This is a genomic window from Paraburkholderia panacisoli, from assembly GCF_008369935.1.
GTDB lineage: Bacteria > Pseudomonadota > Gammaproteobacteria > Burkholderiales > Burkholderiaceae > Paraburkholderia > Paraburkholderia panacisoli.
In genome coordinates this window covers 285,318-342,988 of record NZ_VTUZ01000001.1, presented here as the reverse complement: position 1 = coordinate 342,988, position 57,671 = coordinate 285,318, and the positions used below count along the sequence as shown (strand labels likewise).

Sequence of the window (57,671 nt, the reverse complement as noted above, 5' to 3'; positions counted from 1 at the left end):
GCAACTGTCTGGTCGGAGCGGGCGCCATCGTCACCGAAGGCAAGGTGTTTCCCGACAATTCGCTGATTCTCGGCGCGCCCGCCAAGGTGGTGCGCGAACTGACCGAGACGGATATCGCCAATATGCAGCGCGGCGCGGCAAGCTATGCCGAGCGCCGCGAGTTTTTCAAGGCGCAGCTCGTACGCATCGGCTAGAAGCCGGCGCGCGCGGCGCGCACGGTGCGGCATGACGCCGCGCCATTCCACCGAGGAAAAGTTGTGAGCGACCAGTTGCAAAAATTCATGTTCAGCGCGGCGCCGGTGCGCGGCGAGATCGTTTCGCTGCGCAATACGTGGCAGGAAGTGCTGACGCGGCGTGATTATCCGGCGCCTGTGCGGACGATTCTGGGCGAAATGATGGCCGCGTGCGCGCTGTTGTCGGCGAACCTCAAGTTCGACGGCACGCTCGTCATGCAGATTTTCGGCGACGGCCCGATCAAGATGCTGGTGGTCCAGTGCGGCTCCGATCTATCGATGCGCGCCACCGCCAAGCTGTCCGGCAACGCGGACAACACGATCGACGACACGACCTCGATGGTCGAGCTGTTGAACGCGAGCGGCCACGGCCGCTGCGTGATCACGCTCGACCCGGCCGACAAGCAGCCCGGCCAGCAGCCGTATCAAAGCATCGTGCCGCTGTCGGGCGTGGATGGCCCGCTCGGGTCGATGGCCGAAGTGCTCGAACACTACATGCATCACTCGGAGCAGCTCGACACGCGCCTGTGGCTCGCGGCGAACACCGAGCGTGCAGTCGGCATGCTGCTGCAGAAGCTGCCGGGCGACGGCGGGATCGTTCCGCATCCGGGCGAGCTGGACGCGGATACGTGGGAGCGCGTCTGCACGCTGGGCGGCACGCTGTCGCAAGAGGAGTTGTTGAAGGAAGAACCGGAAACGGTTTTCCGTCGCCTGTTCTGGCAGGAGAACGTGCAGCATTTCGAACCGGCCACCGCGCGTTTCGAGTGCACGTGCTCGCGCGAAAAAGTCGGCGGCATGCTGAAGATGCTCGGCCGCGACGAAGTGGACGGCGTGATCGAAGAACGCGGCCACGTCGAGATCCATTGCGAGTTCTGCAATCAACGGTATGAATTCGATCCGGTCGACGTGGCGCAACTTTTCGTCGCCCATGCACTCTCACAAGGCGTGACGCCCGCGGCCGAGCAGCGGCATTGAAGCTGCACTGAGACGGGCTTGCGCTGGGGCGGGCGCGACGCCCGCTGAACGGCGTTCCAGCGCGCTGGCACGACGGCTGTCACTACCGCGCCGCCCATTGTCTTCACGGCCCGGGCGGCGCAGTATCTTCGATCATTGCGTTGAATCATTGGCATTGCACGCCGCGCACATTTTGCTTAGGCGTCCGACCGATGGAGTTCGAACATGACACGCCCTGCTTCGCTGCTACGCAACGCGCGCACGCTTACCTTGCTGGCTGTCGTCGCGGGAAGCGCGGCGCTGACCGGTTGCGCGATGAACCCACCGGGTCCCTCGCAAATCTTGAGCCGCCTGCCAGCCGATCAATCGGGCATGGCCAATACCGCTCCTTCGTTGACACCCGAAGAGCGCGCACGCTACGACGCGATCGACCGCCAGGTGATGTTCGAGCAGGATCAGACCATTGCCGCCGAAAACGCCGCGCAGGCATGGTCGCGTTACTATTCGCCGCCCGTCCGCGTGTTTGGCAGCTACTCCACCGGCGGCTGGGGGCGCGGCTGGGGGACGGGTATCGGCGTAGGCTTCGGGCCGAACTGGGGCTGGTAGTTGGGACTGATAGTCCCGGCATCGGCTTCAACGCAAGCGCAAAGAAAAAGGCGCGGTTCAGAAATGAACCGCGCCTTTTTTGCATCCTTCTTACCAAGCCAACGCCAACCGGCGAACCTCAATGCGTGGCCTTCTTCTCCTTGGCCACCTTCCCGCCATGCTTGCGATCCGGCTTCGCACGCGACTCCGGATTCGGCACCACATGCAACGGCGCTGCCGACACCTCGCCACGCGTGGAGGTAGTCGCCGAAGGCGTGTTCGCGTTCGGCAACGGCGCATTCGGCGAGACGAACTGCACGAACACTTCGCCGTCCTTCACCATGCCCATTTCGTAGCGCGCCCGCTCTTCGACAGCGGCGGTGCCGTTCTGCAAGTCCTGGACTTCGCCCTGAATACGCTCGTTGCGCAGCTTCGCATCGGCATTCTTCTGCAGCTGCTGCGCCAGTTGCTGCTGCAATTCGTGCACGCGCAACCAGCCGCCATGGCCCCACCAGAGCGGGTACTGGATCAATACCAGCAGAACGATCAGGACAGCAGTGACAAGCCGCATGAAGTAAGCACAATAAATACGCGCCGCCCTGCGCTATACGCAGGGCGGCGAGGTCAATCAGAAACGAAGGATGACCGGCTCATCGGTCAGCGCCAGCAACATGGCCACAAATGGCCTTAGCGCAGATTGTAGAACGCCGACTTGCCCGGGTAGCTGGCGATATCACCGAGATCTTCTTCGATGCGCAGCAACTGGTTGTACTTCGAGATGCGGTCCGAACGCGACAGCGAACCCGTCTTGATCTGACCGGCGTTCAGGCCGACTGCGATATCCGCGATCGTCGAATCTTCGGTTTCGCCCGAGCGGTGCGAGATCACGGCCGTGTAGCCGGCGCGCTTGGCCATTTCGATTGCCGCGAAGGTTTCCGTCAGCGTGCCGATCTGGTTGATCTTGATCAGGATCGAGTTAGCGATGCCTTTCTCGATGCCTTCCTTCAGGATGCGCGTGTTGGTGACGAACAGATCGTCGCCGACCAGCTGGACCTTCTTGCCGAGCTTGTCGGTCAGCGTCTTCCAGCCCGCCCAGTCGCTTTCGTGCATGCCGTCTTCGATCGACACGATCGGGAACTTGTCGGCGAGGTTCGCGAGGTAGTCCGCGAATTCCGTCGACGACAGTTGCAGGCCTTCGCCGGCCAGCTGGTACTTGCCGTCGTGGTAGAACTCGCTCGCTGCGCAGTCGAGCGCGAGCAGCACGTCTTCACCGGCGCGGTAGCCTGCTTTCTCGATCGCTTGCAGAATGGTCGACAGGCACTCGTCGTTGCTGCCGAAGTTCGGCGCGAAACCGCCTTCGTCGCCCACTGCCGTGCTCATGCCGCGGTCCGACAGGATCTTCTTCAGCGCGTGGAACACTTCGGCGCCGCAACGCAGTGCTTCGCGGAAGGTCGGCTGGCTGACCGGCACGATCATGAATTCCTGGATATCCAGGCTGTTGTTCGCGTGTGCGCCGCCGTTGACGATGTTCATCATCGGCACCGGCAGTTGCATCGCGCCCGAGCCGCCGAAGTAGCGGTACAGCGGCAGGCCGGCTTCTTCAGCAGCGGCCTTCGCGACGGCCATCGACACGGCCAGCATCGCGTTCGCGCCGAGGCGCGACTTGTTGTCGGTGCCGTCGAGTTCCAGCAGGGTCTTGTCGAGGAAGGCCTGCTCGGAAGCGTCGAGGCCCATGATCGCTTCGGAGATTTCCGTGTTGATGTGCTCGACGGCCTTCAGCACGCCCTTGCCGCCGTAACGGCCGGCTTCGCCGTCGCGCAGTTCAATGGCTTCACGCGAACCCGTCGACGCACCCGACGGCACCGCGGCGCGGCCCATCGTGCCCGACTCGAGCAGCACGTCGCATTCGACGGTGGGGTTGCCTCGCGAATCGAGAATCTCTCGACCGATGATATCTACGATAGCACTCATGGTTTCCTCAAGAAATGACGTTGAATTCTGTACTGTGCCACTGTACCAGGCGCCTGTGTCGATCCGGAGTTAGCGCTTTAGCGCTTACTTCGGTCCCATGCAGCGCACCGGTCTCCCCGACAGACAACTCGCGCGCCGATACGTTCGACGACCATTGCGTGCATTCGCCGCACGCCACTGACGGTGCCCACTATGCAAGCCAACCGTGAAACGCGGCGAACGCCTGAATCAGTTGAAATCGCTCTCGAGGAACGGCGCGCGCTTGACGGCCTGGTCGAGCGTCAACAGCGTCTCGAGCAGATCGGCCATGCGGTTCAGCGGCACCGCGTTCGGGCCGTCCGATTTGGCCTGCGCCGGATTCGGATGCGTTTCCATGAAGAGGCCGGCGACGCCGACCGCGACCGCGGCGCGCGCGAGCACCGGCACAAATTCGCGCTGACCGCCCGAGCTTGTGCCCTGTCCGCCCGGCAACTGCACCGAGTGGGTGGCGTCGAACACGACAGGCGCGTTGGTCTCGCGCATGATCGCGAGCGAGCGCATGTCCGACACGAGGTTGTTATAGCCGAACGACACGCCGCGCTCGCACGCCATGAAGCGGTCTTCCGACAGACCCGCTTCGCGGGCCGCGTCACGCGCCTTGTCGATCACGTTCTTCATGTCGTGCGGCGCGAGAAACTGGCCCTTCTTGATGTTGACCGGTTTGCCCGAACGCGCGCAAGCGTGGATGAAGTCGGTTTGACGGCACAGGAAAGCCGGCGTTTGCAGCACGTCGACCACCGAAGCGACCTGTTCGATCTCGTGCTCGGCGTGAACGTCGGTCAGCACCGGCAGGCCGAGCTGACGCTTCACTTCCGACAGGATGCGCAAGCCTTCGTCCATGCCCAGACCGCGGAACGACTTGCCGCTGCTGCGATTCGCCTTGTCGTACGACGATTTGTAGATGAACGGAATATTCAGCTTCGCGCAGATTTCCTTCAGGCGGCCCGCAGTGTCGATCGTCATCTGCTCGGACTCGACGACGCAGGTGCCCGCGATCAGGAAAAACGGCTTGTCGAGCCCGATTTCGAAATCGCCCAGTTTCATGCTTTCTCCCCGACTTCGGTCGCCGTGCGCGACTGATGATGCGCGAGCGCCGCTTCGACGAACGACTTGAACAGCGGATGGCCGTCACGCGGCGTGGACGTGAATTCCGGGTGGAACTGCACGCCGACGAACCACGGGTGCATGCTGCGCGGCAGTTCCATCATTTCCGGCAGATCTTCACTCGGGGTACGGGCGCTGATGATAAGGCCACCGGCTTCGAGTTGGGGCACGAAGCGGTTATTGACTTCATAACGGTGGCGATGGCGTTCGTTCACGTCCTTGCCGTAGATCTCCTCGGCCATCGTGCCGGGCTTGATCGGGCAACGTTGCGAACCAAGGCGCATCGTGCCGCCCAGATCCGATTCTTCTGTGCGCTTCTCGACACGGCCTTCGCGGTCGTACCACTCGGTGATCAGCGCGACCACGCGATTTTCGGTTTCCTGATCGAACTCGGTGCTGTTCGCATCCTTCAGGCCGACCACGTCGCGGGCGAATTCGATCACGGCCAGTTGCATGCCGAGGCAGATGCCGAGATATGGCACCTTCGCTTCACGCGCATAGCGGATCGCGGCGATCTTGCCTTCGGTGCCGCGACGGCCGAAGCCGCCCGGCACGAGCACCGCGTCCAGATGCTTGAGGCTCTCGACACCTTGTGTCTCGACCTCTTCGGAATCGATGTATTCGATGTTGACACGCGTCGCCGTATGCATCGACGCATGGCGCAGCGCTTCGATCAGCGACTTGTACGATTCGGTCAGATCGACATACTTGCCGACCATGCCGATCGTCACCTCGTGCTTCGGATGCTGCAGCTTCTCGACGAGGTCCGACCACATCGACAGATCGGCGGCCTTCGGCTCGAGCTTCAGCTCTTCGCAGATGATCGCGTCCAGATCCTGGTCGTGCAGCATCTGCGGAATCTTGTAGATGCTGTCCGCGTCCCACACGGAGATCACCGCGTCTTCCGGCACGTTCGAGAACATCGAGATCTTCGCGCGCTCGTCGTCCGGAATGCGGCGGTCGGCGCGGCACAGCAGCACGTGCGGTGAGATACCGATTTCGCGCAGCTTCTGCACGCTGTGCTGGGTAGGCTTGGTCTTGAGTTCGCCGGCCGTGGCAACCCAGGGCACCAGCGTGAGGTGCACGAAGCACGCGCTGTTGCGGCCCATGCGCAGGCTCATCTGACGCGCGGCTTCGAGGAACGGCAGCGATTCGATATCGCCCACCGTGCCGCCCACTTCGACGATCGCGACATCCGGCTCGCCGCACGTCGCAGAAGCTGCGCCGCGCTCGATGAATGCCTGGATTTCGTTCGTGATGTGCGGGATGACCTGCACCGTCTTGCCGAGATAATCGCCACGGCGTTCCTTGCGGATCACCGATTCGTAAATCTGGCCCGTGGTGAAGTTGTTGGCCTTGCGCATCTTCGTGCTGATGAAGCGCTCATAGTGGCCGAGGTCGAGGTCGGTTTCAGCTCCGTCTTCCGTCACGAACACTTCGCCGTGTTGGAACGGGCTCATCGTGCCGGGGTCGACGTTGATGTACGGATCGAGCTTGAGGAGGGTGACTTTAAGACCGCGCGATTCGAGGATCGCGGCGAGGGAAGCGGCGGCAATACCCTTGCCGAGGGAAGATACTACGCCGCCGGTGACGAAAACATATTTGGTCATCGCTGGATGCTCGCGGGAAAAACGGATTATACCGTAAAGCAAGGGCCCGACCCAGCAAAATCCGACCGCGATCTGCACGCTCGTGTGTCACGGCGGCGGCCGTCGCGGCACATCGGCCATGCGCTGTTTTTCGTGGCGCGGTTCTATGGTTATGGGCAACTGCAGTGCGATTGCACACGCGCCCGCCAACGGCCGCAACCCTGCCCGCGCGCCGGGGCATTCGTCGAAAGTGACGGAGGGTCGCCCCGGCATGCGCCGCGCGGCGCTCTATCCGATCCGCCTGCGGCCGCCGCGCGGCGTCAAGCGCGCCGCTCCAGTTCATGCAACATCCGCTGCACCGCGCGCGCGGTTTCGAGTGGCCTTTCCATCGGATAAAGATGGCTGCCCTCGATCCATTCCACATGACCGCCGGTGGCGCGGCGGGTGGCGTCGAGTCCGGCCTGGCGGATTTCCTTCGAGCGCGTGCCGGCGATGAACCCGACCGGCACTGGCGCGCCGCGCGCGAGCCGCGCGCCGAGCGTGTGCGGCAGAGTCCTGTAGATCTGATATTCGATGCGGCGATCGAAGGCGAGCGAGCGGCCGCCGTCGGGCGAAGTCTGCGGAATGCCGAAGTCAATGTAGTCGGACAGCATGCGCTCGTCCCAGCGCGCGAACGCCGGCTTCGAGTAAAAGTGGCGCCACGCTTCGTCGCGGCTCGCCCAGCGCGTGCGGCGCGTGCGCGTGGCGGCCGCGGGCGAGAGGCGCTCATCGAGCCCGGTCCATTGCGACACGCGCAGCATGCTGCTGCGCCAGCCGGCGATCACCGGCGAATCGAGCATCACCACGCCCCTCACCCATTGCGGCTTTTTCAGCGCGGCCATCAGCGACAAATAACCGCCGAGCGAATGCCCGACCAGCCAGACCGGGTGCTCGTAAGCGCGGCCGATGTCCTCGAGTAGCTGTTCGACCAGATGCGGCCAGTCCTGGGTCACCGGGAAACGGACGTCGTGGCCGATCCGCTCGATCGAGCGCAGATCGTAGTCGTCGGCGAGTTCGGCGAAGATGGTCCGGTAGGTCGACGCTGGGAAGCCGTTGGCATGCGAAAAATGAATGATGTTCTTCAAGTGCGGCTATCTCCGTTCTGATTTTTTGCGCGCGCTTTTTCGCGAGTGTTTTTTCGTGAGTGCTTCGCACATGCCCTCTTGCAGCCACTGCGGCGCGGCGGCGCGGTTCTTCTGCGTGCTGCATGTACAGGCGGCGATCCACTCGTCGAGCCGTCAGCGATCCATCCAGTAGCGGCGCTGCGTATCGCGATAGCGCTCCAGCGTCAGCGTGGCGCCTTGCGGTCCCGGACTCACGTCGACCCGCACCGCGCCGTCCGTATCGCTGCGCCCCAGCTCGATATGGCGCGCCTTGTAGCGCTCGAACACCCCTGCGTTCGGATGCTGGAAGCGGTTGCGATAGCCTACCTGAAATAACGCGATGGACGGATCGATAGAGTCGAGGAACGGCTCAGTCGACGAGGTCCTGCTGCCGTGATGTGGCACGACCAGCACCTGCGCGCGCAATGCGTCGCGATCGCGCGCTAGCAGCACGCGTTCGGCCGGTGCCTCGATGTCCGCGGTCAGCAAGGCTGCGATGCGCGGCGATGCTGATTGAGCAGGTGGTTCCATTTGCGGACGGGCTGCGGTTTGCGACGGCGGTGCTGATTCAGGCGGCGGTGCCGTTTGCGAACGAGCTGCGGTTTGCGACGGTGGTGCTGGTTCAGGCGGCGGTGGCGTTTGCGGTAGCGGTGCCGTTTGCGATAGCGCTGGCGTTTGAAGAGACGCTGCCGCTTGGCGACGGGCTCCCGTGTGCGCGGACGTCGCCGTTCGAGAAAACGCTCCCGCCCCGCTCGCGACGCCTGGCATCGTGCTGACCCGCAACACGCAACAATGCGCGTTCGGTTTGCCCTGCAACGGGCCGGGATCCGGCCACAGCATCGCAAACTCGACGCCGTCCCACTGCCAGCGCTGTCCCGCCGCGCACGGCACCGTCTGCGCGCCGTGCTGCCGCGCGCTCGACCACAGCACGTTGTCCGGCGCCAATGCGGCCACCAGTTGATGCACGTCGATCGCGTCGAGCACGGTGGGTGCGCCGCCCGAATGGTCGGAGTCGGCGTGGCTGATGATCAGCGTGTCGAGCGCCGCGACGCCATGCGCCTGCAGGAACGGCACGACCACTCGCTCGCCCGCATGAGTCGACTCCGGGCCCGGTCCCGCATCGAACAGCAAGGCGTGATGCGCGGTTTCGACCAGCACCGAGCTGCCCTGCCCGACATCCAGCGCGGTCAGACGGAAACTGCCCGGCGGCGGACCGGGCGACGCCGGCATCAGCAGCGGCAGCCACGTGAGCGGTGCGGCCCAGCGCAGCGGCCAGCCACGCGGCGCGAGACACCAGAACACGCCGAGCGCGGCCGCGGCGAGCGTCCATGCGTCTGGTTGCGGCAGCCGCCAGAGTGCCCAGGCGGGGCCCGACAACGTGTGCAAGCCGAGGGCCAGCAGATCGAGTAGCACATGCGCGGCGTGCCACAGCCAGGCATCGAACGGCGCGGGCAATGCCACGCCGGCCAACACCGCCGGCGTGATCAGCACACTGACCCACGGAATCGCGAACGCGTTCGCGAGCGGACCGATCAGCGGAATCTGCGCGAACCAGTAGACGGTCAGCGGCGCGAGCGCGAGCGTTACTGCGATCTGCACTTGCGCGGCGCTGCGCAGCCGTTCGGCGAGGGCGTGGATGCGGCGGGATAGGGCGGCGCGCAGCTTCGGTATTTGGCCGGGCTTGTTTCTACTCGTGCCACTTCCGCTACTTCCGTCACTTCCGTCACTTCCGTCACTTCCGTCACTTCCGTCGCTTCCGTCACTACCGTCTCTCCCGTCTCTCCCGTCTCTCCCGTCTCTCCCGTCTCTCCCGTCTCTCCCGTCTCTCCCGTCTCTCCCGTCTTTCCCGTCTTTCCCGTCTTTCCCGTCTTTCCCGCCTCTCCCGCCTCGCTCGTCTCCCTCGTCCTCGCGCTCGCCGTCACCTCCACCGCCGCCCTGACCACCCCCACCATCGCGACCTTGCCCGCGCCCCCGCACCCGCGGCCGCCCCGACACCGCGAACAGAATCGCTGCCACCGCGCAGAACGACAGCCAGAATCCCGCCGACAGCACCGCCCACGGATCGACCAGCAGCACGAGCCCCAGCGCCCACGCCAGCACGACCGAGCGCGCCAGATCGCGCCCGCTGACGAACGCCAGCGCGACGACGCCCGCCATCCACAGCGCGCGCTGCGCCGGCACATTGAAGCCGGCCAGCGCGGCATGCAGCGCGGCGATGCCAGCGCCCGCCGTCACCGCGACGATTTGCGCCGGCAACCGCAACGGCCAGTTGCGCCCTACCCATCCGGAACGCCGCCACACTGCACCCGCCAGCCAACTGGCCAGACCCGCGACGAAGCCGATATGCAAGCCCGAAATCGCCACCAGGTGACCCGTGCCGGTGGCGCGCATCAGCAGCCAGTCGGTGGCGCTGACTTCGTCCTGAGCGCCGATCGCCAGCGCGACGACAATCCCGCGATGCGGCGCGTCCGTCAACACCTCGTCGATCCGCGCACGCAGCACGGCGCGCCAGCGATCCACGAGCACGCTCAGGCCACGCGCCCGGCCCGGCAAGCGCAGCGCGCGGGCCGGCCCGCTCACGTAACCGGTGGCCCGCACAGTGCGCGCGAGCAGATTTGCTTCAGCATCGCGCACGCCGAAGTTCGCATTGCCATGCGGGCGTTTGAGCCGCACGGTCAACCGCCAGCGATCACCCGGTTCGAGGCGTGGCGCGGGGGCGTCGGCATCGATCCACGACAGTTGGATTACGCGCGGAAAACGGACGGACGGCGCAGCGACAGACGCAGTGGCCGGTGTAGCAATGGGCGCCGTGGCCGCCTCGACTTCGAACAAAAACCGCGCACCGTTGTCGTCGCGTGACGGCAGGCCCTTGATGCTGCCGACGACCTCGATGTCGCGACCCTCCCATGCAGCGGGCAAGCTCGCCGCAAGCCGCAATTCCGCGCGCACAGCCGCGTAGCCGAAGCCCGCGCACGCCGCCGCACACCACAGCGCGGTCCACCCGACGAACGACCGAACACGCGCATCGCATCGGAAGCGCCGCCTCACCCTGTTCGAGGCTGCAACCCACCCGGCGAACCACCGAACACGCGCATCGAACCGCAAGCGCCTCGCCAGCGCGTTCGAAATCGCAGCCCAGCCAATCAGCAACCCATGCCTGTCACGCCGCAAGCGCCGCACCGTCACATCCGCTGCAACCGCCGGCCGCCCACGCGCGACTGCCATCGCATCGGCGCGCAACCCCCAAACCGCGACGACAAACGTCACCGCGCCCAGCGCGATCAATCCGCACCACCCCGCCCAATCCGGCAATACCGCCTGCCGCTGCAGCCAGATCACGCCCAACGCAAACCCGCACCACCCTGCCCGCATTCGCCTTCCGTCCAGCAAACGCCAAACGACACAGCACCCGGCGAACAGGCGTCAGCGAGCCCGCCGGGCGTGGGTATCGCCCGGCGCGAACCACTCAGACCAACGAGTTCGATTATGCAGAGGAAAGTGCGAGCCGAGGCAGCGCGGCGAGCGCGTTAGCCGTTGTGCCTAGGGCGGTTTCGTCGGCGCTCATGCCGCGCAGTTGCGCGAGGCCTGCGCCGATGCCCGGGATCTGCTCCGGCGAGTTGCGCTGCTTGTACATCCACGAAGGGGCGATGTCCGGCGCATCGGTTTCGACGACCAGTGCGTCGAACGGCAACTGCTCGGCAAGGCGACGGATTTGCCGTGCGCGCTCGAACGTCAGGTTGCCGCCGAAGCCCAGATGCATGCCCTGATCGATGTAGGCCTGAGCCTGCTGGAAACTACCGTTGAACGCGTGCGCGATGCCGCGATGGATCTGATGCCGCCGCAGTCCCTTGATCACCTGATCCTGCGATTTGCGCACATGGCAGATCACCGGCAGGTCGAATTCGCGCGCGAGCTGCAGTTGACCGTTGTAGAAGAATTGCTGGCGCGCATCGTCGAGGCCGTCGACGAAATAATCGAGCCCGATCTCGCCGATGCCGACGAACCGCGGATCGTCGAGACTCGCCTCGATCTCGATGCGCAGCAGGTCGAGATCCCGCTCGTCGGCGCCCGGCGTGAAGAGTGGATGAATTCCGAGCGCATACGCGCCGCCGTCGACCCGGTGCGCAAGCTCGCGCACCGCTGCAAAATTCCGCCGGCCGATCGCCGGAATCACGATCCGGGCGACGCCCGCACTGCGCGCCGCCGCCGCGACCACGTCACGGTCGGCGTCGAATTCCGCGGCGTCGAGATGGCAGTGCGTATCGATCCACATGAGGTATCTCGTGAAACCAGTGGCGCCGGCTCGCGGTAAGCGACTCGCGGCGGCGTGCCGTCAGACCGGCACCGGCGGCTCTTCGTACAGCACGCCGTCGCGCAGCCGCATGATGCGGTCGCAGCGGCCGGCCAGTTCCGGGTCGTGCGTGACGATCACGAAACTCGTTTCCAGCGTTTGCGACAGTTCGAGCATCAAGTTGAACACGGTATCGGCGGTGCCGCCGTCGAGGTTGCCGGTGGGTTCGTCGGCGAGCACGCAGGCGGGCCTCGTGACCAGTGCCCGCGCGATCGCCACGCGCTGACGCTCGCCACCCGAAAGCTCACCCGGACGATGTTTCGCGCGATGCCCCATGCCGACCCGCTCCAGCACCTGGAGCGCTTCGCGACGCGCGGCTTCGGTCGTCATGCGGCGAATCCGCAGCGGCATCGCGACGTTGTCGAGCGCGGAAAACTCCGGCAGCAGATGATGGAACTGGTAGACGAAACCGAGCGCGCGATTGCGCAAGTCGTTGCGTTCGCGCTCGGAGAGCTGCGTGAACGGCTTGCCCATTACCGACACATGACCGGCGCTCGGATCGTCGAGGCCGCCGAGCACGTGCAGCAGCGTGCTCTTGCCGGAGCCCGACGCGCCGACGATCGCCAGCTTCTCGCCGCGCCGCACGTTCAGTTGCGTATTGTTGAGCACCTGCACGTTCAGACCGCCCTGCACGAACGATTTGGAAATGCCGGTGGCTTCGAGCACGTACGGATGCTGCGCGGTGTCCTGAGTGGGCATGGATAAGTTAGCGGAACGGTCATTCATAGCGCAGCGCCTCCGCCGGACGGACTTTCGCGCCGCGCCAGCTCGGGTAAAGGGTCGCCACCGCCGACATCAGGAACGCGATGATGCCGATGCGCGCGACGTCGGCCGGAATCAGCTCCGACGGCAGTTCGCTGATGAAGTACACCGACGGCGGCAGGAACTGCACGCCGAGCAGATGCTCGATCATCGGCACGAGCCAGGGAATGCTCCACGCAATCAGGCAGCCGAGCGCGACGCCGGTCGCCGTGCCGATGAAGCCGATCGTCACGCCCTGCACGACGAAGATCTTCATGATCGAGCCGGGCTGCGCGCCGAGCGTGCGTAGGATCGCGATGTCGGCCTGCTTGTTGGTCACCGTCATCACCAGCGACGAGACGAGATTGAAGGCGGCCACCGCGATGATCAGCGTGAGGATGATGAACATCATGCGTTTTTCGATCTGCACCGCCGAGAACCAGGTCTTGTTCTGCTGCGTCCAGTCGCGGATGTACAGATCCCCCGACAGGCTGCGCGCCAGCTCATGCGCGACTTCCGGCGCGCGCTGCATGTCGGTCAGACGCAGCCGCACGCCGGTCGGCGCGGGCAGGCGGAACAGCGCCTGCGCGTCCTTGATGTTGATCAGCGCGAGCGTACTGTCGTACTCGTAATGCCCCGACTCGAAGATGCCCACCACCGTGAACTGCTTCAGGCGCGGCAGCATGCCTGCCGGCGTGATCGTGCCTTCGGGCGCGACCAGCGTGATCTTGTCGTTGACCTGCACGCCGAGATTGGTTGCGAGGTCCGCGCCCAGCACGATGCCGAAGTCGCCCGGCACGAGATCGGTCAGCTTGCCGCCTTTCATTTCCTTGCTGATGTCGGACACTTCCGGCTCGAGCGTCGGCTCGACGCCGCGCAGCGCGACGCCGCTCACGGCGTCCTGGCGCGTAAGCAGCGCCTGCGCTTCGACATACGGCGCCGCGCCGATCACCTGCTTGTTCTGGCGCGCCTCTTTGGCCGTCAGTTGCCAGTCGGGCATCGACCCGGTCGGCGAAAAGATTTCGACATGCGCGAGCACCGACAGCATCCGGTCGCGCACCTCTTTCTGAAAGCCGTTCATCACCGACAACACGACGATCAGTGCGGCGACGCCGAGCGCGATGCCCGACATCGACACCAGCGCGATGAACGAAATGAAGCCGTTGCCGGTCGTGCGTTTGCCGGCGCGCGTGTAGCGCCAGCCAATCTGCCATTCGTAGGGAAATTTCAAGCGAATCCTTTTCTGCGTTCTTCGGCTGCGTTGTTCGGCCCAGCCGTTCGGCTGCGCTTCACCTTTGTGCTGCGCGCGAAAGAGGTGAAACGTCTGTCGCGCGGCCCGAGCGTCGTGATCGTTGGTGTCGCCGCGGCGCCGATGGTTCCGGTGCCGATGCACTGTGTGGCGTTGTGTGGCAGCAAGACGCGCGCCGCTGCGATCCGCTGTGCGCTGGAGGAGCCGCGCCGCCGGGGTTGTCACCGCAGCAACGGCCGGCGCCACCGCCGATCAAGCGCGAAGTTTGCCATACAATGCCGCCGACTCGCGCAAAGGCCGTCCAGGAAAGAACTGCGGAAGCAGGCCCGGCGGTGCTCTGTCGGGCCCGATCCGCTAGCGGAAAAGCTGGCCGTTCGGGCCCACGTTCGATCTGCTGCGACAGGTTTGAAGCGCAGTCGTCGTCGGGTCGCCGGAGCGCCCTTCGTTCGGCATCCGGCGTTCGGTGATCCGCATCCCGCATTCGCACCGCTAGCGCAGGTTATATCGCCCGCGCAGTTCGTTAATGATCCCCGCCGAAGCCTTGCTCGCCGCCTCGCGCGCATCCGCATCCTTGCGGTCGCGATGCAGATGGGTGATGTTCCAGTTGCAGCCGTCCTCGTCCTCGACGGTCTCGTGGAAACCGGTCGGAATCCAGCCGGCCGTGACCGGGTTCGCATCGAGCGCCTGCACGACCAGTTCGAGCAGTTCCCGCTCGGTTTTGAGTTCACGCGACATGCCGGTCTCCATCGTGATGTGCGCGGCGCCGCCGCGCGCGGCTGATGCGACGCCTGCGCGGCAGCCGCCGGGTGAGCCAGGCGCGCCGCGCGTCGTCGAGCGGGAAGCTTGTGGTCGGAATACTCGCACTCTTTGCCCTACAATGCGCAGCATCATGCCCGTCAACCGTCTCCATCTGCTCCTGCCCTTCGCGCTGCCCGCCGCAGCGGACGCCGCCACCGCCCTTCACAACATCCAGAGCCCGGCCCTCGACCGGCTGATCGCGCGCGCGACGCTGGTCGAACGGGTGGTCGGCGAAGATTTTCAGCGCACGCTGCCGCACGAACGCTGGGTGGCCCGCCAGTTCGGCGCGCTGCCGGGCGACGCGGCGGCCGCCGACGAAGCGCCGCTGGCCCCGTACATGCTGCGCGCCGACGGCGGCGAGCCCGGCAGCGCGACGTGGGGCTGCGTGCAGCCGGTGCATGTGCGCATCGCGCACGATCACCTGGTGCTGATCGATCCCGCGTCGCTCGAACTGTCCGACGACGAAGCCCGCGCGCTGCTGGCGGTCGCCCGCCCGCTGATCGAGGAACTCGGCGTGCGCATCGAGGCGCCGAAGCCCGCGCGCTGGTATCTGTCCGGCGACGGCTTCGGCACGCTGGCGGGCGCGTCGCCGTTGCGCGCGAGCGGCCGCAACATCGAGATCTGGCTGCCGCACGAAGCGCATTCCGGCGAGCGTTCGCGCGCATGGATGAAGCTGCAGAACGAAGTGCAGATGGCGTGGTTCGAGCATCCGGTCAACGAAGCGCGCGAGGCGCGCGGGCTGCCGGCCGTCAATTCGATCTGGTTTCACGCGCAAGGCGCGGCGCAACCGGTGCGCAGCCCGTTCGCACGCGTGTTGTCCGACGCCGCCGCGACGCGCGGCCTCGCGATGAGCGCCGGCGTCGAAACCGGCGCGCCGCCGGCGTCGTTCGGGGCGCTGGCCGCATTGACAAGCCGTGCTAGCGACACAAATGGAAATTCATCCGCTGCACTCGCCGCAAGCGTCGACACTAACACCACGCTGGTCGAACTCGACCCGTTCTCCGCGCCCTACATCGAACAGGACTGGGCGCGCTGGAACCACGCGTTCGCCAGCGTGCAAACCGACTGGTTCGAACCGGCGCTGGCGGCCCTGCAATCCGGCCAGCTCGCCGAACTCGGCCTGACCCTGTGCGGCGACACCGGCTCGGTGACGCTCACCGTCACGCGCGGCGACCTGCGCAAGTTCTGGCGGCGGCGCGTGCTGGCCTCGCTTCTGATCGAATGACTCATCGCCTGATCCAAGGCCTTTCCGAATGACTCGAATCGTTACGCGCACCTGCTCCCCGGTCGACGCCGAAATCCTCACCCGCCACGGCCTGCATCCGGTGCTCGCGCGTCTGTACGCGGCGCGCGGCGTGTGCCTGCCCGATGAAATCGAAACCGGCCTCGCGCGGCTCGTGCCGCCCGGCGCGCTGAGGGGCTGCGAGGACGCCGCCGCGCTGCTCGCCGACGCGATCCAGCACAAGCGCCGCATGCTGGTGGTCGCCGACTACGACTGCGACGGCGCCACCGCCTGCGCAGTCGCGGTGCGCGGGCTGCGCATGTTCGGCGGCCAGATCGACTACCTGGTGCCGAACCGCTTCGAGTACGGCTACGGCCTCACGCCCGAGATCGTCGCGCTGGCCGAGCGCGGCGCGTCGGGCAAGCCTGACCTGCTGATCACGGTCGATAACGGCATCGCCAGCGTCGACGGCGTCGCGGCGGCCAACGCGCTCGGCATCGACGTGCTGGTGACCGATCACCACCTGCCGGGCGACGAATTGCCCGCCGCCCGCGCGATCGTCAATCCGAACCAGCCGGGCTGCACGTTTCCGAGCAAGTGCATCGCAGGGGTCGGCGTGATGTTTTATGTGCTGCTCGCGTTGCGCGCGGAATTGCGCCGCCGCGGCGCGTTTGACGACGCATTGCCCGAACCGCGCCTCGACGGCCTGCTCGACCTCGTCGCGCTCGGAACGGTCGCCGACGTGGTCAAGCTCGACGGCAATAACCGCGTGCTGGTCGCGCAGGGTTTGCAGCGCATCCGCAAGGGCAGGATGCAGCCGGGCATCGCCGCCCTCTTTCGCGCCGCCGCGCGCGACGCCCGCAGCGCGTCGGGCTTCGACCTCGGCTTTGCGCTCGGGCCCCGGCTGAACGCAGCGGGGCGTCTGTCGGACATGTCGCTCGGGATCGAATGTCTGACCACCGACGACGTCGGCCGCGCATGGGAGCTCGCGCAGCAGCTCGACACGATGAACCGCGAACGCCGCGAGATCGAAGCCGGCATGCAGCAACAGGCGCTCGACGACCTCTCGACGATCGACCCCGCCGGCGCGACCACCATCACGCTGTTCAATCCGGGCTGGCATCAGGGCGTGATCGGCATCGTCGCCGGCCGGCTGAAGGAGAAATTCCACCGGCCCTCGTTCACCTTCGCACTCGCCGACGACAGCGGCCAGACCGTCAAAGGCTCGGGCCGCTCGATCGCGGGCTTCCATCTGCGCGACGCGCTCGATCTGATCTCGAAGCGCGAGCCGGACCTGATCGTCAAGTTCGGCGGCCATGCAATGGCCGCGGGCCTGACGCTCGCCGCCGCCGACGTGCCGCGTTTCAGCGCCGCGTTCGAAGCGGTCGGCCGCGAGTGGCTGTCCGCGGATGCGCTGTCGCGCACCGTGGAAACCGACGGCGAACTCGAGGACGCATACTTCACGCCGCAATTCGTCGAAATGCTCGATGCGGCTGTATGGGGCCAGGGCTTTCCGGCACCGGTGTTTTCGGGCGATTTCGACATCGCGTCGCAAGCGCTGGTGAAGGACAAGCATCTGAAGCTGCAACTCGTGCGCGGCCGCCAGCGCTTCAACGCGATCTGGTTCAATCACACCGACACGCTGCCCGCGCGCACCACCGTCGCTTACCGGTTGGCGAGCGACACCTGGAACGGCGTGTCGCGGGTGCAACTGATCGTCGAGCATGCGGTGAGCTGAACCGGCCGGCCGGGTTGGCGAGTCCTAGCGCCGCGCCCGTCAATCGCTGAAAATCTCCACAAAATCAAGTCCAAACACGCGCCGGAGCGCTCAAGAGCCTCCGGCGCGGCGCGCCGATCGGCTATAATTTCCCCTTTTTACGAAGCTATAAAAGATCGACATGGAAGCGGAACGTCTCAACGCGATCGAAGCCTCTCTGGCGGACCTGCGCACGCGCGCGGCCGACCTACGGGGGTATCTTTGACTACGACGACAAAGCACTGCGTCTAATCGAAGTCAACCGGGAACTCGAAGACCCGGACGTCTGGAACGACTCGAAGCATGCCCAGGCGCTCGGCCGGGAAAAGAAGCTGCTCGACGACACGGTCGGCAAGCTCACGTCGCTGCACAACGACCTGCGCGACGCGCAAGACCTGTTCGAGATGGCCCGTGAAGAAGCCGACGAGGAAACGCTGATCGCCTGCGAAACCGATGCGCAAGCGCTCGAGTCGCGCGTTGCCGACATGGAATTCCGCCGGATGTTCGCGAACCCGGCCGACCCGAACAACGCGTTCCTCGACATCCAGGCCGGCGCCGGCGGCACCGAGGCGTGCGACTGGGCGTCGATGCTGCTGCGCCAGTATCTGCGCTACTGCGAGCGCAAGGGCTTCAAGACCGAAGTGCTGGAGCAGACCGACGGCGACGTCGCGGGCATCAAGAACGCCACGATCAAGATCGAAGGCGAATACGCTTACGGCTTCCTGCGCACAGAAACCGGCGTGCACCGGCTCGTGCGCAAGTCGCCGTTCGACTCGTCGGGCGGCCGTCATACGTCGTTCTCGTCGGTGTTCGTGTACCCGGAGATCGACGACTCGATCGAAGTGGACATCAACCCGGCCGATCTGCGCATCGACACGTACCGCGCGTCCGGCGCGGGCGGTCAGCACATCAACAAGACCGACTCCGCGGTGCGGATCACGCACATGCCGTCGGGCATCGTCGTGCAGTGCCAGAACGACCGTTCGCAGCACCGTAACCGCGCCGAAGCAATGGCGATGCTGAAATCGCGCCTGTACGAAGCGGAAATCCGCAAGCGTCAGGCCGAGCAGGACAAGCTCGAAGCCGGCAAGACCGATGTGGGCTGGGGTCATCAGATCCGCTCGTACGTGCTGGACAACAGCCGAATCAAGGATCTGCGCACCAACGTCGAAATCAGCAACACCAAGAGCGTGCTCGACGGCGACCTCGATCCGTTCATCAGCGCCAGCCTGAAACAGGGCGTTTGAGTGCAGCCGGCGCGGCCGGCCAGGCCGCGCGGCATCTTCGCTGTTGCTTCGCTGTTTCTTCGCTGCTTTTTATACCGCCTGAGGTTTTTATACTGACTGGCCTCCCGCCTGCGGAACACTCCGCGGCGGGCCACCGAATACCAAATCATCATGACTGAACCGACCCAGCCGATTGCGGCCCAGCCGAATATCGTGCCCGAAGTGGACGAGAACAAGATCATCGCCGAGCGCCGCGAAAAGCTGCGCGAGTTGCGTGAACGAGGCGTCGCCTATCCGAACGACTTCCGCCCCACGCACCACGCCGAAGATCTGCAGGAACAGTACGAACATGCCGACAAGGAAGCGCTCGAAGCGAATCCGCTCGAAGTCGCGATCGCCGGCCGCATGATGCTCAAGCGCGTGATGGGCAAGGCGAGCTTCGCAACCGTGCGCGACGGCTCGGGTCAGATCCAGTTCTTCATCACGCCGGCCGACGTCGGCCAGGAAACGTACGACGCCTTCAAGAAGTGGGACATGGGCGACATCGTCGCGGCGCGCGGCGTGCTGTTCCGCACCAACAAGGGCGAGCTGTCGGTGCGCTGCACCGAACTGCGTCTGCTGTCGAAGTCGCTGCGTCCGCTGCCGGACAAGTTCCATGGTCTGTCGGACCAGGAGATGAAGTATCGCCAGCGTTACGTCGATCTGATCGTCACGCCGGAAACGCGCAAGACCTTCGTCGCGCGCACCAAGGCTATCTCGTCGATCCGCAAGTTCATGTCCGATGCCGACTTCATGGAAGTCGAAACGCCGATGCTGCACCCGATTCCGGGCGGCGCGGCAGCCAAGCCGTTCAGCACGCATCACAACGCGCTCGACATGCAGATGTTCCTGCGCATCGCGCCGGAGCTGTATCTGAAGCGGCTGGTGGTCGGCGGCTTCGAGCGTGTGTTCGAGATCAACCGTAACTTCCGCAATGAGGGCGTGTCCGTGCGCCACAATCCGGAATTCACGATGATCGAGTTCTACGCTGCGTACACCGATTACAAGTGGCTGATGGATTTCACCGAACAGCTGATCCGCCAGGCCGCGATCGACGCATTGGGCACGGCCACGATCACCTATCAGGGCCGCGAGCTGGATCTGGCCAAGCCATTCCATCGGCTGACCATCAACCAGGCGATCCAGAAGTACGCGCCGCAATACACGAACGAGCAACTGGCCGACAGCGCATTCCTGCGCACCGAGCTGAAGAAGTTCGGCGTCGATGCGTCGCAGCCGCAGTTCCTGAATGCGGGCGTGGGCTCGCTGCAACTGGCGCTGTTCGAAGAGACCGCCGAGTCGCAATTGTGGGAGCCGACCTACATCATCGACTACCCGATCGAGGTGTCGCCGCTCGCGCGCGCGTCGGACAAGGTCGAGGGCATCACCGAGCGTTTCGAGCTGTTCATCACGGGTCGTGAGATCGCCAATGGCTTCTCCGAGCTGAACGATCCGGAAGATCAGGCCGCCCGCTTCAAGAAGCAAGTCGACCAGAAAGACGCCGGCGACGAAGAAGCGATGTTCTACGACGCGGACTACATCCGCGCGCTCGAATACGGGATGCCGCCGGCCGGCGGTTGCGGGATCGGCATCGACCGTCTGGTGATGATGCTGACCGACAGCCCGAGCATCCGCGACGTGATTCTGTTCCCGCATCTGCGCCGCGAAGACTGATCGTTACGCGGTTCGCATCGAAGCAAACGCCCGGCTCGCTGCCGGGCGTTTTTCTTTGGGCGCATGCGAGATGGCGCGGGAAAACTGCATGGCGCTGGTGGTGACGGACCATTTGTAACCATCGGTAAAAGCTGCGAAATAGCGGCTGCGTCGCCGCATCGGGCAGCTGTTGTGAACCTTGCGGAGACCAAGTCGTCGTGCGTGCATTGCCAAAGCATGGTTGGCTCGGCCAGCCGCGAGCGGTTACAAATTGAAACGCCGCCAGGATCGAATTCCCGGACACTCAGTCTCAGTAACAGTCGACTCTGCCAGAGACGGAGGTCAACATGGACAATCCCGATAACCGAACCACACAGCCGCGCCGTCTTCATCCGCTGATCGCGGCCGCGGCGGGCGCCGTGATCATCGCGAGTCTCGCCGGGACTGCGGCTGTCACGGGGCTGTTTTCGAAGGCGTCGGGCACCGGCGCGCAGACCGATCAGACCCAGGCCGCGCAAGTGACCGCCCAACAACTGGGCCAACCACCCGTCGTCGATTCGGCGGCGCCTGTCAATGGCGCGGCACAGCAGCAAGAGCTTGCGCAGCAACAGCAGCAGCCGCAGCAACTTCAGCAAGCAGCATCGCCCGAGCCTGCACCTGCACCTGCACCGGCTCCGCAACAGCAACAACTCGCCCAGCAGCAGCAAGCGCAGGCCGCGCCGCAGTACGCGCAACAGCCAGCGCCTCAACCTGCGTACTGCTCGACTTGCGGCACGGTCGTCGCGATCTCGGCGGTGCATCAGGAAGGTCACGGCACCGGGATCGGCGCGGTCGGCGGCGCGGTGGCCGGGGGCGTGGTCGGCAATCAGTTCGGCTCCGGCGGCGGCCGCACGGCGATGACGCTGCTCGGCGCGCTCGGCGGCGGTCTGGCCGGCAACTCGGTCGAAAAGCATATCCGCAGCTCGACGTCGTATTCGGTGCGCGTGCGGATGGAAAACGGCAAGATGCGCTACTTCACGTACCACGAAGCGCCGCCGTTCCAGCAAGGCCAGCACGTGCGGGTCGAAAACGGCACGCTGGTCGCGGGGTAGGCCGACGCAAACGCGAAGGCCCAGGGAGGCAGCCCGGCATTGCGCGGGCGTTAAAAAAGGCGATTCCGATGGAATCGCCTTTTTCTTTGCCGCGACCTGGCCGGCAAGCGGAGAACGGGAGAACGCGTTTCAGTAATCCGCGTCTTCAATCCATGCAGCCTGAATCGCCTCGAGGATCTTTTCGTTCGAACGGTTGGGATCGTCGTCGAATCCTTCCAGCTCGGTGACCCAGCGGTGCAGGTCGGTGAAGCGCACCTGCTGCGGATCGATGTCCTGATGCTTGTCAGTCAGAGCCATCGCGATGTCTTGCGTGTCGGTCCACTTCATGGCTGCATCCTCCTTGTTAGTGGTTTTCCTTCGCGTGATTGATCGAATAACGCGGAATTTCGACGACCAGATCCTGATCTGCCGGCGCCATCGCCTGGCACGACAGACGCGAGGCCGGTTCGAGCCCCCATGCCTTGTCCAATAGATCGTCCTCGTCTTCCTCGGACGGCGTCAAGGCGGCGAAACCCTCACGCACGATCACGTGACAGGTCGTGCACGCGCAGGACTTCTCACACGCATGCTCGATTTCGATGCCGTTATCGAGCAGGTTGTCGCAGATGCTCTTGCCGGGCACGGCGTCGATCACCGCGCCTTCCGGGCACAGTTCGACGTGGGGCAGCACAACGATTTGAGGCATACATTTTCCGTTTCGGTCTGAGGCGCGGCAGCCGCCAACGGGCTCCGCACCATTTTACTGGCGCCGTGGGGACTTTTTAAGTCCGCACGGCGCGCTCGAGGGTACAGCCGGCGCACCGGCCGGCCCGCCACACTCAGATCTCGTCGAGCTTGCGGCCGGCGAGCGCGCGGCGAATGCCCTTGTTCATGCGGCGGGCGGCGAATTCGTCGGTGCCTTCGGCGAGCGTTTTGGTGGCGGCTTCGATCGCATCGGTGGCATCGCTTTGCGCGATGCTGCGCAGCGCGGTGAGCAGCGCGTCGAGCGCGGCGCGCTCGCTGTCGTCGAGCAATTCGGCGTCGGCGGCGAGCGCCGCGTCGGTGGCTTCCACCAGACGCCGCGCTTCGACTTGCGCTTCGCGCAGCGCACGCGCGCGCATGTCGACCTCGGCGGTCGAGAAGCTGTCTTCGAGCATGCGGGCGATGTCGTCGTCGGCGAGACCGTACGACGGTTTGACCACCACCGACGCTTCCACGCCCGAGCCCTGCTCACGCGCGAACACCGACAGCAGACCGTCGGCGTCAACCTGATAGGTCACACGGATGCGCGCCGCGCCGGCGGCCATCGGCGGAATGCCGCGCAGCTCGAAACGGGCGAGCGAACGGCAGTCGCTGACGAGCTCGCGCTCGCCTTGCACGACGTGGATCGCCATCGCGGTCTGGCCGTCCTTGAAGGTCGTGAAATCCTGCGCGCGGGCGACCGGGATGGTCGAGTTGCGCGGGATGATCTTCTCGGTAAGTCCGCCCATCGTTTCGACGCCGAGCGACAGCGGAATCACGTCAAGCAGGAGCCAGTCGTCGCCGTCCGCGCCGCGGTTGCCCGCGAGCAGATCGGCCTGGATCGCGGCGCCGAGCGCGACGACCTGATCCGGGTCGAGGTTGACGAGCGGCGGCTGGCCGAAGAACGACTCGACCGCGTGACGGATCACCGGCATGCGGGTCGCGCCGCCGACCAGCACCACGCCCTTGATTTCCTTCGTCGTCACTTTGGCGTCGCGCAGCGCCTTCCTGGTCGGGCCGAGCGTGCGCTGGACCAGCGCCTGAGTGATCGCCTCGAAAGTGGCTTCCGTGAGCGCCAGATCGAGCCTGGTGCCGTTCGACAGCGTCGCCGCCAGGGTAGCCTCGGGCGCGGCCGACAACGCCTCCTTGACCTCGCGCACGCAGTCGAGCAGCAGGCGCACGTCTTCCGCGGCGAGCGTTTGCGGCGCGATGCCCGCCTGCTCCAGCACGTGGCGATACAGCGCGTGATCGAAATCGTCGCCGCCGAGCGCGGAGTCGCCGCCCGCCGCGAGCACTTCGAACACGCCCTTGGTGAGCTTGAGAATCGAGAGGTCGAAGGTGCCGCCGCCGAGGTCATACACCGCGTACAGACCTTCGGAGCCGTTGTCGAGGCCGTATGCAATCGCGGCCGCGGTCGGCTCGTTCAACAGACGCAGCACGTTCAGGCCGGCCAGACGTGCGGCATCCTTGGTCGCCTGGCGTTGCGCTTCGTCGAAATAAGCCGGCACCGTGATGACCGCGCCGACCAGCTCGTCGCCGAGCGTGTCTTCGGCGCGTTGGCGCAGCGTCGCGAGAATTTCCGCCGACACTTCGACCGGGCTCTTCACGCCGTCGACGGTGCGGATCTGCACCATGCCGGGCGCGTCGATGAAATCGTACGGCGCGTTTTCGGCGCCCTCCACTTCCGCCTTGCCCCGGCCCATGAAGCGCTTGACCGAGACGATCGTGTTGCGCGGATCGCTCGCGGCTTCGGCCTTCGCCTTGCGGCCGATGCGGCGGCCGCCCTTTTCCAGGTAGCGCACCACCGACGGCAGCAGCACGTGGCCGTCCGCGTCGGGCAGCACATCGGGCACGCCGCTGCGCACGGCGGCGACGAGGGAGTTGGTGGTGCCGAGATCTATGCCGACCGCCAGACGCCGCTGATGAGGCGCCGGCGCCATGCCGGGTTCGGAGATTTGCAGTAAGGCCATCTGGATCTTCTCGGGGCTGCTGTGCCCCGTCCTGAATTTTCGCGTTGCTGGATGTAATGCTACGGCTGCGGGCGGTTGGCTGCTGGGTTCCTGCCGACGGCGCGCGCCGCGCTAAAACGCTAGTTCTCGAGCCGCTCGATCTGCACGTCGATTTCCGACGCCACCCGCTCAATGAACATCAACTGCCGCACCGCCTCGCCCGCTGCCTGATTCGCGCCGCTGTCGAGCGATGCGCCGAGCTTGTCGAAACGCATGCGTTCCTCGTCACGCAGTTCGGTGAGCAACGCGTCGAGCGCGTCGACGTTCTTCGCCGCGGCGGCGTCTTCGATGCTCTCGCGCCACTCCATCTGCTGCATCAGGAACGCCGGCTCCATCGCCGTGTTGTTCTCCAGGCCGACGTCGATGCCGCGCAGCGACAGCAGATACCGCGCGCGCCTGAGCGGGTCGCGCAGCGTCTGATACGCCTCGTTGGCACGCGTGGCCCATTGCATCGCAATGCGCTTTTGCGCGTCGCCGGCTGCCGCGAAGCGGTCCGGATGCACTTGCGCCTGCACCGTGCGGTAGGCGTGATCGAGCGTTGCCTCGTCGAGCGCGAATTGCGCCGGCAGATGGAACAGGTCGAAGTGGCTGTCTTTCAGCGAGGCCATCGGATAGAAGGAGTCCGTTCAGGAAAGCGCACCGGAGTGCTGGTCTAAAAACGTGGCGCGAAACTCGAAACCGCGGATCAAACTAAAAAGGCGGCCCGCGCCGCCTTTGATCCGCTGCACGCGGAAAGCTTCCAATCTACACGCGGAACGATTCGCCGCAGCCGCATTCGTCCTTCACGTTCGGGTTGTTGAACTTGAAGCCTTCGTTCAGCCCTTCGCGCGCGAAGTCGAGTTCCGTGCCGTCGATATAGGCGAGGCTCTTCGGGTCCACAATGATCTTCACGCCATTGCATTCGAACACTTCGTCTTCGGGCGCGAGTTCATCCACGTACTCGAGCTTGTAGGCCAAGCCGGAGCAACCGGTGGTGCGCACGCCGACACGCAGTCCGACGCCTTTGCCGCGACGGGTCAGATACTTCTGGACGTGTTGTGCTGCCTTTTCGGTCAACGTAATTGCCATAGCGTTTCTCATTGCGCAGTGCGTGACCGTCACCCGGGTGTCGATCACCCATGTGACGGCTTGCGCGCTGCCACCCTGCCTGCATCAAATATCGCTCATGCTGGGCGGCGCCTTGAATCCGCGCCGTCCGCTTCCATTCACTTGCCGCTCAGGCGTGCTGCTTGTCGCCTTCGACCACGGCTTCGCCGTGACGCTGCTTGTAGTCAGCGACCGCTGCCTTGATCGCGTCTTCCGCGAGGATCGAGCAGTGGATCTTCACCGGCGGCAGCGCCAGTTCTTCGGCGATCTGCGTGTTCTTGATCGACATTGCCTGATCGAGCGTCTTGCCCTTCACCCATTCAGTGACGAGCGAGCTCGACGCGATCGCCGAACCGCAGCCGTACGTCTTGAACTTTGCGTCTTCGATGATGCCGTCCGCGCCCACGCGGATCTGCAGCTTCATCACGTCGCCGCAGGCCGGCGCGCCGACCATGCCGGTGCCGACCGCATCGTCGTCCTTCGCGAAGGAACCGACGTTGCGCGGGTTTTCGTAATGGTCCAGAACCTTGTCGCTATAAGCCATGATTACACTCCTTGATCCGTTTCAACCTGCAATTGCAATTCGATGAATTCGACGTCAACCCTACGGCGCGTCAATGCGCTGCCCACTGGATGGTCGAAATATCGATCCCGTCCTGGTGCATTTCCCACAGCGGCGACAGGTCGCGCAGCTTGGAAATCTTGCTCTTCAGCAGGTTGATCACGTAGTCGACATCCTGTTCGGTCGTGAAGCGGCCCACCGTGAAGCGGATCGAGCTGTGCGCGAGCTCGTCGTTGCGGCCCAGTGCGCGCAGCACGTACGACGGCTCCAACGACGCCGACGTACAGGCCGAGCCCGACGACACCGCCACGTCCTTCACCGCCATGATCAGCGACTCGCCTTCGACAAAGTTGAAGCTGATGTTCAGGTTGTGCGGCACACGCTTTTCCATGTCGCCGTTCACATACACTTCTTCCATCTGCGACAGGCCAGCCAGCAGACGGTCGCGCAGCATGCGCACGCGCTCGTTTTCGGTCGCCATTTCTTCGTGCGCGATACGGAACGCTTCGCCCATGCCCACGATCTGGTGGGTAGCCAGCGTGCCCGAGCGCATGCCGCGCTCATGACCGCCGCCGTGCATCTGCGCCTCGATACGGATACGCGGCTTGCGGCGCACGTACAGCGCACCGATGCCCTTCGGACCGTAGGTCTTGTGCGCCGAGAACGACATCAGGTCGACCTTCTGCTTTTGCAGGTCGATCGCGATCTTGCCGGTGGCTTGTGCCGCGTCGACGTGGAAAATGATGCCCTTCGCGCGGGTGATCTCGCCGATCGCCTCGATGTCCTGGATCACGCCGATTTCGTTGTTCACCGACATCACCGACACCAGGATCGTGTCCGGGCGCAACGCGGCCTTGAACGTCTCGAGGTCGATCAGACCGTCGTCCTTGACGTCCAGATACGTGACTTCGAAGCCTTCGCGTTCGAGTTCGCGGCACGTGTCGAGCACGGCCTTGTGCTCGGTCTTCACCGTGACGATGTGCTTGCCCTTGCTCTTGTAGAAGTGCGCCGCGCCCTTGATCGCGAGGTTGTCCGACTCCGTGGCGCCCGAGGTCCAGATGATTTCGCGCGGGTCGGCGTTCACCAGCGCGGCGACGTTCTCACGCGCTTCTTCGACTGCGCGCTCCGCGCTCCAGCCATACGAGTGGCTGCGCGATGCAGGGTTGCCGAACTGCTCGCGCAGATACGGAATCATCTTGTCCACCACGCGCGGATCGACCGGGGTCGTGGCGCTGTAGTCCATGTAGATGGGCAGATGGAGAGAGTCGTTGTTCATCAATTGCTCCGGGGACGTCATGTGCTCTGGCTTCTGGGTTCTTTGTCAGGCTGCGGCGAGTGCTCGATACCGCGCCTCAGGAACCGGCCATGTTGAAAACGGAATTGGGCCCTTTCGGCGCGACCCGGACCGGCTCGACCGGCGGCGCTTCGTTGCGCCTGTCGCGTAGCACCGTCGGCGCGCCTTCGCGCGAACGCTGCTGATCGACCAGATCCTTCAGGGACACCGAATCGAGGTACTCGACCATTTTCTGGTTCAGCGTCGACCACAGTTCATGCGTCATGCAGTGGCCGTCGTGCTGCTTGGTGCCCTCGCACGAGCCCTTGCCGCCGCACTGGGTGGCGTCGAGCGGCTCGTCGACCGCGATGATGATGTCGGCCACCGTGACGTCTTCGGCGCGGCGGGCCAGATTGTAGCCGCCGCCCGGCCCGCGCACGGACTCGACGATTTCGTGACGACGCAGCTTGCCAAACAGCTGCTCGAGATACGACAGGGAGATATGTTGGCGCTGGCTGATACCCGCAAGCGTCACCGGGCCCTGCTCCTGGCGCAGCGCCAGGTCAATCATCGCCGTGACGGCGAAACGGCCTTTCGTGGTGAGTCTCATATGATGTGGGAACCGCTATTCTCGACAAGTTTGGTCAAGTATAAATACATGAGCGATTTAGTCAAGTATACCCGACTCGATTTTGGGTCAATACTTAATTGCTGAAATCACCTGATGCATTGCCGCCGGAACTACGCGAGCAATTGAGGACGCAAGGCGGCAATCAGACCGCGGCAGGCGGCTTCGCACTGATCCAGCACCTGCTCGAAACCTTCCGCGCCGCCGAAGTACGGATCGGCGACTTCGCGGGTGCCGCCCCAACGGCTGTCCGATTCCGGCACGAACTCCATCAGGAGGCGGATCTTGTCGCGCATCCGGGGCGGGCAGCTCTGCCGGAGCGAGGCGACGTTCTTGTCGTCCATCGCGATCAACAGATCGAACCGCTCGAAGTCGGCTGCGCAGATCTGCCGGCCGCGCAACGCGGCCAGCTTGTAGCCCCGCTGTCCGGCCGCACGCTGCGCGCGTTCGTCGGGCGCGCAGCCGATGTGCCAGTCACCCGTGCCGGCGGAGTCGATCAGAATGCGCTCCGCGAGCTTCGCTTCTTCGACGAGATGTCGCATCACACCCTCCGCAGTGGGCGAACGGCAGATGTTCCCGAGGCACACGAAACAGACTGACACGGTTTTCATCTGGCGTTCAGGCGCTTTCACGCGAGGGTAAGACGACGGTTAACAAACGGTGCCGCGATTATACAAAGCGAGGCGGAATTTCGCCCGAGGCCGCTCCGGCACGCTCAAGACCGACGACGCGGCCAGCGGACGTTCAATGCGCAGGTGGCGCGACTGGCCGCTTCGCCAGCTTCCGCGTCGCGTTTGCCACCCTCAGGATGCTTCGGCGAGCGGCATCGCGGTAGCCGAGCGGATCGGTTTAGCCGGCAGCGCCGCTGCGGCATCGATCATGCCGTACGAAACCGCGCGCGCCAGTTCCGCAGTCAGTTGATTCGCATCGAGGGGAGCCTGCGACGCGCGCGAAGCCGCATTGCCGCTGATGTGCAAATAAGCGAGCACTGCGAGCGACACAACAATGGCGAGGGGCCAATACACCGATATTGTCTTTTTCATGATGTCGTTTTCCGATTAGGGGCGCATGAGCTTGTGACTCACTATGCCCAGTCGAAATCCTATAGGAATTCGCAATCAGGAAAAACCCACTACCACGAGATACAGCGTTGCTCCAGGTGGAATAGTCGACAGATGGTCTCGCTGCTTCACGCGCGGGCGTGTAGGCATGAAAAAGAAATCCTTACAAACACATACAAAGCCAGGCTAACGGATGGGGATAATAGCGGTCTTACAAAAGTAATCCTCACGCACTGGTCGTTCACATGAAACGTTTCGCACCACTCGCCGGCCTCGTCGCCGCTGCCCTGCTCGGCGGCTGCGCGGTCTATCCGGACAGCACGCCTATGTACGGCAACGGTTACGGCCCCTATGAAGGTTATGACGGCTACGCCGCCGGCGGGCCGGTCGTGCCGCAAACCAACGTCTATATGGGTTACAGCAATTATCCCGTTCCGGGCTATTACGGCGGCCCGGGACGCTATTACGGGCCGGGGCCGGGTTATCGGGGCTACCCCGACCACGGCCGGCCGAACAACGGCAATGACCGGGGCCATGACGACCACGGCGACAACGGTGGCCGGCATGGGCCGCAGAACGGTGGGCCGCCGCCTCAGGGCGCGGTCGGCGGGCCGCGCGGCCCCAGCGGGTCGAGCGGGCCGCGCCCCGGCGCGGGAGGTCCGCCGCCGGCGCCGCCACAGCAGCAAGCCGGCAATGGAGGCGGACGCGGCAACGGCGGGGGTGGCGGCCAATGGCGAGGCCAGAACAGCCGTCAGCCTGGACAGCCGACTGATCATTAGGCGACGTGTTTCGCGCGGGCCGTCTGTTTCGCGGCTTGCTGCGCCTCGCGTCGCTTGATTGACGGCTTCATCCGGCGTGTAGTTGCATCACACGTGGAAATGCGGCGGCACGGCACCGTCAGCGCGATGGCGCATATCGCGTGACTGCGGCATGACTGCGCGCAAGCCTCACCTGCCTGACAGCGCGGTACGAAGGGGCGGCAGCCCGCCCCCCACCAGCACCCTGGCGCATCGACGCGCTACCGCGCACCTCAGCCGATATGGCTGCGCTGCGCGGCGTACAACTCCCTGAACGTCCGGCCGACCGGCGCCGGCATCTCGCGCGTGTCGGTCCAGCCAGCGCCACCCAAGGGCAGTTTGGCAATTGAACGGTTGCGCCCGCCCATCCGCTCAAGCACCCGCACCGCCAGTTTGGTGAAGAGCGCATAAGCATCAGGATGCAGCGCCAGAAAACCCCACACGGCAAGACCCACGCGTTCTTTCCAGGGCCGCAGACGCCGCTCCACCTGCTTTTCGCGCAGCTTACGCAACAGATCGGACAGCGGAATGCCCACCGGGCAAACGCTATTGCACTCGCCGCACAGTGTCGCGGCTTGCGGCAAATCCAGCGCCTTGTCGATCCCGACATAGCTCGGCGTCAACACCGACCCCATAGGTCCGGGATAAACCCACCCATACGCATGGCCGCCCACCTTCTGATAAACCGGGCAATGGTTCATGCACGCACCACAGCGAATGCATCTGAGCATCTCCTGGAAATCGCCCCCAAGCAGCCCCGTACGCCCGCCGTCGACCAGCACCACGTACATATGCTCGGGACCATCCTGATCGCCCGCGCCGCGCGGCCCGGTCAGCAGGGAAAAATAGTTCGACGTGGCCTGACCGGTCGCCGAGCGCGGCAGCAGCCGCATCGCCGTCGCGAGATCCTCCAGCGTCGGCAGCACCTTCTCGATGCCGGTCACGGCAACATGCACGCGCGGCATCACCGTGCACATGCCTTCGTTGCCCTCGTTCGTGACGAGGACGACCGAGCCCGTTTCCGCGACAACGAAGTTGCCGCCCGTCACCCCCATGTCCGCGCTCAGGAAGTGCGGCCGCAGCATCTCGCGCGCTTCGCGCGTCATCTCCGGAATCTCCGTCAGACGCGGCCGGCCGTGGGTTTTCGCGAACAGGTCGGCGATCTCGTCCTTATCCTTATGGACGACCGGTGCGATGATGTGGCTCGGCGGCTCGTTGTCGTTGATCTGCAGAATGTACTCGCCGAGATCGGTTTCGATCGACTGCACACCCATCTGCCCGAGCACTTCGTTCAGGCGCATTTCCTCGGTGACCATCGACTTGGTCTTGATCACCTTCTTCACGTCGTGCTTGCGCGCAATATCGCCGACGATCCGCGCGGCCTCCTGGGTCGTCTCGGCGAACAGCACCGTCACGCCGCGCCGGGTCGCCTCGCGCTCGAAGCTTTCCAGCCACACGTCGAGATTCTCCAGTGCGCGATTGCGGCGCTCCTTGAGCGCGGCGCGAGTCGCCGGAAAGTCGATCGCCGTCATCGCCGTGGCGCGGGCCGACACGAACTTGGTGGACAGCTTGGTCAGGTTCTGCTGCAAACGCTGATCGGCGAGCTTCTGACCAGCGCGAGCCTTGAACTGCATCGATTGAACTTGCATGACGGCCTTATGCGGAATCGAAACGAAACGCGCAGAACGAAACGCGCGGAACGACTAGCGTGAAATGAATGGCGCGCGGCTGGTGCGAGATGGCGCGCGGCGAACGGGCGATGCCCTCACACGTCGCCGGCCAGCACCTGTGCGATGTGCAGCACCCGCGTCGTCGAGTCTCCGGTACGCCGCAGACGGCCTTCGATATTGAGCATGCAGCCAAGATCGCCGAGCACCACCGTGCCGGTGCCGCTCGCACTGATATTCGCGCATTTCTCGTCGACGATCGCCGTCGAAATATCGCCGTACTTGACTGCGAACGTGCCGCCGAAACCGCAGCAATGCTCGCAGTCCTTCATCTCCTTCACCGCCACGCCGACTTGCGCGAGCAACGCGCGCGGCTGGCTCTTGACGCCGAGTTCACGCAAACCCGAGCAGGAGTCGTGGTACGTCACCTGACCCCGGCCCGCGAACTCGCCAGGCTGCAATTGCACCCTGGCGACTTTGACGAGGAAATCGGTCAGCTCGAACACCTTCGCGCGCAACCGCCCGAAGCGGTTCATCAGTTCGGGATCGTCGGCGAACAGGTCGCCATAGTGCGCGCGGATCATGCCGCCGCACGACCCCGAGGGCACCACTACGTAATCGAACTGTTCGAACTCGCGCAGGGTCTTTTCGGCGAGATCGCGTGCGATGCGCCGCTCTCCCGAGTTGTATGCGGGCTGGCCGCAACAGGTCTGCGCGGGGGGCACCACCACCTCGAAACCGGCGCCTTCGATCAGCTTGATAACCGAAAAACCGATTTCGGGACGCATCAGGTCGACCAGGCAGGTGACGAACAATCCGACTCGCATGAGCCCTCCTTCGGGAAAACGTCCCTGATTATCCGCTGTTTGGCGCACAATACCAACGGCCAGAAGGCCTAGGACGAACATAGGACGAAATTGGAGCAGCCCTTCGAAGCGCGTTCGCTTTTTTCACAATACGAGATACAATCAATTTCCGCTGTTTGACGCGCCACCCGATTCCTCCCATGAGCGATACGAACCCGGATCCCAAAACTTCGATCCAGGTAATCGAACGCATGATGCGCCTGCTCGATGCACTCGCGGCGCATAGCGACCCGGTCAGCCTGAAAGAACTCGCTATCCGCACGGAGCTGCATCCGTCCACCGCGCACCGCATCCTGAACGATATGGTGATGTGCCGGCTGGTCGACCGCTCGGACCCCGGCACTTACCGTCTCGGCATGCGCCTGCTCGAACTGGGCAATCTGGTGAAGGCGCGCCTGTCGGTACGCGACGCGGCGCTCACACCGATGCGCGAACTGCACCGCCAGACGGGCCAGACCGTGAACCTGTCGGTGCGCCAGGGCGACGAGATCGTGTATATCGAACGCGCGTACTCCGAACGCTCCGGCATGCAGGTGGTGCGGGCCATCGGCGGGCGGGCGCCGTTGCATCTGACCTCGGTGGGCAAGCTGTTCCTCGCCGCCGACGAATCGACCCGCGTGCGGGCTTACGCGACGCGCACCGGGCTTTCGGGGCACACGCAGAACAGCATCACCGACCTGACCAAGCTGGAGCGCGAACTGTCGCACGTGCGGCAGCAGGCTTGCGCGCGCGACAACGAGGAACTGGAACTCGGAGTTCGCTGTATTGCCGCCGGCATTTACGACGACACCGGCAAGCTGGTCGCGGGCCTGTCGTTATCGGCGCCGGCCGACCGCTTGCAGGACTCCTGGCTCGGGCAGCTCAGCCAGACGGCGCTGATGATTTCCGAATCGCTCGGCTATCGGCCGCAAGCGCCGCACGACCATTCGCGTGGCCAGCACAGCTAGGACCACAGCGACTTTTCCTTCGGCATTCCATAGTCGACATTCAGTACAAAAAAAAAAGCCTCGCAATTCGCGAGGCTTTTTTTCGAGCTGGCCGATCCGGAAAACCGGTCGGCCGCCGTACCACGTCAGGTGCCCGAACCGCCGGCGTCCGCGCTGGTAATGCGCGCCTGGTCGCCGCCGTTATCCAGCCACGTGCGCAAACGCGAGGCGTCCGCGAAACGCGAGTACTTGCCCGACGAATCGAGCAGCACCATGATCATCGGACGACCATGAATGGTCGCCTGCATCACGAGGCACTCGCCCGCTTCGTTGATGAAACCGGTCTTCTGCAGACCGATGTCCCACGTCGGGTTACGCACCAGCGCATTGGTGCTGTTGTACGCCAGCGTGCGCTTGCCGGTGTACACCTCATAGCTGTGGTCGGTCGAGAACCGGCGAATCACCGGATATTGGTACGCCGCGTTGACCATCTTCACGAGGTCGCGCGCGCTCGACACGTTCTGGCTCGTCAAACCCGTCGGGTTTTCGAAGTGCGTGTCGGTCATGCCGAGTTGCTTCGCCTTGGCGTTCATCGCTGCGAGGAACGCCGGTCGGCCGCCCGGGAAGTAACGCGACAGTGCCGCGGCGGCACGGTTTTCCGAGGCCATCAGCGCGATGTGCAGCATGTCTTCACGCGACAGCACCGAGCCCACCGACAGGCGCGAGCCGGTGTTCTTCTCGTAGTCGCGGTCTTCGTCGGTGACTTCGATCTGGTCGGTCATCGGCTCTTTCGAATCGAGCACCACCATCGCCGTCATCAGCTTGGTGATCGATGCGATCGGCACCACGGCGCGCGAGTTCTTGTCGAACAGCGACTCGCCGGTATTCTGGTCGATCACATAAGCCACGCTCGAGCGCAGCATCAGCGCGTCCGGCGTTTCGTGCAGACCGAAAGCCTGTCCGACGGTCGGCTGGCGCGGCTCGTACGCGACGCGGCGCATCACCGAGTGATGACGGCCGTTCGAGGTGAAGCTCACGCGCTTGCGCTTGACGTTGACGCGCGGCGCATCGTCGTCCGCGGCAGCCACGGTCTTGGCGGCGGCGCCTTTGCCGGCCTTGGCCGACTTGCTCGACTCCTTCGCGGCGGCAGTGGCGGCGGCCGGCTGCTTGGCGGCTTTTGCGTGTTTGGAGGTTTTTGCACTTGCAGCAGGCGTAGCGGCAAAAGTGCTGACGGGCGTGGCGAACGCCGCTGCGACGACCAGAGAAACGGCCACCGACAGAGCGGTGCTGCGGGCCGCGCCGTGGATCACTTTTAGCGACGAAAACATGTCGGTTTTCATGGGTGTTCGGTAGGGAGCGGCGAGAGTTTTCCGCAAGTGTAGTAAAACAACGAAAAATTAGCAATTTTAAGCACTTATGAGCACTCCTTAAACCGGCTTGTAAGCTCCGATCGCAAAAACACAAATAAGTGCCGCGTCTCGATCGAAAAAAACGATCGAGACGCACTGCGCCTCACCATTGCCGCATCAGCGCGAATCGAGGGGATTCTTGCAGCATAACGGCAAGTTTGAGACAACCTTGATCAGGGGAAATACGGTCGGCACTGGCCGATGCGCGGCGCCAATGCCGTGGAACGTCGTCGCGCCTCGTATCCAGCCTCTTAAGCGCCTGCTGGAAATCGACGACGCGCGTTCGACCGACTTAGCTCATTAACGTTCCGCAACAGTCGGCGGTTTACACGGAACCTGCAAATGCGCGGATTATTTCAAGATGCAAGACGTTACCACCGGACGCTCGCGCATTCCTGCGGAAAATTAGCTGCAAAGTGGCCAACAGTAGCCCCTTTTCTGCCGCACCAGCACGGTGCGGCAGACGAATCGGCCGCTGTCATCTGAATGTCATGCTTACTGCATAAGGTACTGTTTTATCAGCAATTTCTTAACATTGTGCGACGCACAAAAAATACTTGACATTCGTTGCGCGCATCTTAAAATGGGAACCATTGCTGCGATGCACAATACATCGCGGTCCGGGGAGACGACCTAACCCGTCTCGCCACCCACCCAATGCGGTCCGCACAGACAGACCGCTATCCAGGAGCGTAAACCATGACTCTGCTGACCCCTGAGCAATTCGCCGCAGCCCAGAAAGCCAACTTCGAAACGCTGTTCGGCCTGACGACCAAAGCATTTGAAGGCGTCGAAAAGCTGGTTGAACTGAACCTGCAAGTCGTGAAATCGACCCTCGCGGAAAGCCAGGAAAATGCCCAACGCGCTTTGTCGGTGAAGGACGCGCAAGAATTGCTGGCGCTGCAGGCAAGCCTCGCGCAGCCGGTGGCTGAAAAGGCGCTGTCGTATGGCCGCCACGTGTATGAAATCGTCTCGGCCACGCAAGGTGAATTCACTCGCGTCGCTGAAGCCCAGTTCGAAGAACAAAACCGCAAGGTTCAATCGCTCGTCGAAAACGTCGCGAAGAACGCGCCGGCCGGTTCGGAAACCGCAGTTGCCGTGATGAAGTCGGCGATCACCGCCGCCAACACCACGTACGAAACGGTCCACAAGGCAACCAAGCAAGCCGTCGAGATCGCTGAAAGCAACTTCAATGCAGCCGCTACGGCCGCATCGAAGGCAGCTTCGCAAGCCGCCGCGCAAGCATCGCGCTCGGCCAAGAAGGCAGTCTAAGCTTCAGCCTTCGCTTTGACGCAGCACCCCACGCCGGCCCAGCGCACCCGCTGGGCCGGCGTTATCGCAAGCAACAGCGTCGTGCCGTTGCCGCTCACACGGTTTGATTGGCCGAACGCTCCGATACGTTGAACAACGTATCGTTTGCCCGGCGTAAGGCCGGGATTTTTTTGCCGATCGTCTGCTTGTTCTGCCCTGTCCGGGGTCAAAAAAACGGCGCGCCCTTCACAGGACGCGCCGTTTTTTTTCGCGGGGCCCGCCCGCAAGCGGACGGCCCCCAACGAGCAGCGTTACTTCTTCTTTTGCGGCGGCAGGTCGGTACAGACGCCTTCATACAGCTCGGCGGCCATTCCGATCGATTCGCCGAGCGTCGGATGCGGATGAATCGTCTTGCCGATATCCGTTGCATCTGCACCCATTTCGATCGCGAGACAGACTTCGCTGATCAGGTCGCCCGCGTTCAGACCAACGATCCCCCCGCCGATCACGCGATGCGTTTCCTCGTCGAACAGCAGCTTCGTAAAGCCTTCGTCGCGGCCGTTGGCGATCGCGCGGCCCGAAGCGGCCCACGGGAACACCGCCTTGCCGTACTTGACGCCCTCGGCCTTCAACTGGTCTTCAGTCTTGCCGGCCCACGCCACTTCCGGATCGGTGTAAGCCACCGACGGAATCTGCAGCGCGTCGAAGTACGCCTTTTCGCCATGCGCGGCTTCCGCGGCGACGTGGCCTTCGTGCACCGCCTTGTGCGCGAGCATCGGCTGACCGACGATATCGCCGATCGCGAAGATGTGCGGCACGTTGGTGCGCATCTGCTTGTCGACGTCGATGAAGCCACGATCCGTCACCGCGACGCCGGCCTTGTCCGCGCCGATCCTCTTGCCGTTCGGCGTACGGCCGACAGCGACCAGCACGAGGTCATAGCGCTGCGCTTCGGCCGGCGCCTGCTCGCCTTCGAACGACACGTAGATGCCATCGTCCTTCGCTTCGGCCGCGGTGGTCTTGGTCTTCAGCATGACGTTTGCGAAACGCTTGCTGTTGTACTTGTCCCAGACCTTGACCAGATCGCGGTCCGCGCCGGCCATCAGGACGTCGAGCATTTCGACCACGTCGATCTTCGCGCCGAGCGTCGCGTACACCGTCGCCATTTCCAGGCCGATGATGCCGCCGCCGACCACCAGCATGCGCTGCGGAATCTGCCGCAGTTCGAGCGCGCCGGTCGAATCGACCACGCGCGGATCTTCCGGAATGAACGGCAGCTTCACCGCTTCCGAGCCCGCGGCGATGATCGCCTGCTTGAACTTGACGACCTTCTTGCCGCCTTCGGTCTGCACTTCCATGTGATGCGGATCGACGAACGCGCCGGTGCCCGTCACCACTTCGACCTTGCGCATCTTGGCCATGCCCGCGAGACCGCCCGTCAGCTTCTTGACGACGCCCGACTTGAAATCGCGCAGCTTGTCGAGATCGATCTGCGGCTTCCCGAACGTGATGCCGTGCGCGCTGAGTTCTTCGGCTTCGTCGATCACGAGCGCGGTGTGCAGCAGCGCCTTCGACGGAATACAGCCGACGTTCAGACACACGCCGCCGAGCGTCGGATAACGCTCGACCAGCACCGTCTTCATGCCGAGGTCGGCCGAGCGGAACGCGGCCGAATAGCCGCCCGGGCCCGAACCGAGCACGAGCATGTCGCACTCGATGTCCGCACTGCCGGAGAAACTACCGGCTTGCGGAGCGGGCGCCGCGGCCTTGGGCGCGGCAGGAGCGGCAGCTGGCGCCGGCGCTTTTTCGGCTTCTTTCGGCGCTTCCTTCGCGGGCGCCGCTTCACCGGACGTTTCGACGAGCGCGACCACCGTGCCCTGCGAAACCTTGTCACCGGTCTTGATGCGGACTTCCTTGACGGTGCCGGCGACATCGCTCGGCACTTCCATGGAAGCCTTATCGGACTCGAGCGTCAACAGCGACTGTTCTTTTTCGATCGCATCGCCCGGCTTGATGTTGACTTCGATGACATCGACGTCCTTGAAGTCACCGATGTCCGGCACTTTTACTTCGACGAGACTCATGGTGTCCCCTTCTCTTATTGATCGGTGATGAGCCGCGCGCGCATGGCGCGCTGCGCAAACAGAGGGACGCGGATGAGCCAGGCAAACTGCTTGAGCAATCTGCCCGGGCAACCGCGCCCCGGCAACAACCTCACCAACCGATCAAAGAATCACACGCCGGAAATCGGCAAGAATCGCACTCAGGTAGGCATTGAAGCGCGCCGCTTCCGCCCCGTCGATCACGCGATGGTCATACGACAGCGACAGCGGCAGCGTGAGGCGCGGCACGAACTGCTTGCCGTCCCACACCGGCTTCATCGCTCCACGCGACAGACCGAGAATCGCGACTTCAGGCGCGTTGATGATCGGCGTGAAATTCGTGCCGCCGATCCCGCCCAGCGACGAAATCGAGAAGCAGCCGCCTTGCATCTGATCCGGCTTCAGCTTGCCATCGCGCGCGGCCTTCGACAGATCGGTCATTTCCTTCGCGATCTCGACGAGACCCTTCTTGTCCGCGTCGCGAATCACCGGAACCACCAGACCGTTCGGCGTATCGGCTGCAAAACCCACGTGGTAGTACTGCTTGAACACGAGGTTGTCGCCGTCGAGGCTTGCGTTGAAGGTCGGGAATTTCTTCAGGGCCGACACCACGGCCTTGATCACGAACGCCAGCATCGTGATCTTCACGCCGGCCTTTTCGTTTTCCTTGTTCAACTGCACGCGCAGCGCTTCGAGTTCGGTGATGTCCGCTTCGTCGTTATTCGTGACGTGCGGGATCATGACCCAGTTGCGATGCAGATTCGCGCCCGAAATCTTCTTGATGCGCGACAACGGCTTCGGATCGATCGGACCGAACTTCGTGAAGTCGATCTTCGGCCATGGCAGCAGATTCAGCTCGCCGCCACCCGCTGCGGGTGCTGCCGCACCTGCGGGCGCAGCACGCTGGCCAGTCATCACGCCCTTGATGAAGGCGGTCACGTCGGCTTGCGTAATACGGCCCTTCGGACCCGTGCCCTGCACTTGCGTGACGTCGACGCCGAGTTCGCGCGCGAACTTGCGCACCGACGGCGACGCATGGCTCGCGCGACGTGTGCCGCCCTCGCCTGCCGGAATCAGCGGCGCTTGCGCGAGCGCTGACGGAGCCGCCGGTGCGGGCGACGGCGTCGCCGGCGCGTCGGACGGCTTTTCGGCCGGTGCCTGCTTCGCGGCAGGTGCGGGCGCCGCAGCCGCGCCGCCTTCGGCTTCCACCACGACGATCACCGAACCTTCCGAGACCGTATCGCCGACCTTGACCTTCACTTCCTTGACGACGCCGGCGGCCGAGCTCGGCACGTCCATGGTCGCCTTGTCGGATTCGAGCGTCACCAGCGACTGCTCTTTCTCGACGCGATCGCCGACCTTCACCGCGACTTCGATCACGGGAATGTCTTTGTAGTCGCCGATATCCGGCACCTTGACTTCCTGCAGGCCGCCGCTCGCCGCGGGCGCGGCAGCCGGAGCCGGCGCGGGGGCCGGTGCGGCAGCGGGCGCAGGCGCCGGTGCGGCGGCAGGCGCGGCAGCGGCCGCACCGCCCGCAGCGCCATCCAGCACGACGATCAGCGAACCTTCCGACACGTTGTCGCCGACCTTGACCTTTACTTCCTTGACGACGCCGGCGGCCGAGCTCGGCACGTCCATGGTCGCCTTGTCGGACTCCAGCGTGACGAGCGATTGCTCTTTCTCGACGGTGTCACCCGCCTTCACCAGCACCTCGATCACAGGGATGTCCTTGTAATCGCCGATGTCCGGCACCTTGACTTCGATCGCTTGACTCATTGTTAGTGTCTCCTGGGCCGCGCCCGCGCCCGGCCTCTGTCGATCAGAGGCGGGCGCGCGCGCCGTGGCACACGGGGAATGATGCCTTAGACGGTCATCGGGTTGGGTTTGGCGGGATCAAGGTTGTATTTCTTGAGCGCCTCGGCGACGACCTTGCGTTCGATCGTGCCCTCGTCTGCCAATGCATTCAACGCGGCAACCGTGACCCAGTAGCGGTCGACTTCGAAGAAGTGACGCAGCTTCTCGCGCGTGTCCGAACGGCCATAGCCGTCCGTGCCCAGCACGACGAACTTCTGCGGCACGAACGCGCGGATCTGCTCGGTCAGCGCGCGCACGTAGTCGGTCGATGCGATGACCGGACCTTGTGCGTCCTTCAGCAGCTTCTCGACGTGCGAGAGCTTCTTTTCTTCGGTCGGGTGCAGCAGGTTCCAGCGCTGCACTTCGTGACCTTCGCGCGCGAGTTCGGTGAAGCTCGGCACGCTCCACAGGTCGGCGGCGACGCCCCAGTCGTTCTTCAGCAGGTCGGCCGCGGCGATCACTTCGTTGAAGATCGTGCCCGCGCCCATCAGCTGAACGCGCGGCGCCTTCTTGTCCGCCTCGGCCTTGCGGAACGCGTACATGCCCTTGATGATGTCGGCCGCTACGGCATCGCCCTGCGGAATCGCCGGGTGCTCGTAGTTTTCGTTCATCACCGTGATGTAGTAGTACACGTCTTCCTGGTCAGCCACCATGCGGCGCAGACCGTCCTGCATGATGACCGCGAGTTCGTAGCCGAACGTCGGGTCGTAGCTGATGCAGTTCGGCACCGAAGCGGCCCACAGCAGCGAGTGGCCGTCTTCGTGTTGCAGACCTTCGCCGTTCAGCGTCGTGCGGCCAGCGGTGCCGCCCAGCAGGAAGCCGCGCGAGCGCATGTCGCCCGCCGCCCATGCGAGGTCGCCGATACGCTGGAAGCCGAACATCGAGTAGAAGATGTAGAACGGGATCATGATCTCGCCGTGCGTCGAGTACGACGTCGCGGCTGCGATCCAGTCGGCCATGCCGCCGGCTTCGTTGATGCCTTCCTGCAGGATCTGACCGGTTTCCGACTCACGGTAGAACATCAGCTGGTCGGAATCTTCCGGCACGTACTTCTGGCCTTCCTGATTCCAGATACCGATCTGGCGGAACAGGCCTTCCATGCCGAAGGTACGCGACTCGTCCGGCACGATCGGCACGACGCGCTTGCCGAGCGCCTTGTCCTTCAGCAGGATGTTCAGGATCCGCACGAACGCCATCGTCGTGGAGATCTCGCGGCCTTCGCCCGTGCCCTTCAACAGCGGCTCGAATGCCGAGAGTTCCGGCACCGGCAGCGATTCCGCCTTCTGGCGACGCGCCGGCAGATAGCCGCCGAGGTCCTGGCGGCGGGCGCGCATGTACTCCAGTTCCTTCGAACCTTCTTCGAACTTGAGGTACGGCACGTTGACGAGATCTTCGTCGGCGATCGGCAGACGGAACTGATCGCGGAATTTCTTCAGCTGCTCCACCTGCATCTTCTTCTGCTGGTGGGTGATGTTCATCGCCTGGCCGGCTTCGCCCATCCCGTAGCCCTTGATCGTCTTCGCGAGAATGACGGTCGGCTGGCCCTTCGAATTCGACGCTTCCTGGAACGCTGCGTAGATCTTGTGCGGATCGTGGCCGCCGCGGTTCAGATTCCAGATGTCGTCGTCGGACCATTCGGCGACCAGCGCCTTCAGCTCCGGGCTATTGAAGAAGTGCTCGCGCACATAGGCGCCGGACTCCGACTTGTACGTCTGGTATTCGCCATCGACGACTTCCATCATGCGGCGCATCAGCGCGCCCGACTTGTCGCGCTGGAACAGCGCATCCCAGCGGCTGCCCCAGATGACCTTGATCACGTTCCAGCCCGCGCCGCGGAATTCGCTTTCGAGCTCCTGGATGATCTTGCCGTTGCCGCGCACCGGGCCGTCGAGACGCTGCAGGTTGCAGTTGATCACGAACACCAGGTTGTCGAGGCGTTCGCGGCCGGCCATGCCGATCGCGCCGAGCGATTCCGGCTCGTCCGTTTCGCCGTCGCCGAGGAAGGCCCAGACCTTGCGGCCGTCGGTCTTCGCGACGCCGCGCGCCTGCATGTACTTCATGAAGCGCGCCTGGTAGATCGCCATGATCGGGCCGAGGCCCATCGACACGGTCGGGAACTGCCAGAAGTCCGGCATCAGCCACGGGTGCGGGTACGACGAAATGCCCTCGCCGCCTACTTCCTGACGGAAATTGTCGAGCTGGTTTTCAGTCAGACGGCCGAGCAGGAACGCGCGCGAGTAGACGCCCGGCGACGAGTGGCCCTGCACGAACACGAGATCGCCCCCGTGTTCGGCCGACGGCGCATGCCAAAAATGGTTGTAGCCGACGTCGTACAGCGTGGCCGCCGAAGCGAACGACGCGATGTGGCCGCCGACGTTGGTTTCCTTGCCGGCGCGCAGCACCATCGCGATGGCGTTCCAGCGGGTGTACGAGCGGATGCGGTGTTCGAGGTCCTGATCGCCGGGGATCTTCGCCTGGCGCGCGACCGGAATCGTGTTGATGTACGGAGTGTTGGCCGAGAACGGCAGATGTTCGCCATGCACGCGCGCGAACTCGATCTGTTTCTCGATCAGGTAATGGGCACGGTCTGGGCCCACAGCAGAAATCACGCCATCCAGCGCTTCAAGCCATTCGCCGGTTTCCTGGGGATCGTCGTCTTTTTCGGCGGCGACATATTTCATGACTTCGTCGGGTACAGCGGACATGCTCGTCTCCTGGATGTAGAGGAACGCACTTTGGACAGACGGCGCGGACGAGGCACGACCGCGGCAGCTTCGGCCGATTGTAATAAGGGTCCCGACGTCCACGCAACAAAATTTTCAAATTACGAGATCGATTCTCATAATGCGGAAAATTGCTGCAGCGCAACCTGATTTGACTGCCGTTCGACGGATACGTCGGCTAGTTTGCGCCGATTAACGCGACTTTCCGTGCTTTTTTGCGCGTTTTGTAAGGGACGCGCTGCGCTACAATGCCACGCATGTTGACCGAACGGCTTTTCACTCGCTCGGCGCGCACCGCCGGTTCGCCGGCGGATTCGACGCCGTCCTCCCGCTGGCACCATGGACCATGGTGGTCGAATTCCTATTTGCTGACGCCGCTCCTGTCGATCCTGGTGTTCCTGGTCGTCATGAGCCTGATCCTGTGGAGTCTGAACCGGCGCGAACAGCAGCAGCAGGAAGACACGCTTTATCGCAATGTCGCGTGGGCGCAGCAGCAGATCCGTCTGTCCATGACGGGCGCGCAGGAGCAGATCCAGGCGCTCGCGCGCGATCTGGCTACCGGCCACGCCGATCCGCATTCGTTCCAGGTGTCCACCACGGACATCATGCAGGGGCATCCCGAGATCCTCTACATGAACTGGTACACGAGCGCGCAACAGCCGCGCTGGCCCAACACCGCGCTGCCCGTGTTCGGCCAGCGGCTCGCGCGGCCGAACGACGCGCAGATGGACGAAGCCGTCAAGGCCGCCTTCGCCGAGGCGCGCAACACGCGCCGCCAGGTGTACTCGCCGCTGATCTACGACGACCTCGGCAACGGCTACATCACACTGCAAACGCCGGTATTCCGCGACCGCGAATTTCTCGGCTCGATCGCCGCGGTGTTCTCGGTGGAAGGCATCCTGAAGCGCGACATTCCGCCTGAGCTGTCGGCCAAGTACAAGATCTCGATCATCGACGTGAACAACCGCGAGTTGACCACCACGTCGACCCGCCCGCGCCTGCCGCGCGACATGTTCTACGATCTGCCGCTCGATCCGCCCGGCCAGGGCATCTCGGTGCGCGTGTACGCGTTCCCGCAGATGACCAACTTCACCAACAACACCCTGGTGTGGCTGGTGGCCGGCCTGTCGTGTTTCGTGCTGTGGAGCCTTTGGAGTTTGTGGAAACACACGCGCCAGCGCTTCGAAGCGCAACAGGCGCTGTACGCGGAAGCGTTCTTCCGCCGCGCGATGGAAAATTCGGTGCTGATCGGCATGCGCGTGCTCGACATGCACGGCCGCATCACCCACGTGAACCCGGCGTTCTGCCGCATGACCGGCTGGGACGAGAGCGATCTGGTCGGCAAGAACGCGCCGTTCGCGTACTGGCCGCGCGACGCCTACCCCGAGATGCAGCGCCAACTCGACATGACGCTGCGCGGCAAGGCGCCGTCGTCGGGCTTCGAATTGCGGGTGCGCCGCAAGGACGGGTCACTGTTCCACGCGCGCCTTTACGTGTCGCCGCTGATCGACAGCTCGGGGCGCCAGACCGGCTGGATGTCGTCGATGACCGACATCACCGAGCCCAAACGCGCACGCGAGGAACTCGCCGCCGCCCACGAGCGCTTCACCACCGTGCTCGAAAGCCTCGACGCCGCGGTGTCCGTGCTGGCCGCCGACGAAGCCGAGCTGCTGTTCGCCAACCGCTACTACCGGCATCTGTTCGGCATTCGCCCGGACGGCCATCTGGAATTGGCCGGCGGCGGGTTCGATAGCGCACAGGCATCGTCCGATTCGATCGATATGGTGGATACCTATGCCGGACTGCCCGCCGCCGCGTTGACGGAAAGCACCGCCGACGCGCAGGAAATCTACGTGCAAAGCATCCAGAAATGGTTCGAGGTGCGCCGCCAGTACATCCAGTGGGTGGACGGCCACCTCGCGCAGATGCAGATCGCGACCGACATCACCACCCGCAAGCGCGCCCAGGAACTGGCGCGCCAGCAGGACGAAAAGCTGCAGTTCACCAGCCGCCTGATGACTATGGGCGAAATGGCCTCGTCGCTCGCGCACGAACTCAATCAGCCGCTCGCCGCGATCAACAACTATTGCTCCGGAACCGTCGCACTGGTTAAATCCGGTCGGACCACACCCGACAATCTGCTCCCCGTGCTCGAAAAGACCGCGCAGCAGGCGGTGCGCGCCGGCATGATCATCAAGCGCATCCGCGAGTTCGTGAAGCGCAGCGAGCCCAAGCGGCAAGCCACGCGCGTCGCCGACATCGTCGCGGACGCGGTGGGTCTGGCCGAGATCGAGGCGAGGAAGCGCCGCATTCGCATCGTCACCGATCTGCGCTCGCGCCTGCCGGTGATCTACGTCGACCCGGTGCTGATCGAGCAGGTGCTGGTCAACCTGCTGAAGAACGGCGCCGAAGCGATGGCCGAAGCGCGCCCGAACGCGGTCGATCCGGTGATCCGCGTGGTCGTGCGGCTGGAGAGCGGATTTGTCTGCATCAGCGTCGTCGACCAGGGTCCGGGCGTCGACGAAGCGACAGCCGAGCGGCTGTTCGAACCGTTTTACAGCACCAAGTCCGATGGTATGGGCATGGGGCTGAACATTTGCCGTTCGATTATCGAATCGCACCGTGGCCGTCTGTGGGTGGTGAACAACGTCGAGTCCGACGGCCACATCACGGGCGCCACGTTCCATTGCAGTCTGCCTATTGGAGAGCCTGACGGCCCGAGCAACGGCGGGTCAGAGGCGCCGACACCACAAACCGTTACGGGAGAGCTATGAACAGCCCAGTCACCACACAGGAAACTGTCTTTGTCGTCGACGACGACGAGGCCGTGCGAGATTCGCTGCGCTGGCTGCTGGAGGCGAACGGCTACCGCGTGCAATGCTTCTCCAGCGCCGAGCAGTTCATCGACGCATGGCAGCCGCATCAGCACCCGGGCCAGATCGCATGCCTGATTCTCGATGTGCGGATGTCCGGCATGAGCGGGCTCGAGTTGCAGGAACGCCTGATCGCCGACAACGCATCGCTGCCGATCATCTTCGTGACGGGCCACGGCGACGTGCCGATGGCGGTGTCGACGATGAAAAAAGGCGCGATGGACTTCATCGAGAAGCCGTTCGACGAAGCCGAGCTGCGCAAGCTGGTCGAGCGCATGCTCGACAAGGCGCGCAGCGAGAGCACCAGCGTGCAGCAGCAACGCGCCGCCGCCGAGCGTCTGGGCAAGCTGACCGCACGTGAGCATCAGGTGCTCGAGCGCATCATCGCGGGCCGCCTGAACAAGCAGATCGCCGACGACCTCGGCATCAGCATCAAGACGGTCGAAGCGCATCGCGCGAACATCATGGAAAAGCTCAACGTCAACACGGTCGCCGATCTGCTACGACTCGCGCTGTCGAACAAGCCGCAAGCGGCGCAATAAAAAGCGCCGGGCGGCATTCCCCGCTACGAGTTATCGAGTGATCCACGGCCGGACTGCGCATGAGTCCGGCCCGTGACGGCTCTGCGCCGGCGCCGCTCGGCGCGCCTCGTTTGCCGCGCCGATCTGTAACGCGTGGTGGCCGGCCTCTTACGTGCTTTCTGCCTGTTTCCCAGTCTGCGTCGAGACCCTCTTCAGGACCCGCTTCCCGCCGTTCGGCGTGGGACTGTGGGCACGCCACGCAAGGCCCGCGTAGCCCGCGTGCTGGCACTCGACTCGTTCGCGCAACCGGGATTCCACACGCGGCGCGCCAGGCTGCGCCGGTATAATGTCGGACTTTGCAGTTGCGCCTATCTCCGATTCGCGCCGCGCGCTTTTCACGCTCCGACCCATTCCCGCTGAAAAACGCCGTCGCGCGTGGCCCGCCGCCGCGCCCGCGCCCTGCCCCGCTTTCCAAACTCCCCATCTCGACCGACCATGACTGCCAAACTGATCGACGGCCTAGCCCTCTCCAAGACCCTGCGTGCCGACGTCGCCGCGCACGCCGCCGCCCTCACCGCCCGCGGCCATCAGCCGGGCCTCGCCGTGGTGCTGGTCGGCGACAATCCGGCCAGCGAAGTCTATGTGCGCAACAAGGTCAAGGCGTGTCACGACAACGGCCTCGGCTCGTCGTTCGACCGCTACCCGGCCGACCTGCCGGAAGCCGACCTGCTCGCGCGCATCGACGAACTGAACCGCGATCCGCGCATCCACGGCATTCTGGTGCAACTGCCGCTGCCCAAGCACATCGACAGCCACAAGGTGCTCGAAGCGATCGCGCCGGAGAAGGACGTCGACGGCTTCCACGTCGCCAATGCCGGCGCGCTGATGACCGGTCGGCCGCTGTTCCGCCCGTGCACGCCGTACGGCGTGATGAAGATGCTCGCCGCTTATGAGATTGCGCTGCAAGGCGCGAACGCGGTGGTGATCGGCCGCTCGAACATCGTCGGCAAGCCGATGGCGCTGCTGCTGCTCGAAGCGGGCGCGACCGTGACGATCTGCCACAGCAAGACGCGCGATCTGGCGGCCCACACGCGCAATGCCGACGTGGTGGTCGCGGCCACCGGCCTGCGCAACATCCTCACCGCGGACATGGTGAAGCCGGGCGCGGCGGTGATCGACGTCGGCATGAATCGCGACGAAGCCGGCAAGCTGTGCGGCGACGTCGACTTCGCGGGCGTCAAGGAAGTGGCCGGTTACATCACACCGGTGCCGGGCGGCGTCGGCCCGATGACCATCACGATGCTGCTCGTCAATACGATCGAAGCCGCCGAGCGCGAAGCGGACGCCGCGCAAGCGTGATGGAGTGAGCGCAGGCGACGGCAACAGCGGCTTGAGGCTGCACGAAGGCGGCGTTGTTGCCGTGGCCGTTTCCTTCCTGAAAGAGCGTGCCAAAGCCCGCTCGTCCCTATCGCTGACAGAAAAAGCAAACACCGCCGCCCCACGGCGGTATGCCGGCACGCCGCACATCAGCAGCGCTCGCCGCCCGTTGTCGTCCGCCTCCTCACAGGAACGCGATACGGCGGACGCCGCGTCGCTCGGCTCCCGCCACACGTCTGCCGTCACGCGCCATCCGCGCACCGTGCCCCGACATCTGATAATTTGTCTGCCGACGGATTGGAATCGGCGCGTCCCGCCCCAATAATGTCCGTATCGGGTGCCACAGGGCGTGATCGCGCGCGCCCGTCGATGCACCGATTACCCGTTCACCCGCGCCAGACAGGAAGCCTTATGTCCACTACCGCCTCGAATCACGACAATCCGCTCCTCGATTTCTCCGACCTGCCGCGCTTTGGCGAGATCCGCCCCGAACACGTGACCCCCGCCCTCGATGTGCTGCTCGCCGACGCGGCCGCCGCCGTCGAGCGCGCCGCGCTGCCGATCACGCCCGCGTCGTGGGCCGATGTGGTCGAGCCGGTCGAGCGCGCCACCGAACCGCTGTCGCGCGCATGGAGCGTGGTCGGCCACTTGAACGCGGTCGCCGATACGCCCGAGCTGCGCGCCGCGTACGGCGAGAACCTGCCGCGCGTCACCGAATTCTGGTCGAGCGTCGGCCAGAATCTCGCGTTGTACGAAAAGTACAAGGCGCTGAACGCGAGCAGCGACTTCGCGTCGCTGACCGGCGAGCGCAAGAAGATTCTCGGCAATGCGCTGCGCGATTTCCGTCTGTCCGGCGCCGAATTGCCGGAAGACCAGAAGCCGCATTTCGCCGAATTGCAGGAGCGCCAGGCGGCGCTGTCCAAAGCGTTCTCGGATCACGTGCTCGACTCGACCAATGCGTACGCTTACGTGGTCGAAGCCGGCGGCGAAGCGCAGCTGGCCGGCCTGCCCGAAGACGTGATCGAAGCCGCGAAGGAAGCGGCCGAACGCGAAGGCAAGACCGGCTACAAATTCACGCTGCATTTCCCGTCGTATTTCCCGGTGATGCAGTACTCGGAAAATCGTCCGATGCGCGAAGCGATGTACCGCGCGTACGTGACGCGCGCATCCGAGCTTGGGCCCCAGTACGGCAACGCCAAACCCGAGTGGGACAACACCGCGGTGCTCGCCGAGCAGTTGAAGCTGCGCGCCGAAGAAGCGCACATGCTTGGCTTCAACAACTTCGCGGAAGTGTCGCTCGCGCCGAAGATGGCCGAGTCGCCCGCGCAGGTCATGGCCTTCCTCGAAGACCTCGCGACGCGCGCGCGTCCGCACGCGGAGCTGGACTGGAAGGAGTTGCGCGAATTCGCTGCGAACGAACTCGGCATGAGCGATCTGCAACCGTGGGACATGACGTTCGCCGCCGAACGTCTGCGTCAGAAGCGCTATTCGTTCTCCGAGAACGAGGTCAAACAGTACTTCCCTGAAGACGCCGTGTTCAAGGGCCTCTTCAAGGTCACCGAAACGCTGTTCGGCGTGCGTATCCGTCGCGACGAAGCAACCGTGTGGCATCCGGACGTGCGCTTTTTCCGCGTCGAGAATCAGGACGGCGGCCTGGTCGCGCAGTTCTACCTCGACCTGTATGCGCGCGAAGGCAAACGCGGCGGCGCCTGGATGGACGATGCGCGCGGCCGTCACAAGCACACGCATGGCGGCGTGCAAACACCGGTTGCGTATCTGACCTGCAACTTCTCGGCGCCGGTCGGCGGCAAGCCCGCCTGCTTCACGCACGACGAAGTCATCACGCTGTTCCACGAATTCGGCCACGGCCTGCATCACATGCTCACGCGCGTCGATGAACTGGGCGTGTCGGGCATCAACGGCGTCGAATGGGACGCGGTCGAACTGCCGTCGCAATTCATGGAGAACTTCTGCTGGGAGTGGGACGTGCTGAGCGACATGACGTCGCACGTCGAAACCGCGAAACCGCTGCCGCGCGATCTGTTCGACAAGATGCTGGCCGCGAAGAACTTCCAGAGCGGCCTGGGCACGCTGCGCCAGATCGTGTTCTCGATGTTCGACATGCAACTGCATACCGGCTTCGACGCGAGCGGCACGAAGAACGCCATCGAACTCGCGAGCGAGATCAACGAGCGCTTCCACGTCGTGCCGCAAGCCTCGTTCTCGCGCTGGCCGAACACCTTCAGCCATATTTTCGCGGGCGGTTATGCGGCGGGCTACTACAGCTACAAGTGGGCGGAAGTGCTGTCCGCCGACGCCTACGCCGCATTCGAAGAAGCGGCGCAAGCCGCGAGCGGCAGCGTGCTCGATCAGGTGACCGGCATGCGGTATCGCAAGGAGATTCTGGAGGTGGGCGGCAGCCGACCGGCGATGGAATCGTTCAAGGCGTTCCGTGGGCGCGAGCCGAATATCGATGCGTTGTTGCGCCATAACGGTATGACGCCGGGCGCGGCGCATTGATCGCATAGAGCATCGGCCGGCGCGCTTTGCTTCGCGCGGTCGATGTCGATCTCGGCGTCTACAACAAACAAGCCGGCGACCTGCGTGAGCAGGCGCCGGCTTTTTTCATGCGCACACCAAGCCGCTACGCGGCAACCACTAACTGCGATGCAGTTTGAAGTCCACCTGCGCGGGACGCCCTTCAAGCGACAGCGCCGCGCGAGCGGCCGGCGCACGGCTCACCACCTTGCCACGGCTCACCACCGCGAGCCGCGCCGCGCGCAAGCGGATCGCTTCGACCGGATCGCGCGCGTCGAGCAGCACGAGATTGGCCGCGCATCCCGGCGCGACACCATAACCTTCGAGACCGAGAATCCGCGCGGCATTCACCGTGACCGCGTCGAAACACGCATGCATCCCGTCGACGCCCGTCATCTGCGCGACGTGCAAGCCCATGTGCGCGACTTCGAGCATGTCGCCTGAACCGAGGCTGTACCACGGGTCCATCACGCAGTCGTGGCCGAACGCGACGTTGATGCCGGCCGCCATCATCTCCGGCACGCGCGTCATGCCGCGCCGCTTCGGATACGTGTCGCTGCGTCCCTGCAGCGTGATGTTGATCAGCGGATTCGCGATCGCGGCGACGCCCGACTCGCGCATCAACGGCAGCAGCTTGCTGACATAGTAGTTGTCCATCGAATGCATCGACGTCAGATGCGAGCCGGTGACGCGCCCCTGCAAGCCGAGCCGTTGCGTTTCGGCCGCGAGCGTTTCGATGTGGCGCGACATGGGATCGTCCGATTCGTCGCAATGCATGTCGACGCGCAAGCCCTGCTCCGCTGCGTACTCGCACAGCAGGCGCACCGACTGCGCGCCATCGGCCATGGTGCGCTCGAAATGCGGAATGCCGCCGACCACGTCGACGCCCATCGCGATTGCCCGCTTGAGGTTCTCGAACGCGCCGGCGCTGCGCAACACACCGTCCTGCGGAAACGCGACTAGTTGCAGGTCGAGATACGGCGCGACCCGGCGTTTCACTTCGAGCAGCGCTTCGACCGCAAGCAAGCGCGGATCGCATACGTCGACGTGGCTGCGGATCGCCAGCAGGCCGCGCGCTACCGCCCAGTCGCAATACTGCAACGCGCGTTCGACGAGCGCCGCCTGGGTCAGATCGGGCTTCAGTTCGCCCCACAGCGCAATGCCTTCGAGCAGCGTGCCCGAAGCGTTCACACGCGGCAAGCCGTACGACAGCGTCGCGTCCATGTGGAAATGCGGATCGACGAACGGCGGCGTCACGAGCGAGCCGGCCGCGTCGATTTCTTTGGCCGCGCTCGCGGCCAGATTCGGCTCGACTGCGACGATGCGGCCCGCGTCGATGCCGATGTCGACCGGTTGTTTGTGCTGCGACGCGGCGCCAGGCGGCAGCATCGCGCGGCGGATGATCAACTCCATGTATCGCTCCCTTTGACCGCTTCCCGCTTTGGATGCGTACGATTCTATCGGCGCCAGAAAGCTCGTGCGGGGTTTTCTCGCGATGCCCGTACCGGCGCGCGGCGCGCAATCCGTACCGGCGGCGCGCGCCGCTGCGCGCCTATACTCGGCCTTCAGAGCGGTGGTGCCGGGTGGTCCGGATGCCGTCATCCGTACATGGAGCGGGCAGATGAAAACGATCGGCGTAATCGGCGGGATGAGCTGGGAGTCGTCCACCGAGTATTACAAACTCCTCAACCGGCATGCGAAGGCACGCCTCGGTGGTCATCACAACGCGCGCAGTCTGATGCTCACGGTCGACTTCGCGCCGATCGAGGCGAACCAGCGCGCGGGCGACTGGGCCGCGCTCGGTCAGCAGATGGCGGATGCCGCGCTTCAGCTCGAACGCGGCGGCGCCGATCTGGTGATGCTTGCGACCAACACGATGCATCGCGTGTACGAGTCGATCGAGCAGGCGATCAAGGTGCCGTTCCTGCATATCGCCGATCCGACCGGCGAGGCGCTGCGGGCAGCGGGTATCGAGCGGGTCGGCTTGCTCGGCACGCGCTATACGATGGAGCAGACGTTTTATACAGGACGTTTGCGTGAGCGCTATGGCCTGGAGACGCTGGTCCCCGATGAAGCCGGACGCGCGGACGTGCACCGCATCATTTACGACGAGCTGTGTCACGGCAACGTGATCGATGCGTCGCGTGCAGTGTATCGGCGCGTGATCGAAGCGCTGGCCGCGCGTGGTGCGCAAGCGGTGATTCTCGGCTGCACCGAAATCACGCTGCTGATCAAGCCGGAAGATTCGGTGCTGCCGGTGTTCGATACGACCGCGTTGCATGCGCAAGCGGCGGTCGAGTGGGCGATCGGGGCGCAGTGACGCAGATGTGCGTGCGGTTGATCGCACGCGCAATGCGAACACCGGGTCAGAAGCTACAAAGCCCGCATGGCTCGCGCCTGCGGGCTTTTACATGACGGTCGATCAGGTGTGAATCGCAACTTCGTTGACGAGTGGAAGGTCAACATCGCGGGTGGCATCCATCAAGTGCCGCGGTTGGAAAAGACGAACGCGCCGTGCTTCATCGCTGCATGGAGAAATTTATTTGTTTTTAAGGCTGCGCACACATCCTGGCGTCTAAATGCGGCGTTGTATGAACGTGCAGCCTGGCTCCGATCAGAGCGACCCTGAAAAGCAAAAAGCCTTGATTTCGGCTCGAAATCAAGGCTTTCTACGTAATGCTTGGTTGCGGGGGTAGGATTTGAACCTACGACCTTCGGGTTATGAGCCCGACGAGCTGCCAGACTGCTCCACCCCGCGTCAGAGAAAAAAGATTATATCGGGACGTAAGCAAAACGTCAAACCATTGCGCGAACTATTTCTCAATCGACGATGCGTACCGACGCGCGCATCAAAGATCCTCGACCGTCGCCCCTTCCACCTTGCCGTCGATAATATCCGCGCCGTACTGGCTCGCGCTGCGTTTCGCCACACCGAAATCGGAGATCGTGGCGTGTAGCGGCAGACGAAACACGCGGCTCGCCTTCGAACCGCTGATCGCACCCGGACGGCACACACGCACCGCGACATCGTAGCCTTCGGCAGAACGCTTATGACCGTCGAATTTGTCGAACGTCCGCGAAAACACTAGCGGATGCACTTCGAAGTCCTTATAAACGGATGGGTAAAGTTCGGCCATGATGACTCTCCAACTCGCAGGCATGCGAATGTGTATGTGATCCCACTATACGCTGCGGCATCGGCAGATCACGCTTTTATTTTCTCCCAACCACGGACGCAATTTCACAGCCCCCGCTCCCGCGCGATAAGATGCGAGGCTATCGAAACTGCCCGCGCATCGACCGCGCCAGCACCCGCGCCGGGGGTCGACTGCTGGTCGCCCCGAAGACGCGCGGCAAGCCGGGGCGCCCGATCGAAACGCCAGGGCGCGCCCCCATGAATCCTTGCCCAGCAAGACTGTGAGAATGTCATGAAAATCGCGACGTGGAACGTCAATTCCCTTAAAGTCCGCCAGCAACACGTGATCGACTGGCTCGAAACGAGCCGCGCCGACGTACTGTGTCTGCAGGAACTGAAGCTGCCCGACGAAAAATTTCCGCACGTCGAACTCGCGGAGAAAGGCTACCGCAGCTGGTATGCCGGTCAGAAAACCTATAACGGCGTCGGCATTCTCGTGCGCGACGGCCTGAACGTCGACGAAAGCAACATCGTGCGCAACATTCCGGGTTTCGAAGATCCGCAGCAGCGCGTGATCGCGGCAACCATCGAAGGTGTGCGCATCATCTGCGCGTACTTCCCGAACGGCCAGGCGCCGGGCACCGAGAAGTTCGCGTACAAGCTGCGCTGGCTCGCCGCGCTGCACGACTGGATTGCGAGCGAGATGGCGCTGCATCCGAAGCTCGCGCTGCTCGGCGACTACAACATCGCGCCGGAAGATCGCGACGTGCACGACCCGAAAGCGTGGGAAGGCCAGAACCTGGTGTCGCCCGAAGAACGCGCCGCGTTCGTGCAGCTGATCGGACTCGGCCTTCTCGATGCGTTCCGCCAGTTCGAGCAGCAGGACAAGATCTACTCGTGGTGGGACTACCGGATGATGGCGTTCCGCCGCAATGCGGGTCTGCGCATCGACCACATTCTGCTGTCGAAAGCGCTGGCCGACGTGTGTTCGTCCTGCGATATCGACAAGGTGCCGCGCAAATGGGACCAGCCATCGGACCACGCGCCGGTGGTCGCACAACTCGGCTGAGTCTTCGATTCAACGGTGCGAGGCGTGGCCTACGTGTCGCACCGCATGCGCGTACGGATGCGTGGGCTCACGCCGTTGCATCGACAGGCGTAGTGCCGCCCAACACGCTCCACAAGAACTCGAACACCATCGCATCATGCTCGGCCTGCTCCAGTTCATCGGAGCCGCCGTGCCCGCCTTCCGTGTTCTCCCGATACCAGACCTGTTGCGCGCCCAGCGCCTGCATGCGCGCGGCCATCTTGCGCGCGTGGCCGGGATGCACGCGGTCGTCGGCAGTCGAAGTGGTGAACAGCACGGGCGGATATGCAACGCCCGCCGACACGCAGTGATACGGCGAGTAAGCGGCGAGCGAGCGCGCGTCGGCGGGTTCGTCAGGGTCGCCATATTCGTCGATCCATGACGCACCCGCGTGCAACAGGTGATAGCGACTCATATCGAGCAAGGGCACCTCGCACACCACGGCGCCGAACAACTCAGGACGTTGCACCATGCAGGCCGCCACCAGCAAACCACCGTTGCTGCCACCCTGGATGCCGAGCTGCGCGGCGCTCGTCACGCCGCTACTGACGAGCGCTTCGGCTACCGCGATGAAGTCGTCGAAGGCCCTCTGGCGATGCTCGCCCTGTGCCGCCGTGTGCCACCGCGTGCCGAATTCGCCGCCGCCGCGAATATGCGCGACCACATACACGCCGCCACGTTCGAGCCAGCCGATGCCCTGCCCCGTCAGATAACTCGGCAGCAACGGGATCGCGAAGCCGCCATAGCCGCCGAGTAAGCAAGGACCAGCAGCGTGCGCCTGCGTGGACGACTGCGGGGCCCGCCGCGGCGCAATCACCGTGTACGGCACCTGCGTGCCATCCGCCGACACCGCATGTCCGCGCGTGACGGCAAAGCGCGTCGCGTCGAACTGGGTCGGCCAGCGGTCGATCAACTCCCACTCGCTCAGATCTGCGCGCGCGAGGTCGGCGAGCCAGTAGGCAGGCGGCTCCAGATAGTCATCCGTATCGACGAACACTTCGTCGTTCAGCGTCGGCTCGACGGGCGACACGTCGGCTTGCGCGTCGTCATGCGACGGAAACGCACGCTGCTGCCAATGCCACGCCTGATCCGCGCCTTGCGACGGCGTCCACAGCAAGGTCTTGCTACGCACGTCGTCGAGGTACGACACGATCAGGTGATTGCGCGTATGCGTCCACTCGCAGGCCGAGGTCAGCGGCGTCGGCGTGAAGAGCGGCACCACCTCGCGCTCACCTCGGAAAAACGCGGCTTCGCGGATCGCCAGCAATGCGCCGCCGGGATAGCGCACGCTGTCGCAGTGCCAGTCGAGACGCGGTTCGAGCAGCAGCCAGCCTTGCCAGCCGCCCACCGCGACGTGCGCCGGCACGTCGTACTGGCGCCATGCATCGACTGTGCCTTCGGCGCTATCGAGGTAGTACGTGTGCGAGTCGAAGAAATCGACACTGCTCACCACCGTATGCCGCCGCTCGACCGGATCGTAATGCGCTTCCACGCCGATATCGCCGAACGCGCCCCGGAACACCACCGGCGCGTCGGCCAGCGCCGTACCGCGCGTCCAGCGCCGCACCTCGCGCGGATATCCGGAGCGCGTCAGCGACTTACGGCCATTGTCCCAGCCGACGTAAAGCGTGTCCCGATCAATCCACGACGCCGTGTGCTTGCCCGCCTTCGCGATCACGAAGCCGTCGTCGACGAACCGTTGCGCGTCGATGTCGAACTCGCGCACCACCTGCGCATCCGAGCCGCCCGGCGACATCGTGATCAGCGCGCGATCGCCTTCCGGATAAAGAATGTCGAGTTCGACACATACCCACGGCGTGCCTTCGGCCGCGCCGAGCGCGTCGAAATCGAGCAGGTTCTGCCAGACCGGCGCGCCGCTGCGCCATGCCGCCCATGTCGTGCGCCGCCAGAGGCCTTTCGGATTACGTTCGTCCTGCCACAGATCGTAGGCCCAATCCATCCAGCGATCGGGAATCACCGGACGCTCGCGCGGCAGATACGCGTCGGCGAGCCGCTGCCGGAGCGTCTCGAACGACGCGCCGCTGCACCACGCTGCACGCGTACGCGCGTTCTGCCGCTCGACCCACGCGAGCGCGTCGGGGGCGTCGAGCGTTTCGAGCGCAAGAAAAGGATCGGGGGAAAGCGGCCAGGAGAAAGGAGCGGGAGAAGCGGGCATCGTCGGCTGTCGAATGGAAACAGCGTTGATTATGCCTTGTGGGCGCCCGAGGCCCGTTCAACCAACCGGCAACGGACCACAGGCCGAGGCCGCATACGCGCCGCCCCGGCCTGCATCGACACGGCAATCAGGGCTCGAGATTGAGCTCCTGGATCTTGCGTGTAATCGTATTGCGGCCGATGCCCAGACGCTCGGCCGCTTCGACCTTGCGCCCGCGCGTGAAGTCGAGCGCCTCGCGAATCACCGCCGCTTCGAAACGGCGTGCGAGTTCGTCCATCACGTCTGCCGCGTTTTCGCGCAGCATCCGCGCCACTTCGGTGCGCAGACCGCCCTCCCACGCGCTGACCGCCGTCGCGACTGCCATGCTCGCAGCGCCGGCCGGATGAACCGCGGCATTCGCGGCGTTGCCCGGCGCAACCCCGCCGAAGCCCTCGTCACCCGTGCCGGCTACCGCACCGCCGCTCGCGAGATCGTTGACACCGGCTTGCGCGGGAACGAGGTCCGGCGGCAAGTCCTTGCTCTCGATGGTCTGCGCGGGCGCCATCACGGTGAGCCAGTTGGCCAGGTTCTCCAGCTGACGCACGTTGCCCGGAAACGGCAGCGACGCGAGATACGCGAGCGCCTCTTCGGACACGCGCTTGGGCTCGACGCCGAGATCGCGCGCGCTCTTTTGCAGGAAGTGCCGCGTGAGCAGCGGAATGTCTTCGCTGCGTTCGCGCAACGCCGGCAAGCGCAAGCGGATGACGTTCAACCGGTGATACAAGTCCTCGCGAAACAGCCCCTGACGAACACGCGATTCGAGATTCTGGTGCGTCGCCGCGATCACGCGCACATTCGCGCGCAGCGGATTGTGACCGCCGACGCGATAGAACTGCCCGTCCGACAGCACCCGCAAAAGCCGGGTCTGCAGATCGAACGGCATGTCGCCGATTTCGTCGAGAAACAGCGTGCCGTTCTCGGCCTGCTCGAAACGGCCTTGGCGCATCGCCTGCGCGCCGGTGAACGCGCCGCGCTCATGGCCGAATAGTTCGGATTCCAACAGATCTTTCGGAATCGCGGCAGTGTTCAGTGCAATGAAAGGACCGTTCGCGCGTGGGCTATGTCGGTGCAACGCACGCGCGACCAGTTCCTTCCCGGTGCCTGATTCGCCGGTAATGAGCACGGTGGCCGCCGAATGCGACAGGCGGCCGATCGCGCGAAACATGTCCTGCATCGCCGGCGCCTGGCCGAGCATTTCGGGGGCTTCGGCAACGCGGTCGTCCCACGTCTGCTCACCGCGCATGCTT

Annotated in this window: 47 protein-coding genes and 1 tRNA gene (2 of these 48 cut by a window edge); 17 read left to right on the top strand and 31 right to left on the bottom strand. The window is 64.3% G+C overall.

What is annotated here, in order from left to right; all coding sequences use genetic code 11:
- The 3 genes from FVF58_RS01565 to FVF58_RS01555 form a co-directional block, all read left to right on the top strand.
- A protein-coding gene (locus FVF58_RS01565; protein ID WP_149668186.1) for a gamma carbonic anhydrase family protein crosses the window boundary here: on the top strand, positions 1-194 show its 3' end. The gene continues 331 nt to the left of window position 1, outside the view; the window shows 194 of its 525 coding nt (coding positions 332-525); its start codon lies off the left edge, out of view; the stop codon is at positions 192-194.
- Positions 195-257: 63 nt separating this feature from the next.
- Positions 258-1,208 carry an Hsp33 family molecular chaperone HslO gene (gene hslO, locus FVF58_RS01560; RefSeq protein WP_149668185.1) on the top strand — a complete coding sequence of 317 codons (951 nt, stop codon included), beginning with the start codon at positions 258-260 and terminating at the stop codon, positions 1,206-1,208.
- 204 nt (positions 1,209-1,412) lie between these two features.
- Positions 1,413-1,793 (top strand): hypothetical protein, encoded by a 381-nt coding sequence (locus FVF58_RS01555; RefSeq protein WP_149668184.1) that lies wholly within the window; start codon positions 1,413-1,415, stop codon positions 1,791-1,793.
- Between the two features lie 118 nt (positions 1,794-1,911).
- Here FVF58_RS01555 and ftsB read toward each other — a convergent pair whose 3' ends face one another.
- The 10 genes from ftsB to FVF58_RS01500 all read right to left on the bottom strand — a co-directional run bounded on the left by ftsB (position 1,912) and on the right by FVF58_RS01500 (position 14,693).
- A complete protein-coding gene (ftsB, locus tag FVF58_RS01550; RefSeq protein ID WP_149668183.1) occupies positions 1,912-2,343 on the bottom strand; it encodes a cell division protein FtsB in 432 nt (143 codons plus the stop codon).
- 116 nt (positions 2,344-2,459) lie between these two features.
- Positions 2,460-3,743 carry a phosphopyruvate hydratase gene (gene eno / locus FVF58_RS01545; RefSeq protein ID WP_042322785.1) on the bottom strand — a complete coding sequence of 428 codons (1,284 nt, stop codon included), beginning with the start codon at positions 3,741-3,743 and terminating at the stop codon, positions 2,460-2,462.
- Positions 3,744-3,971: 228 nt separating this feature from the next.
- Positions 3,972-4,826, bottom strand: a complete 855-nt coding sequence (gene kdsA, locus FVF58_RS01540) for a 3-deoxy-8-phosphooctulonate synthase (RefSeq protein ID WP_149668182.1) — start codon at positions 4,824-4,826, stop codon at positions 3,972-3,974.
- Positions 4,823-6,496 (bottom strand): CTP synthase, encoded by a 1,674-nt coding sequence (locus FVF58_RS01535; protein WP_149668181.1) that lies wholly within the window; start codon positions 6,494-6,496, stop codon positions 4,823-4,825. The genes kdsA and FVF58_RS01535 overlap by 4 nt, the downstream gene beginning before the upstream one ends.
- Positions 6,497-6,795: 299 nt before the next feature.
- Positions 6,796-7,599 (bottom strand): alpha/beta fold hydrolase, encoded by an 804-nt coding sequence (locus tag FVF58_RS01530; protein ID WP_149668180.1) that lies wholly within the window; start codon positions 7,597-7,599, stop codon positions 6,796-6,798.
- A gap of 153 nt (positions 7,600-7,752) precedes the next feature.
- On the bottom strand, positions 7,753-10,989 hold the full coding sequence (locus FVF58_RS52445) for a ComEC/Rec2 family competence protein (RefSeq protein WP_246216894.1): 3,237 nt from the start codon (positions 10,987-10,989) through the stop codon (positions 7,753-7,755).
- 112 nt (positions 10,990-11,101) lie between these two features.
- Positions 11,102-11,890, bottom strand: a complete 789-nt coding sequence (locus FVF58_RS01515) for a TatD family hydrolase (protein ID WP_149668179.1) — start codon at positions 11,888-11,890, stop codon at positions 11,102-11,104.
- Between the two features lie 60 nt (positions 11,891-11,950).
- The gene (gene lolD, locus FVF58_RS01510) at positions 11,951-12,694 is read right to left on the bottom strand and encodes a lipoprotein-releasing ABC transporter ATP-binding protein LolD (protein WP_149668178.1); all 744 of its coding nucleotides are present in this window, start codon (positions 12,692-12,694) and stop codon (positions 11,951-11,953) included.
- A complete protein-coding gene (locus FVF58_RS01505; protein ID WP_149668177.1) occupies positions 12,687-13,940 on the bottom strand; it encodes a lipoprotein-releasing ABC transporter permease subunit in 1,254 nt (417 codons plus the stop codon). Before FVF58_RS01505 ends, lolD begins: the two co-directional genes overlap by 8 nt.
- Positions 13,941-14,447: 507 nt before the next feature.
- Entirely contained in the window at positions 14,448-14,693 is a 246-nt protein-coding gene (locus tag FVF58_RS01500) for a hypothetical protein (protein ID WP_149668176.1), read from the bottom strand.
- Between the two features lie 142 nt (positions 14,694-14,835).
- Here FVF58_RS01500 and FVF58_RS01495 point away from each other — a divergent pair, with 142 nt between their 5' ends.
- The 5 genes from FVF58_RS01495 to FVF58_RS01475 all read left to right on the top strand — a co-directional run bounded on the left by FVF58_RS01495 (position 14,836) and on the right by FVF58_RS01475 (position 21,743).
- Positions 14,836-15,981 (top strand): regulator, encoded by a 1,146-nt coding sequence (locus FVF58_RS01495; protein ID WP_149668175.1) that lies wholly within the window; start codon positions 14,836-14,838, stop codon positions 15,979-15,981.
- A gap of 28 nt (positions 15,982-16,009) precedes the next feature.
- Positions 16,010-17,716 (top strand): single-stranded-DNA-specific exonuclease RecJ, encoded by a 1,707-nt coding sequence (gene recJ, locus FVF58_RS01490; RefSeq protein ID WP_149668174.1) that lies wholly within the window; start codon positions 16,010-16,012, stop codon positions 17,714-17,716.
- A 160-nt stretch (positions 17,717-17,876) separates the two neighbouring features.
- A protein-coding gene (gene prfB / locus FVF58_RS01485) for a peptide chain release factor 2 (RefSeq protein WP_149668173.1) occupies positions 17,877-18,981 on the top strand; the annotation gives its coding sequence in 2 pieces (ribosomal slippage) (positions 17,877-17,957 and positions 17,959-18,981; 1,104 coding nt in all).
- 150 nt (positions 18,982-19,131) lie between these two features.
- Positions 19,132-20,673 (top strand): lysine--tRNA ligase, encoded by a 1,542-nt coding sequence (gene lysS, locus FVF58_RS01480; protein WP_149668172.1) that lies wholly within the window; start codon positions 19,132-19,134, stop codon positions 20,671-20,673.
- 326 nt (positions 20,674-20,999) lie between these two features.
- Entirely contained in the window at positions 21,000-21,743 is a 744-nt protein-coding gene (locus tag FVF58_RS01475) for a glycine zipper 2TM domain-containing protein (RefSeq protein WP_149668171.1), read from the top strand.
- Positions 21,744-21,872: 129 nt separating this feature from the next.
- Here FVF58_RS01475 and iscX read toward each other — a convergent pair whose 3' ends face one another.
- The 10 genes from iscX to FVF58_RS01425 form a co-directional block, all read right to left on the bottom strand.
- Positions 21,873-22,070, bottom strand: a complete 198-nt coding sequence (iscX, locus tag FVF58_RS01470; RefSeq protein ID WP_007181290.1) for a Fe-S cluster assembly protein IscX — start codon at positions 22,068-22,070, stop codon at positions 21,873-21,875.
- A gap of 16 nt (positions 22,071-22,086) precedes the next feature.
- On the bottom strand, positions 22,087-22,428 hold the full coding sequence (gene fdx / locus FVF58_RS01465) for an ISC system 2Fe-2S type ferredoxin (protein WP_149668170.1): 342 nt from the start codon (positions 22,426-22,428) through the stop codon (positions 22,087-22,089).
- 133 nt (positions 22,429-22,561) lie between these two features.
- Positions 22,562-24,433, bottom strand: a complete 1,872-nt coding sequence (hscA, locus tag FVF58_RS01460) for a Fe-S protein assembly chaperone HscA (protein WP_149668169.1) — start codon at positions 24,431-24,433, stop codon at positions 22,562-22,564.
- A gap of 119 nt (positions 24,434-24,552) precedes the next feature.
- Positions 24,553-25,080: a Fe-S protein assembly co-chaperone HscB gene (gene hscB / locus FVF58_RS01455; protein ID WP_149668168.1), complete on the bottom strand. Its 528-nt coding sequence runs from the start codon at positions 25,078-25,080 to the stop codon at positions 24,553-24,555.
- 136 nt (positions 25,081-25,216) lie between these two features.
- The gene (iscA, locus tag FVF58_RS01450; RefSeq protein WP_027799651.1) at positions 25,217-25,540 is read right to left on the bottom strand and encodes an iron-sulfur cluster assembly protein IscA; all 324 of its coding nucleotides are present in this window, start codon (positions 25,538-25,540) and stop codon (positions 25,217-25,219) included.
- Positions 25,541-25,688: 148 nt separating this feature from the next.
- Positions 25,689-26,102 carry a Fe-S cluster assembly scaffold IscU gene (gene iscU, locus FVF58_RS01445; RefSeq protein WP_028199493.1) on the bottom strand — a complete coding sequence of 138 codons (414 nt, stop codon included), beginning with the start codon at positions 26,100-26,102 and terminating at the stop codon, positions 25,689-25,691.
- A 70-nt stretch (positions 26,103-26,172) separates the two neighbouring features.
- Positions 26,173-27,396, bottom strand: coding sequence for an IscS subfamily cysteine desulfurase (locus FVF58_RS01440; RefSeq protein WP_149668167.1), 1,224 nt, complete (start codon positions 27,394-27,396; stop codon positions 26,173-26,175).
- Between the two features lie 76 nt (positions 27,397-27,472).
- On the bottom strand, positions 27,473-28,003 hold the full coding sequence (iscR, locus tag FVF58_RS01435; protein WP_149668166.1) for a Fe-S cluster assembly transcriptional regulator IscR: 531 nt from the start codon (positions 28,001-28,003) through the stop codon (positions 27,473-27,475).
- Positions 28,004-28,134: 131 nt separating this feature from the next.
- Positions 28,135-28,632, bottom strand: a complete 498-nt coding sequence (locus tag FVF58_RS01430; RefSeq protein ID WP_149668165.1) for a low molecular weight protein-tyrosine-phosphatase — start codon at positions 28,630-28,632, stop codon at positions 28,135-28,137.
- A gap of 192 nt (positions 28,633-28,824) precedes the next feature.
- Positions 28,825-29,064, bottom strand: a complete 240-nt coding sequence (locus tag FVF58_RS01425) for a hypothetical protein (RefSeq protein WP_149668164.1) — start codon at positions 29,062-29,064, stop codon at positions 28,825-28,827.
- Between the two features lie 263 nt (positions 29,065-29,327).
- Here FVF58_RS01425 and FVF58_RS01420 point away from each other — a divergent pair, with 263 nt between their 5' ends.
- A complete protein-coding gene (locus tag FVF58_RS01420) occupies positions 29,328-29,861 on the top strand; it encodes a hypothetical protein (RefSeq protein WP_149668163.1) in 534 nt (177 codons plus the stop codon).
- Between the two features lie 251 nt (positions 29,862-30,112).
- Here the strand turns inward: FVF58_RS01420 and FVF58_RS01415 are convergent, their stop codons facing one another.
- Together FVF58_RS01415 and FVF58_RS01410 are read right to left on the bottom strand one after the other, a co-directional pair.
- Positions 30,113-31,528, bottom strand: coding sequence for a lactate utilization protein B (locus FVF58_RS01415; protein ID WP_149668162.1), 1,416 nt, complete (start codon positions 31,526-31,528; stop codon positions 30,113-30,115).
- 116 nt (positions 31,529-31,644) lie between these two features.
- Positions 31,645-32,373, bottom strand: a complete 729-nt coding sequence (locus tag FVF58_RS01410; protein WP_149668161.1) for a (Fe-S)-binding protein — start codon at positions 32,371-32,373, stop codon at positions 31,645-31,647.
- Positions 32,374-32,552: 179 nt separating this feature from the next.
- Between FVF58_RS01410 and FVF58_RS01405 the strand changes: the two genes are divergently transcribed.
- Entirely contained in the window at positions 32,553-33,359 is an 807-nt protein-coding gene (locus tag FVF58_RS01405; RefSeq protein WP_149668160.1) for an IclR family transcriptional regulator, read from the top strand.
- Positions 33,360-33,484: 125 nt separating this feature from the next.
- On the opposite strand, the gene pbpG is transcribed toward FVF58_RS01405, so the two are convergent.
- Positions 33,485-34,678 carry a D-alanyl-D-alanine endopeptidase gene (pbpG, locus tag FVF58_RS01400; protein WP_149668159.1) on the bottom strand — a complete coding sequence of 398 codons (1,194 nt, stop codon included), beginning with the start codon at positions 34,676-34,678 and terminating at the stop codon, positions 33,485-33,487.
- Between the two features lie 768 nt (positions 34,679-35,446).
- Here pbpG and FVF58_RS01395 point away from each other — a divergent pair.
- Positions 35,447-36,019: a phasin family protein gene (locus FVF58_RS01395; RefSeq protein WP_095418901.1), complete on the top strand. Its 573-nt coding sequence runs from the start codon at positions 35,447-35,449 to the stop codon at positions 36,017-36,019.
- 290 nt (positions 36,020-36,309) lie between these two features.
- Here FVF58_RS01395 and lpdA read toward each other — a convergent pair whose 3' ends face one another.
- The 3 genes from lpdA to aceE form a co-directional block, all read right to left on the bottom strand.
- Positions 36,310-38,082 carry a dihydrolipoyl dehydrogenase gene (lpdA, locus tag FVF58_RS01390; RefSeq protein ID WP_149668158.1) on the bottom strand — a complete coding sequence of 591 codons (1,773 nt, stop codon included), beginning with the start codon at positions 38,080-38,082 and terminating at the stop codon, positions 36,310-36,312.
- A 141-nt stretch (positions 38,083-38,223) separates the two neighbouring features.
- Positions 38,224-39,876, bottom strand: a complete 1,653-nt coding sequence (gene aceF / locus FVF58_RS01385) for a dihydrolipoyllysine-residue acetyltransferase (protein WP_149668157.1) — start codon at positions 39,874-39,876, stop codon at positions 38,224-38,226.
- Positions 39,877-39,962: 86 nt separating this feature from the next.
- Positions 39,963-42,659 (bottom strand): pyruvate dehydrogenase (acetyl-transferring), homodimeric type, encoded by a 2,697-nt coding sequence (gene aceE / locus FVF58_RS01380; RefSeq protein ID WP_149668156.1) that lies wholly within the window; start codon positions 42,657-42,659, stop codon positions 39,963-39,965.
- Positions 42,660-42,934: 275 nt separating this feature from the next.
- On the opposite strand from aceE, the gene fixL reads away from it, so the two are divergent.
- From fixL to FVF58_RS01360, 4 genes are all read left to right on the top strand, one after another.
- Entirely contained in the window at positions 42,935-45,451 is a 2,517-nt protein-coding gene (fixL, locus tag FVF58_RS01375; protein ID WP_149668155.1) for an oxygen sensor histidine kinase FixL, read from the top strand.
- The gene (fixJ, locus tag FVF58_RS01370; protein ID WP_042322743.1) at positions 45,448-46,092 is read left to right on the top strand and encodes an oxygen response regulator transcription factor FixJ; all 645 of its coding nucleotides are present in this window, start codon (positions 45,448-45,450) and stop codon (positions 46,090-46,092) included. Before fixL ends, fixJ begins: the two co-directional genes overlap by 4 nt.
- 474 nt (positions 46,093-46,566) lie before the next feature.
- On the top strand, positions 46,567-47,430 hold the full coding sequence (folD, locus tag FVF58_RS01365; RefSeq protein ID WP_149668154.1) for a bifunctional methylenetetrahydrofolate dehydrogenase/methenyltetrahydrofolate cyclohydrolase FolD: 864 nt from the start codon (positions 46,567-46,569) through the stop codon (positions 47,428-47,430).
- A 429-nt stretch (positions 47,431-47,859) separates the two neighbouring features.
- The gene (locus tag FVF58_RS01360; protein WP_149668153.1) at positions 47,860-49,968 is read left to right on the top strand and encodes a M3 family metallopeptidase; all 2,109 of its coding nucleotides are present in this window, start codon (positions 47,860-47,862) and stop codon (positions 49,966-49,968) included.
- 138 nt (positions 49,969-50,106) lie between these two features.
- Here the strand turns inward: FVF58_RS01360 and FVF58_RS01355 are convergent, their stop codons facing one another.
- Positions 50,107-51,399, bottom strand: coding sequence for an amidohydrolase family protein (locus FVF58_RS01355; RefSeq protein ID WP_149668152.1), 1,293 nt, complete (start codon positions 51,397-51,399; stop codon positions 50,107-50,109).
- A gap of 208 nt (positions 51,400-51,607) precedes the next feature.
- Between FVF58_RS01355 and FVF58_RS01350 the strand changes: the two genes are divergently transcribed.
- Positions 51,608-52,306, top strand: a complete 699-nt coding sequence (locus FVF58_RS01350) for an aspartate/glutamate racemase family protein (protein ID WP_149668151.1) — start codon at positions 51,608-51,610, stop codon at positions 52,304-52,306.
- 361 nt (positions 52,307-52,667) lie between these two features.
- Here FVF58_RS01350 and FVF58_RS01345 read toward each other — a convergent pair.
- Together FVF58_RS01345 and FVF58_RS01340 are read right to left on the bottom strand one after the other, a co-directional pair.
- Positions 52,668-52,744: transfer RNA gene (locus tag FVF58_RS01345), tRNA-Met, on the bottom strand.
- Between the two features lie 91 nt (positions 52,745-52,835).
- Entirely contained in the window at positions 52,836-53,123 is a 288-nt protein-coding gene (locus tag FVF58_RS01340; protein ID WP_149668150.1) for a hypothetical protein, read from the bottom strand.
- Positions 53,124-53,414: 291 nt separating this feature from the next.
- On the opposite strand from FVF58_RS01340, the gene xth reads away from it, so the two are divergent.
- Positions 53,415-54,191, top strand: a complete 777-nt coding sequence (gene xth, locus FVF58_RS01335; RefSeq protein ID WP_149668149.1) for an exodeoxyribonuclease III — start codon at positions 53,415-53,417, stop codon at positions 54,189-54,191.
- Positions 54,192-54,258: 67 nt separating this feature from the next.
- On the opposite strand, the gene FVF58_RS01330 is transcribed toward xth, so the two are convergent.
- Together FVF58_RS01330 and ntrC are read right to left on the bottom strand one after the other, a co-directional pair.
- Positions 54,259-56,385 carry a prolyl oligopeptidase family serine peptidase gene (locus FVF58_RS01330; RefSeq protein WP_149668148.1) on the bottom strand — a complete coding sequence of 709 codons (2,127 nt, stop codon included), beginning with the start codon at positions 56,383-56,385 and terminating at the stop codon, positions 54,259-54,261.
- A 127-nt stretch (positions 56,386-56,512) separates the two neighbouring features.
- Positions 56,513-57,671, bottom strand: the 3' portion of a protein-coding gene (ntrC, locus tag FVF58_RS01325) for a nitrogen regulation protein NR(I) (protein WP_149668147.1). It continues 356 nt past the right edge of the window; the window shows 1,159 of its 1,515 coding nt (coding positions 357-1,515); its start codon lies off the right edge, out of view; the stop codon is at positions 56,513-56,515.

Coding starts and splice junctions, on each gene's coding strand:
- FVF58_RS01555 (WP_149668184.1), top strand. CDS start 1,413: ATGACACGCCCTGCTTCGCTGCTACGCAACGCGCGCACGCTTACCTTG.
- ftsB (WP_149668183.1), bottom strand. CDS start 2,343: ATGCGGCTTGTCACTGCTGTCCTGATCGTTCTGCTGGTATTGATCCAG.
- eno (WP_042322785.1), bottom strand. CDS start 3,743: ATGAGTGCTATCGTAGATATCATCGGTCGAGAGATTCTCGATTCGCGA.
- kdsA (WP_149668182.1), bottom strand. CDS start 4,826: ATGAAACTGGGCGATTTCGAAATCGGGCTCGACAAGCCGTTTTTCCTG.
- FVF58_RS01535 (WP_149668181.1), bottom strand. CDS start 6,496: ATGACCAAATATGTTTTCGTCACCGGCGGCGTAGTATCTTCCCTCGGC.
- FVF58_RS52445 (WP_246216894.1), bottom strand. CDS start 10,989: ATGCGGGCAGGGTGGTGCGGGTTTGCGTTGGGCGTGATCTGGCTGCAG.
- FVF58_RS01515 (WP_149668179.1), bottom strand. CDS start 11,890: ATGTGGATCGATACGCACTGCCATCTCGACGCCGCGGAATTCGACGCC.
- lolD (WP_149668178.1), bottom strand. CDS start 12,694: ATGAATGACCGTTCCGCTAACTTATCCATGCCCACTCAGGACACCGCG.
- FVF58_RS01500 (WP_149668176.1), bottom strand. CDS start 14,693: ATGTCGCGTGAACTCAAAACCGAGCGGGAACTGCTCGAACTGGTCGTG.
- FVF58_RS01495 (WP_149668175.1), top strand. CDS start 14,836: ATGCGCAGCATCATGCCCGTCAACCGTCTCCATCTGCTCCTGCCCTTC.
- recJ (WP_149668174.1), top strand. CDS start 16,010: ATGACTCGAATCGTTACGCGCACCTGCTCCCCGGTCGACGCCGAAATC.
- lysS (WP_149668172.1), top strand. CDS start 19,132: ATGACTGAACCGACCCAGCCGATTGCGGCCCAGCCGAATATCGTGCCC.
- FVF58_RS01475 (WP_149668171.1), top strand. CDS start 21,000: ATGGACAATCCCGATAACCGAACCACACAGCCGCGCCGTCTTCATCCG.
- iscX (WP_007181290.1), bottom strand. CDS start 22,070: ATGAAGTGGACCGACACGCAAGACATCGCGATGGCTCTGACTGACAAG.
- fdx (WP_149668170.1), bottom strand. CDS start 22,428: ATGCCTCAAATCGTTGTGCTGCCCCACGTCGAACTGTGCCCGGAAGGC.
- hscA (WP_149668169.1), bottom strand. CDS start 24,433: ATGGCCTTACTGCAAATCTCCGAACCCGGCATGGCGCCGGCGCCTCAT.
- hscB (WP_149668168.1), bottom strand. CDS start 25,080: ATGGCCTCGCTGAAAGACAGCCACTTCGACCTGTTCCATCTGCCGGCG.
- iscA (WP_027799651.1), bottom strand. CDS start 25,540: ATGGCAATTACGTTGACCGAAAAGGCAGCACAACACGTCCAGAAGTAT.
- iscU (WP_028199493.1), bottom strand. CDS start 26,102: ATGGCTTATAGCGACAAGGTTCTGGACCATTACGAAAACCCGCGCAAC.
- FVF58_RS01440 (WP_149668167.1), bottom strand. CDS start 27,396: ATGAACAACGACTCTCTCCATCTGCCCATCTACATGGACTACAGCGCC.
- iscR (WP_149668166.1), bottom strand. CDS start 28,003: ATGAGACTCACCACGAAAGGCCGTTTCGCCGTCACGGCGATGATTGAC.
- FVF58_RS01430 (WP_149668165.1), bottom strand. CDS start 28,632: ATGAAAACCGTGTCAGTCTGTTTCGTGTGCCTCGGGAACATCTGCCGT.
- FVF58_RS01425 (WP_149668164.1), bottom strand. CDS start 29,064: ATGAAAAAGACAATATCGGTGTATTGGCCCCTCGCCATTGTTGTGTCG.
- FVF58_RS01420 (WP_149668163.1), top strand. CDS start 29,328: ATGAAACGTTTCGCACCACTCGCCGGCCTCGTCGCCGCTGCCCTGCTC.
- FVF58_RS01415 (WP_149668162.1), bottom strand. CDS start 31,528: ATGCAAGTTCAATCGATGCAGTTCAAGGCTCGCGCTGGTCAGAAGCTC.
- FVF58_RS01410 (WP_149668161.1), bottom strand. CDS start 32,373: ATGCGAGTCGGATTGTTCGTCACCTGCCTGGTCGACCTGATGCGTCCC.
- FVF58_RS01405 (WP_149668160.1), top strand. CDS start 32,553: ATGAGCGATACGAACCCGGATCCCAAAACTTCGATCCAGGTAATCGAA.
- pbpG (WP_149668159.1), bottom strand. CDS start 34,678: ATGAAAACCGACATGTTTTCGTCGCTAAAAGTGATCCACGGCGCGGCC.
- FVF58_RS01395 (WP_095418901.1), top strand. CDS start 35,447: ATGACTCTGCTGACCCCTGAGCAATTCGCCGCAGCCCAGAAAGCCAAC.
- lpdA (WP_149668158.1), bottom strand. CDS start 38,082: ATGAGTCTCGTCGAAGTAAAAGTGCCGGACATCGGTGACTTCAAGGAC.
- aceF (WP_149668157.1), bottom strand. CDS start 39,876: ATGAGTCAAGCGATCGAAGTCAAGGTGCCGGACATCGGCGATTACAAG.
- aceE (WP_149668156.1), bottom strand. CDS start 42,659: ATGTCCGCTGTACCCGACGAAGTCATGAAATATGTCGCCGCCGAAAAA.
- fixL (WP_149668155.1), top strand. CDS start 42,935: ATGTTGACCGAACGGCTTTTCACTCGCTCGGCGCGCACCGCCGGTTCG.
- fixJ (WP_042322743.1), top strand. CDS start 45,448: ATGAACAGCCCAGTCACCACACAGGAAACTGTCTTTGTCGTCGACGAC.
- folD (WP_149668154.1), top strand. CDS start 46,567: ATGACTGCCAAACTGATCGACGGCCTAGCCCTCTCCAAGACCCTGCGT.
- FVF58_RS01360 (WP_149668153.1), top strand. CDS start 47,860: ATGTCCACTACCGCCTCGAATCACGACAATCCGCTCCTCGATTTCTCC.
- FVF58_RS01355 (WP_149668152.1), bottom strand. CDS start 51,399: ATGGAGTTGATCATCCGCCGCGCGATGCTGCCGCCTGGCGCCGCGTCG.
- FVF58_RS01350 (WP_149668151.1), top strand. CDS start 51,608: ATGAAAACGATCGGCGTAATCGGCGGGATGAGCTGGGAGTCGTCCACC.
- FVF58_RS01340 (WP_149668150.1), bottom strand. CDS start 53,123: ATGGCCGAACTTTACCCATCCGTTTATAAGGACTTCGAAGTGCATCCG.
- xth (WP_149668149.1), top strand. CDS start 53,415: ATGAAAATCGCGACGTGGAACGTCAATTCCCTTAAAGTCCGCCAGCAA.
- FVF58_RS01330 (WP_149668148.1), bottom strand. CDS start 56,385: ATGCCCGCTTCTCCCGCTCCTTTCTCCTGGCCGCTTTCCCCCGATCCT.